The sequence below is a fragment of the Prosthecobacter sp. genome, from assembly GCF_044222565.1.
Lineage (GTDB): Bacteria > Verrucomicrobiota > Verrucomicrobiia > Verrucomicrobiales > Verrucomicrobiaceae > Prosthecobacter.
In genome coordinates this window covers 173,015-230,685 of record NZ_JBGANA010000007.1, presented here as the reverse complement: position 1 = coordinate 230,685, position 57,671 = coordinate 173,015, and the positions used below count along the sequence as shown (strand labels likewise).

Annotated in this window: 45 protein-coding genes and 1 tRNA gene (1 of these 46 cut by a window edge); 24 read left to right on the top strand and 22 right to left on the bottom strand. The window is 57.0% G+C overall.

Annotated elements, in window-relative coordinates; genetic code table 11:
- A protein-coding gene (locus tag ACILSR_RS12620) for a phospholipase D-like domain-containing protein (RefSeq protein WP_395750225.1) crosses the window boundary here: on the bottom strand, positions 1–408 show its start. 417 nt of this gene lie to the left of the window's left edge; only the first 408 of its 825 coding nucleotides appear in the window; it begins with the start codon at positions 406–408; its stop codon lies off the left edge, out of view.
- Between the two features lie 269 nt (positions 409–677).
- On the opposite strand from ACILSR_RS12620, the gene ACILSR_RS12615 reads away from it, so the two are divergent.
- Both ACILSR_RS12615 and ACILSR_RS12610 read left to right on the top strand, forming a co-directional pair.
- Positions 678–1,178 (top strand): hypothetical protein, encoded by a 501-nt coding sequence (locus ACILSR_RS12615; RefSeq protein ID WP_395750134.1) that lies wholly within the window; start codon positions 678–680, stop codon positions 1,176–1,178.
- A 25-nt stretch (positions 1,179–1,203) separates the two neighbouring features.
- Positions 1,204–1,479 carry a hypothetical protein gene (locus ACILSR_RS12610; RefSeq protein WP_395750133.1) on the top strand — a complete coding sequence of 92 codons (276 nt, stop codon included), beginning with the start codon at positions 1,204–1,206 and terminating at the stop codon, positions 1,477–1,479.
- A gap of 304 nt (positions 1,480–1,783) precedes the next feature.
- Here ACILSR_RS12610 and drmB read toward each other — a convergent pair whose 3' ends face one another.
- Genes drmB through ACILSR_RS12575 form a run of 7 tightly spaced genes read right to left on the bottom strand, consistent with a single transcriptional unit; the run spans position 1,784 to position 14,326 of the window.
- On the bottom strand, positions 1,784–3,715 hold the full coding sequence (gene drmB, locus ACILSR_RS12605) for a DrmB family protein (RefSeq protein ID WP_395750132.1): 1,932 nt from the start codon (positions 3,713–3,715) through the stop codon (positions 1,784–1,786).
- 2 nt (positions 3,716–3,717) lie between these two features.
- Positions 3,718–7,317: a helicase-related protein gene (locus ACILSR_RS12600; protein ID WP_395750131.1), complete on the bottom strand. Its 3,600-nt coding sequence runs from the start codon at positions 7,315–7,317 to the stop codon at positions 3,718–3,720.
- A complete protein-coding gene (locus ACILSR_RS12595; protein WP_395750130.1) occupies positions 7,314–9,041 on the bottom strand; it encodes an NERD domain-containing protein in 1,728 nt (575 codons plus the stop codon). The genes ACILSR_RS12600 and ACILSR_RS12595 overlap by 4 nt, the downstream gene beginning before the upstream one ends.
- 14 nt (positions 9,042–9,055) lie before the next feature.
- Positions 9,056–11,512 (bottom strand): DrmE family protein, encoded by a 2,457-nt coding sequence (locus ACILSR_RS12590; RefSeq protein WP_395750129.1) that lies wholly within the window; start codon positions 11,510–11,512, stop codon positions 9,056–9,058.
- A gap of 12 nt (positions 11,513–11,524) precedes the next feature.
- Positions 11,525–13,093: a DNA cytosine methyltransferase gene (locus ACILSR_RS12585; RefSeq protein ID WP_395750128.1), complete on the bottom strand. Its 1,569-nt coding sequence runs from the start codon at positions 13,091–13,093 to the stop codon at positions 11,525–11,527.
- Positions 13,094–13,141: 48 nt separating this feature from the next.
- Positions 13,142–13,279, bottom strand: a complete 138-nt coding sequence (locus ACILSR_RS12580) for a hypothetical protein (protein WP_395750127.1) — start codon at positions 13,277–13,279, stop codon at positions 13,142–13,144.
- Positions 13,280–14,326, bottom strand: coding sequence for an OB-fold nucleic acid binding domain-containing protein (locus tag ACILSR_RS12575; protein WP_395750126.1), 1,047 nt, complete (start codon positions 14,324–14,326; stop codon positions 13,280–13,282).
- Between the two features lie 314 nt (positions 14,327–14,640).
- Here ACILSR_RS12575 and ACILSR_RS12570 point away from each other — a divergent pair, with 314 nt between their 5' ends.
- The 10 genes from ACILSR_RS12570 to ACILSR_RS12525 all read left to right on the top strand — a co-directional run bounded on the left by ACILSR_RS12570 (position 14,641) and on the right by ACILSR_RS12525 (position 26,318).
- Positions 14,641–16,389: a restriction endonuclease subunit S gene (locus ACILSR_RS12570; protein WP_395750125.1), complete on the top strand. Its 1,749-nt coding sequence runs from the start codon at positions 14,641–14,643 to the stop codon at positions 16,387–16,389.
- A gap of 3 nt (positions 16,390–16,392) precedes the next feature.
- The gene (locus tag ACILSR_RS12565; protein ID WP_395750124.1) at positions 16,393–18,081 is read left to right on the top strand and encodes an AAA family ATPase; all 1,689 of its coding nucleotides are present in this window, start codon (positions 16,393–16,395) and stop codon (positions 18,079–18,081) included.
- Positions 18,082–18,245: 164 nt separating this feature from the next.
- Positions 18,246–18,887 (top strand): hypothetical protein, encoded by a 642-nt coding sequence (locus ACILSR_RS12560; RefSeq protein WP_395750123.1) that lies wholly within the window; start codon positions 18,246–18,248, stop codon positions 18,885–18,887.
- A 14-nt stretch (positions 18,888–18,901) separates the two neighbouring features.
- Positions 18,902–20,362: an N-6 DNA methylase gene (locus ACILSR_RS12555; RefSeq protein WP_395750122.1), complete on the top strand. Its 1,461-nt coding sequence runs from the start codon at positions 18,902–18,904 to the stop codon at positions 20,360–20,362.
- 564 nt (positions 20,363–20,926) lie between these two features.
- On the top strand, positions 20,927–21,139 hold the full coding sequence (locus tag ACILSR_RS12550) for a hypothetical protein (RefSeq protein ID WP_395750121.1): 213 nt from the start codon (positions 20,927–20,929) through the stop codon (positions 21,137–21,139).
- A 96-nt stretch (positions 21,140–21,235) separates the two neighbouring features.
- Positions 21,236–21,781, top strand: a complete 546-nt coding sequence (locus ACILSR_RS12545; RefSeq protein ID WP_395750120.1) for a hypothetical protein — start codon at positions 21,236–21,238, stop codon at positions 21,779–21,781.
- On the top strand, positions 21,778–22,599 hold the full coding sequence (locus ACILSR_RS12540) for a RecB family exonuclease (RefSeq protein WP_395750119.1): 822 nt from the start codon (positions 21,778–21,780) through the stop codon (positions 22,597–22,599). Before ACILSR_RS12545 ends, ACILSR_RS12540 begins: the two co-directional genes overlap by 4 nt.
- A gap of 219 nt (positions 22,600–22,818) precedes the next feature.
- A complete protein-coding gene (locus ACILSR_RS12535; RefSeq protein ID WP_395750118.1) occupies positions 22,819–23,886 on the top strand; it encodes a WGR domain-containing protein in 1,068 nt (355 codons plus the stop codon).
- 74 nt (positions 23,887–23,960) lie between these two features.
- Positions 23,961–25,433, top strand: coding sequence for a DNA polymerase III subunit beta (locus tag ACILSR_RS12530; RefSeq protein WP_395750117.1), 1,473 nt, complete (start codon positions 23,961–23,963; stop codon positions 25,431–25,433).
- A 189-nt stretch (positions 25,434–25,622) separates the two neighbouring features.
- Complete coding sequence (locus ACILSR_RS12525) at positions 25,623–26,318, top strand: DUF932 domain-containing protein (RefSeq protein ID WP_395750116.1); 696 nt, start codon at positions 25,623–25,625, stop codon at positions 26,316–26,318.
- Positions 26,319–26,874: 556 nt separating this feature from the next.
- Here the strand turns inward: ACILSR_RS12525 and ACILSR_RS12520 are convergent.
- The gene (locus tag ACILSR_RS12520) at positions 26,875–27,762 is read right to left on the bottom strand and encodes a DUF4339 domain-containing protein (protein ID WP_395750115.1); all 888 of its coding nucleotides are present in this window, start codon (positions 27,760–27,762) and stop codon (positions 26,875–26,877) included.
- 122 nt (positions 27,763–27,884) lie between these two features.
- Here ACILSR_RS12520 and ACILSR_RS12515 point away from each other — a divergent pair, with 122 nt between their 5' ends.
- Positions 27,885–28,160, top strand: coding sequence for a multiprotein-bridging factor 1 family protein (locus tag ACILSR_RS12515; protein WP_395750114.1), 276 nt, complete (start codon positions 27,885–27,887; stop codon positions 28,158–28,160).
- Between the two features lie 594 nt (positions 28,161–28,754).
- Here ACILSR_RS12515 and ACILSR_RS12510 read toward each other — a convergent pair.
- The 7 genes from ACILSR_RS12510 to ACILSR_RS12480 all read right to left on the bottom strand — a co-directional run bounded on the left by ACILSR_RS12510 (position 28,755) and on the right by ACILSR_RS12480 (position 39,737).
- Positions 28,755–29,282 (bottom strand): hypothetical protein, encoded by a 528-nt coding sequence (locus tag ACILSR_RS12510; RefSeq protein ID WP_395750113.1) that lies wholly within the window; start codon positions 29,280–29,282, stop codon positions 28,755–28,757.
- A gap of 40 nt (positions 29,283–29,322) precedes the next feature.
- A complete protein-coding gene (locus ACILSR_RS12505; RefSeq protein WP_395750112.1) occupies positions 29,323–33,765 on the bottom strand; it encodes a DNA polymerase in 4,443 nt (1,480 codons plus the stop codon).
- Positions 33,766–34,362: 597 nt separating this feature from the next.
- Positions 34,363–35,055 carry a hypothetical protein gene (locus ACILSR_RS12500; RefSeq protein ID WP_395750111.1) on the bottom strand — a complete coding sequence of 231 codons (693 nt, stop codon included), beginning with the start codon at positions 35,053–35,055 and terminating at the stop codon, positions 34,363–34,365.
- Between the two features lie 645 nt (positions 35,056–35,700).
- Positions 35,701–35,784: transfer RNA gene (locus ACILSR_RS12495), tRNA-Leu, on the bottom strand.
- An 89-nt stretch (positions 35,785–35,873) separates the two neighbouring features.
- On the bottom strand, positions 35,874–37,301 hold the full coding sequence (locus ACILSR_RS12490) for a hypothetical protein (RefSeq protein ID WP_395750110.1): 1,428 nt from the start codon (positions 37,299–37,301) through the stop codon (positions 35,874–35,876).
- A gap of 121 nt (positions 37,302–37,422) precedes the next feature.
- The gene (locus ACILSR_RS12485; protein ID WP_395750109.1) at positions 37,423–37,842 is read right to left on the bottom strand and encodes a hypothetical protein; all 420 of its coding nucleotides are present in this window, start codon (positions 37,840–37,842) and stop codon (positions 37,423–37,425) included.
- 71 nt (positions 37,843–37,913) lie between these two features.
- The gene (locus ACILSR_RS12480) at positions 37,914–39,737 is read right to left on the bottom strand and encodes a sulfatase-like hydrolase/transferase (RefSeq protein ID WP_395750108.1); all 1,824 of its coding nucleotides are present in this window, start codon (positions 39,735–39,737) and stop codon (positions 37,914–37,916) included.
- Between the two features lie 177 nt (positions 39,738–39,914).
- Between ACILSR_RS12480 and rpmE the strand changes: the two genes are divergently transcribed.
- From rpmE to ACILSR_RS12450, 6 genes are all read left to right on the top strand, one after another.
- Positions 39,915–40,172, top strand: a complete 258-nt coding sequence (gene rpmE / locus ACILSR_RS12475) for a 50S ribosomal protein L31 (protein WP_395750107.1) — start codon at positions 39,915–39,917, stop codon at positions 40,170–40,172.
- A 93-nt stretch (positions 40,173–40,265) separates the two neighbouring features.
- Positions 40,266–41,345, top strand: a complete 1,080-nt coding sequence (gene prfA, locus ACILSR_RS12470; protein WP_395750106.1) for a peptide chain release factor 1 — start codon at positions 40,266–40,268, stop codon at positions 41,343–41,345.
- A gap of 52 nt (positions 41,346–41,397) precedes the next feature.
- Complete coding sequence (locus tag ACILSR_RS12465) at positions 41,398–41,886, top strand: hypothetical protein (RefSeq protein WP_395750105.1); 489 nt, start codon at positions 41,398–41,400, stop codon at positions 41,884–41,886.
- Positions 41,887–42,455: 569 nt separating this feature from the next.
- On the top strand, positions 42,456–44,603 hold the full coding sequence (locus ACILSR_RS12460) for a multicopper oxidase family protein (protein ID WP_395750104.1): 2,148 nt from the start codon (positions 42,456–42,458) through the stop codon (positions 44,601–44,603).
- Between the two features lie 51 nt (positions 44,604–44,654).
- Positions 44,655–44,912 carry a YHS domain-containing protein gene (locus ACILSR_RS12455; RefSeq protein WP_395750103.1) on the top strand — a complete coding sequence of 86 codons (258 nt, stop codon included), beginning with the start codon at positions 44,655–44,657 and terminating at the stop codon, positions 44,910–44,912.
- A gap of 107 nt (positions 44,913–45,019) precedes the next feature.
- Positions 45,020–45,736 carry a heavy metal-associated domain-containing protein gene (locus tag ACILSR_RS12450; RefSeq protein ID WP_395750102.1) on the top strand — a complete coding sequence of 239 codons (717 nt, stop codon included), beginning with the start codon at positions 45,020–45,022 and terminating at the stop codon, positions 45,734–45,736.
- Between the two features lie 9 nt (positions 45,737–45,745).
- Here the strand turns inward: ACILSR_RS12450 and ACILSR_RS12445 are convergent, their stop codons facing one another.
- The 4 genes from ACILSR_RS12445 to ACILSR_RS12430 form a co-directional block, all read right to left on the bottom strand.
- Complete coding sequence (locus ACILSR_RS12445) at positions 45,746–47,020, bottom strand: hypothetical protein (protein ID WP_395750101.1); 1,275 nt, start codon at positions 47,018–47,020, stop codon at positions 45,746–45,748.
- 102 nt (positions 47,021–47,122) lie between these two features.
- On the bottom strand, positions 47,123–47,464 hold the full coding sequence (locus tag ACILSR_RS12440) for a hypothetical protein (protein WP_395750100.1): 342 nt from the start codon (positions 47,462–47,464) through the stop codon (positions 47,123–47,125).
- Positions 47,465–47,489: 25 nt separating this feature from the next.
- On the bottom strand, positions 47,490–48,836 hold the full coding sequence (locus tag ACILSR_RS12435) for an MFS transporter (protein ID WP_395750099.1): 1,347 nt from the start codon (positions 48,834–48,836) through the stop codon (positions 47,490–47,492).
- 110 nt (positions 48,837–48,946) lie between these two features.
- Positions 48,947–49,165: a hypothetical protein gene (locus ACILSR_RS12430; RefSeq protein ID WP_395750098.1), complete on the bottom strand. Its 219-nt coding sequence runs from the start codon at positions 49,163–49,165 to the stop codon at positions 48,947–48,949.
- A gap of 116 nt (positions 49,166–49,281) precedes the next feature.
- Here ACILSR_RS12430 and ACILSR_RS12425 point away from each other — a divergent pair, with 116 nt between their 5' ends.
- The 3 genes from ACILSR_RS12425 (at position 49,282) to ACILSR_RS12415 (ending at position 51,873) form a co-directional block, all read left to right on the top strand.
- Positions 49,282–49,809 carry a hypothetical protein gene (locus tag ACILSR_RS12425; RefSeq protein ID WP_395750097.1) on the top strand — a complete coding sequence of 176 codons (528 nt, stop codon included), beginning with the start codon at positions 49,282–49,284 and terminating at the stop codon, positions 49,807–49,809.
- Between the two features lie 11 nt (positions 49,810–49,820).
- Positions 49,821–50,585, top strand: a complete 765-nt coding sequence (gene panB / locus ACILSR_RS12420) for a 3-methyl-2-oxobutanoate hydroxymethyltransferase (RefSeq protein ID WP_395750096.1) — start codon at positions 49,821–49,823, stop codon at positions 50,583–50,585.
- 307 nt (positions 50,586–50,892) lie between these two features.
- Positions 50,893–51,873: a DUF3500 domain-containing protein gene (locus ACILSR_RS12415; RefSeq protein WP_395750095.1), complete on the top strand. Its 981-nt coding sequence runs from the start codon at positions 50,893–50,895 to the stop codon at positions 51,871–51,873.
- Here the strand turns inward: ACILSR_RS12415 and ACILSR_RS12410 are convergent, their stop codons facing one another.
- Together ACILSR_RS12410 and ACILSR_RS12405 are read right to left on the bottom strand one after the other, a co-directional pair.
- Entirely contained in the window at positions 51,874–52,029 is a 156-nt protein-coding gene (locus ACILSR_RS12410) for a hypothetical protein (RefSeq protein ID WP_395750094.1), read from the bottom strand.
- Positions 52,026–53,774 carry a sodium:calcium symporter gene (locus ACILSR_RS12405; RefSeq protein WP_395750093.1) on the bottom strand — a complete coding sequence of 583 codons (1,749 nt, stop codon included), beginning with the start codon at positions 53,772–53,774 and terminating at the stop codon, positions 52,026–52,028. Before ACILSR_RS12405 ends, ACILSR_RS12410 begins: the two co-directional genes overlap by 4 nt.
- Before the next feature lie 113 nt (positions 53,775–53,887).
- Between ACILSR_RS12405 and ACILSR_RS12400 the strand changes: the two genes are divergently transcribed.
- Together ACILSR_RS12400 and ACILSR_RS12395 are read left to right on the top strand one after the other, a co-directional pair.
- Positions 53,888–55,207, top strand: coding sequence for a S8 family peptidase (locus ACILSR_RS12400; protein WP_395750092.1), 1,320 nt, complete (start codon positions 53,888–53,890; stop codon positions 55,205–55,207).
- A 107-nt stretch (positions 55,208–55,314) separates the two neighbouring features.
- On the top strand, positions 55,315–57,336 hold the full coding sequence (locus ACILSR_RS12395) for an ATP-dependent helicase (RefSeq protein WP_395750091.1): 2,022 nt from the start codon (positions 55,315–55,317) through the stop codon (positions 57,334–57,336).
- The last annotated feature ends 335 nt before the right edge of the window (positions 57,337–57,671 follow it).

Below are 57,671 nucleotides of genomic sequence, written 5' to 3'. Positions count from 1 at the left end.
TGCTATCTCTGGTGTTACAGCTTGACCTGATTTAGCTGACTTCGTCTTAGGTTTGCTTGGTCGATGCGGAGGACGGTAGATCACTCTCAGGGCTTTGAGCTGTTCTGGTCTTTGGAGTTGCAGACAGAGCCCGGTCACAAATTGACGGGCCTGCGTTACCGCCTCCGAGTCGGTTGTCTGAATCATCGCTTCGACCAAGGTATCCGCCGAATGTCTAGAGACGTTTGCGGAGCCAACAAAGACGTTCCTCCCGACCACATATACTTTGGCATGCAAGTTCATGACGGAAAAGATCTCCACCCCCCTTTTATGTAGCTTTAAGAGCTCCGCGGGGCAAGTCAGCCCCAACCTCACTGTGCGCTCGCTGGCATCCACCACGAGGCGGCTGCCTTTTGGAAGAGGCAGCATTTGCGCCGCTCCCTGTCCAAAATAAGCCACCGCTACTTGGCAGGGACGCTTGCTGGACCGGACAGTTCGTGTCAGCACGGGCCAGAGATCGTTGGCAAGGAGAAGCATGCGTGGAATATTCACAACCATCCGGGCTTCTGCAATGAGCTCCTGAGTTGCGTCATGTATTTTTGAGCACACCCCGCATCTTCCTCTGAAATGCGGTTTCTCACTTCAACAAACGTGGATGCAAGCTCTTCAGCCACGTACAAAATGGCAGGAGGTAAATCATGAAATTCAGAAAAGGAGATCAAATTGTAAGGGACGACACCCGGCATCCCGCAGGAACACTGGTTGTGGTTCAACATTGCGACAATGGGAATTTGCAGGCGTATCCACTGGGAGGAGGCTTTGAGCTGACCATCCCTGCTCGTGATGTCTCACGGTTCTCCATTGTGACGAGAGATGAAGCCACACCGATTTATCGCCAAGCACGATTCTGTTTGGAATGCTTCGAAGGCATTGAGTTCATTGGGTGGACCGCAGACCAACGCTGGAACGGCTGGGCAATGCCCTGCTTTGGGATGGAACAGGCATTGAAACTCGTAGCACTATTGCAGGGCCAGCTCCGCTACGATTCCTCGCAGGATGCCTTCATCGGCTCCTCCGGAGATGAGGAGGAACTTTGGACAGGTCAGGTCATCGACCTGCCAGACGGCGGTCAGGAAATGGTCTATCCAGTTGGCGCGGGCTCGTGGACATGGGAGCTGTGCAAAAGAATCCACGACTAAACTAAAATTCACCAAATTACATGTCATGAAAACACCAATCGAAATTCTTGGCGAAAGGATTGCAACTGCTTGCGCCACAAGTAAGCCAAATACACAGGAACGAAACAAGGCTCTGTCACTTGTTCGATGGCGCTTGGAATCATCAAACGGCCTCTGCGCAGGTCTTGACGCGGAAATGGGCTGCGCCTTGGTTTCCCCGCCCAATGCACAGGTGTTCGACGGCAGAGATAATGAGTCCCTGAAAAAGGCGTTTTTCGAAACAGCGTTAGGCGTTGAATTGGCTCTTGTGCTGCTGGATTAAACCAACGTCTTATGCCAGTCGGAAGACCAAGTGAAGGGCGTGCTCGACATGAATATTCATGTAGTTCCAGAGACGTCCGAAGCAATTATGCGCCTCTTAAACAAAGCTGATGGACTCCGAAACACACAAGGCAAAGTCATAAATTATGTGTTTTAAAAAAGCAGAGACAAAAACGTCCTGGAACAAGGTGAATCAGGACGGGGCGCAAGATTGCCCATGTTGGTCCAACCTTCGCCCGGCTTCTTGCATCTTCACATAGCCTAGCAATGTGCTTACCGGCAGTGAACCGCTATGCTGAAATTCATTAGATCAAGCTAGAAAAGTAGCCAAACTCTGGGTTTGCATGAGATCCAACGAGAGCCGCCCTATCAAGCAGACGATTACCTTCCTCGCAGCTCGTTTCTGGTAACAATAAGCAACCATGGCAGGCTGCTAAGTTGCAGTTGTCAGCCCCTTGGCCCGTGGACTCCAGGCAGACGGGATCGTTACTACACCAAGTCGCCTTCTCTATAGCTCGCCGAATTGTCGGTTCCAGGCGTCCTGGTTGGCCTTGGCGAACTAGGCCGCCCATGCTACCCTCGCTGTCGCCGCTAGCGGTGTATATTAGCAGGCCGTGCATTGGCGGCTTGCCTGAGTTTCGTTGGAAGAACAAGCGTTCACGCAGAGACGCGCTACCGTAGCCGCAATCGAAGCTTAGTTGATTGATAAGAGCGTGGGTCAGCGCGTGAAGGAGTAGGAAGGTTGGCGAAAGTTCGCGCTGGCTCAGCCCCTGGCTGGTGCGACGCTGATTGAGTTGCTCGAACAATTTGCGGTGCTCAGGTCGACCATCGTCGTAGCGTTTCTCCCAGTCGGCGAGTTCGGTGCTGTTGAGTTCGAGGAAGATACCTTCGCCGAAGACCATCGTGGCGGGCAGCCAGTCGAGCTTTGGGTTGTTGCGCACGGGACGCATGTTGGCACTGATCCCGCCTTCGGTGGGATTTAGACGGCTGAAGCCTTCTAGTGCACGCGTCTCTCGCAGCTTTGGCACCAGATGAATGCGGCTAAAGAACTTGGAGACATCAGCCTCGTAATCGTCGCGGCGCTTGTGAACCACATAAAAGTCTGTCTTCATGTCGCCCTCGTCCTCGCAAAGTGCCTTGTATTCGGCGGCGCGATACTCAGCTTCGGTCATGGCTTTGGGCAGCGGTTGGTTGCCCGCAGGGCGCTTGGTGAGTTTGGCTTGTGCAGCGTCACGTAGTGCCACTGGATCCACCTTCCCTGTGAGCTTGCGGAAACGCACTAGAGCTTGGCAATCAGCGAGTGGGATTTCGCCGTCCACAGTGCCGCTCAGATGCTCCCATAGTTCCGCATCCTCTAGCAGTTCAATGATCACCGGATCGACCATCTTGGCCCACCCTTGCAAATAAAGACTGCTCACCACTCTGGGCAGATACACGTTGGAACCACCCCGCTGCACTACGCGCAGCAATTGCCCGCAGCTTGCACCTGTCGCCGTGCCATCGCGCCACTTGGGCAGGGCCACGCCAGTCCAGGGCGCGCCGCCTTGACAATGAAGTGCCGGGTCCATCCTAGCCAGCGGTCCTCCTTGGCCGCGCTTGAATTCGAATGCATTGACCATGCTGCGCTTCAGCTTGCACGTTACGCATTCGATCACGACACCAGCAAGGCTTGCGGCCGAAACACCCGCGCGGAAACGCAACTGACACGCGCCTTTGATGCCGCCCCAATGGCCGTCGTTGTTGTGCGCCCACTCCATGAAGGGAAAGTCCTCGATGTGACCGAGTTCGCACACCGCTACGAAGCGCACAGGCATGAGCTTCGGTCGCCTCTTCTCTGGGAGCCCTTGGCAACTGCGTCCGTCAGTGAAGGCAAAACCTTTGCACCGAGGAGGCTTCGACTCGTGCAGGTTCACATACTCCATGCCACCGCAGAGGTGGCAGTAATGCCACCGAGGAAAGCGCGCCATCGGCACGCGTTGATAGGCAAAGTGCTTGTTGTCGCCGTCGGCATCACGGAAGTCTGGTGGAAAACGAAAATGCGTCACGCCTAGCCTAGCCTCTAGACGCTCGTCGCGAATCTTCCAACCAGAGTCAGACGGACAGTCCTTCATTCCCTCAGGCCACTCGTCGATAACGACGGGCATCAACGATTCATCGCCAGGGAAGTTAACCATCGCACCGATACCGAAGGGTGAGATGAGCTGGGCACGACGGACAGGTCGATTGGGGAAGGCCATGATCAAATAGAGGTCTGAGGGTTAGAGAGGAACTGCCCATGAACGCTTGAGTCACAGGTTGAATCAACACCTCGCATCGACGTGGGTGTCTTTAGTGCATAGTCCCTCCATGCATCGCGCGGAGGTGGTCCCATGGGATACATCAGCCGGCTATCGTCATTGAGGATAAAGCCTCCATAGGTCATGGGCGTGAAGGTCTGCCAGCGTTTCAATACGTCATCGAAGCGACCTTGCACGCCCGCCAGTTCATCGACATCAATCTTCCGGCATCTCGTCATGATCATGTCACGTATTGCATCCAGCAGCGCACCTCTCGGCGGGATGCTTGGATTGGCAACCAAGTTGCGCTGGGCGAAGCTGTCTATGCTGCCCCAATAGCGGGCCAGCGTGATCATTTGCGCATGGAGTGCGCGATCCCGCACCGGCAGAGCAAAGGGTGTCACGCTAGTGGGCTCCACCCATCGATACAGGCTTTGATGGTAGCTACGGAAGTGCTCGTAATGTGATCGGTCGCGGGGTTTCGAGGCGTTGTAGATTGTCACCACCAAACCTGCGCTGGCACGACCCACCCGGCTCGTGGCCTGGATGTATTCGCTCGTGCCTTTCGGCTGGCCGATCACAGCCATCAGACCCAACCTAGGAACATCGAGGCCCACCTGAATCATGTTCGTTGCCAAACAAGCATCAAGGGCCTTGTGCTGACGGATGCCCTTCTCGTTTAAGGCATCACTGCACTTCTCAAAGAGCTTAGCTAATGTGGCGGACACCTCGTCTCCAGACACACGACTGGTAAGTTCTTCATCACGATTCAAAAAGCGTCTTGGGTCAAGCTGCTCTGAAACCGTGGGACGTTTGATGCCCATGCGCGACCACAAATAAAACAAGCGCTCCTGTATGTCGGCGTGCATCAGTGTTGCAGCGTGGCCAAGTTCACGCAGGCTGTTGAAGTAAATCATCAGCGTCCAGTAGGGGTCTATGGCCTCGGCCACAAAGCCGTCGCGACCCAATGTTGCAGGCATTTGCAGCAAGGCTGCCAAAGTGCGCACCTGAGCCGTCACATGAGATCCAAGTGCTGTGCCCATGACGCCCAGATAGACGCGCCCAGGCTTGGATCTATCCTCCTGCGCAAAGAACGAGTCACTAGCCAGCAGTCCCTGTGGCGGAAATATCTCAACCTTGCGATTGTAGAGTTTCTCTGCTTGATCGGCTGCACGACAGATGGTGGCAGTTGCAGCAATGATCTTTGCTGGCACATCTCCGTCGTGGGTTAGCGCGTCGATTGTCATCTCATAGTGGCCGACCATTGAGCCAAGCGCACCTGCAATAAGATGAAGTTCGTCTTGGATAATGAGCGAGGGTGGGGCGTGCTGCCGGCCCAGCTTAATGCTTAATCCGAATAGGCGCATCGCTTCAGGGTTCCACGGCATCATCGCGAACTTATCGACTGTGCCGATGAGCAGCGTTGGCCTCGCCTGATAGATGGCTTGATCAACCACATGCACTGGCAGGGAAGAGTGAAATTCACATTCCTTGTCTGGGCAACGAAACACGATTGTAGGATTCTCGTCGGAACCGTCACGAATGTAGCCAGGCACCCGGAACACAGTACCACATGGAATCGGGCCCAAACCACATCCACACCAAGGGCAATTCAGCAGCACGAATGGATTCGGCTTCCCTTCGTCACACAGTCGCTTCCAAGCGCGCACTGCGTCGCTGTGCTTGTTGGGAGTCACGCTGCCTCCAACCCAAAGCCCAATAGAAATTGCCTCGCCCTTCAAGCGCGCTTCGCGTTGACGAATGAGATCACAAGCGCAAATAAGAGAAGCGGCGCGCTGAAATTGTTGGGTGGTAAGGAGTCGCAGAGTGTAACGCATCAACACTATGGTGGCATCGTCTTTTGGATTGCGGAGGCGGCGCCAAAAGATAGTCATCGCGGTGAGTCCGAGATAGGCTTCGGTCTTACCACCACCAGTCGGGAACCAGATCAAATCGACAATCTCTCTGTCCGCTCTGCCTTGGCCGGTGGGATCCACGAGCCCCTGCAAGTTCATCAGGATGAATGCGAGCTGGAAGGGACGCCATCTGCGGGCTTTGAGTTCAATCTCAGTCGGAGGCTCAAAGGCGCGCTCCGGAAAAACCTCTTGCGCCATCAGTGGAGCGTGACGACCACCCCTGCCGCCACGAGCAACAGGGCGGGGCATATCTGGAAACACCATAGCGCGCTTGTGCTTGGCTTCGCTTGCTCGCCCATAGTGGATGCCCTGCTTTTGCATTGCTTCGTTCATCCAACGGAACACCTGCATTGCATCCGCATTCGTAGAGAGCACCTTGATTCCCTCACGCATACGGCTCAGGCAGTTCTTGCACTTGAGGATCTGTCGTTCACCAGCCTCGCGATGCTCAGCAGGCACTTCGTTTGCTCTTTCATTGATCCACACTTCGTATGCATCTGCGAGCGACAAACAAGATCGCAGAATTTCTCGATCACTCGCATTAGCAAGCGTGCCCATTGGCAACACAAGTCCGCCCGCATCGAAGTTCAGCGGGAATATTTCATGGCGTGGCAACACCTCAGTGAAGACCTCTTTGGTCCTACCATTCTCTGGCGTAACCCATTCCGCTGCGCAGCCATGCCCAATCGCAAACACACGATGCTCTCGATACAGCAAGGCAAGCAGATGTTCTTCTTCCACCTCGTCAGCCGAGGCATTGCTATCGCTGCTGAGCCGCCGCTCAGGATATTCAAGTATGCAAGCCGCTCCATCAACATCAATCAGACGAAAACCGCACTGAAAGTAGCAGTCGTCGTCCCCAGGTCGTTCGCCTTCCTCACACGTCCTCGTATTCATTAGCGTCACCGTGATCAGTCGTTGTGTTGCGCTCGTCCTTCCTTTGATGCAGCGGCTAAATACGTGAACCACCAACTCAGTGTTTTCTTCACCAAGTTTTATGCGGAGTCCCGCGTCAACGTCATGGCTTAACACGATTCGTTCTTCTCGTAGCAACGTGTCGCCGTTGATCTCGACCACTGCCTCGATCAGTCTACGGAAGAAATGAGGCTGAGGTTTCAACGTCTTGCTATGCAGTTCGCCAAGACCTTCTTGCTCGACTTTGTGGTATAGGGCCGCACTCACCTTTACCCGAAGTCGCTTTGGAACCTCGACGAGGCAGGTGAGCCCCATGGCACTCGGAAGATACTCATTTGCTCGATTGACCTCTTGCTCGTTTGGATTGTGTTCGCTGCGGTCATCCGCATCGGATGGAGTCCTGCCATCGCTTTCATTTTGGAAGCGTCTTCGAGCACGCCCTTCTTCGACCAGTTCATCCGTCGATTCTTGCAGTTCGTCTGCATCAGGCGCGTCGCTTGGAGTCGCGACCTCCATCTCATCCCGATCGTCGTCATCATCTTGGACAAGCGCTTTTCGCGGAAATAAAACACCCGCGCTGTAACGTTGGCGAGGCTTATCCTGTGGACCAAGTATCTCATCCGTGTGCTTCTCCGTCCATTCCTCGCGGAGTGGTCCGGGTCCGATTAGTTCTTCGCGCAAGGCCTGCTCTAAACAGTCGCGCACGGTGGTAGAATTGGATAAATTGTTCATTTCCATTCAGTTGAGAATTGTTTGGCCCGGCACTCGTCGAAGGCGTCACGCAAGTCGGATTTTAAAATCAGCGTGAGCTGAAGCCGTGCTCTCGACATGCCCACGTAGAGAAGCGATTGCTGCTCATCATCACCAAGCGAAGCGACATCACAGAGGATAACCGCTTGGCTCTCCATGCCTTTGAATGCCTGAATCGTAGCGAACCGCACTATGGGTTGGCGGCTGCGTTCAGGCGCAACTTCATGGGCGTCCAGCAAAACAAAGCCATGTCCCTTCTGAACATCGGCGGCACAAGAGTTAACCAGTCGTCGCGATGAGAGGACGACGAGGTCATCAGGGTTGCCGCCATCAGCAATGAACTTGGTGATTCTCGCTGCGAGTTTGGTTGCGGCTTCTGATTCATCAACGCAAAAAGTCGAGTCCACCGGAACCCCGTCGATCTGGCCCATGCGGTAGGGCGGACGTTCAAAGCCGGAAAGTAACGCCGTCTCGCGGGCTATGCGCTTGGTATTCCGGCAGTTCAAGGTGAGATGCCAGCGCACACATCCAGGGCCGCGTGCAAGCAGGGTTGCCCGATGCTGCTCGCCAGCAAAGATGGCCTGCCGCTCGAAATCCGCAAAGAAGGCCCATCGCCCACTCTCCATTCCTCCAGCGAGCCAAGCGTCGAGCACATCCAGGATGAGCGAGGCACTTAAATCCTGGGCTTCATCAACGATCAGTACATCAAAAGAGTCTCCGGATTCAGCAATGGCTTGCCAAGCAAGTTCAGGAAAGGTGCGTTCCCAGAAGATTGCCGTCTTCGCTTCCGCATTGAAGTCAGCAAGTAATCCTTGCGCCTCGATGCATTCACGCCCGAGCTGATGAAAACTGCCCGCGGTGAGGTTTGGGTCGCCCTTGGTTTGAGCTGCCAGCCAAGCTCCGAGCAACCGATTGTAACAGAGCAGTAAGGTCTTCCGGCCGGATCGGGCTTCGCGCCTTGCCAGTTCGAGGGCAAGCATCGTCTTGCCTGTACCCGCAGCACCCTGGCAGAGCATGCGCTCGTTGAACTTCATCAAATCAAGCGCCCCGAACTGTTCTTCAGTGAGCTTGAGAAGCTGTTGCTCCACAAGCTTCAAAGTTGTGCCTGCTGCCATTACGCACTCAAAGTCGGGACGCAGCACCTGCCGCGTTTGACTGAGCACTCGAGGCGTGAATGCAGTCCCATCAAGCCGAAGGCGTGCGGCGTGACCGGACATCATCTTTCCCAAAGCTGTGACAAGACAACGAGAGCAAGCACGCTTGTCGAGCACCTCCCACTCCGCCCACTCGGGACTGGTAATCATGAACTCGGTGTCAGGGAAGATGGCAGCGCTCCCGAACACCACTTTATCCATCGTTGCCACACCAACGGACTTGAGAAGGCTGTCGCGCAACTGCCACATTCCCTCCTGCGCTTGCTTGAAAGGACTGCGCTTCATCGGCCAGCGGCGGCCATTGCGATCCATCGTGGTCCAGGCCCCATCCGAGCACTCGATGCCTCCCCCTTTGACCTCGAGGGCAAACACTCCGCCGCCGGGGACCAGCAGCACGAAGTCTACCTCGCCGAAGGGTTTCTTGTCCCGCACAGTCAGGTTCAGGGAGTGAAGGACAACCCAATCGTCCGTTCCCGGTGCATCGCGCAAGGCGACAAACAGATCACGCTCCGCATCACTTCGCGTATCATCGCTCAAGAGAGAAGGAATCATTCTGGCCATAGTGTTTACGCCACGCCAAGCAGGCGGTTGGTTTTGGATTTCGGCTGCTCTTCGGCCTGCTCACTGACTGACTCGACACACTGCACCCACACACTGCCGAGTTCGCCGAGTTCAAGTTGGCAACCACATGCTTCGATTTGATCGAGGTTTTGCCTGAGCTTTAAGAGCAAGGCCTCCCTGATGCGCCCCTCTGCAGTAGCGTGAGCCTGACGCAGTTCGCGACGTGCTTCAATGCATTGACAAGCCCAAGTCGTGCCGCCGACAACACGCTGGATGATCTCGATGTCTTCGTCGCTATCAGGGCCAATAACACGGCTTCCTGCGAACCAATCACGCACTGCAGCAAGGCTGCGCGTGAGTCCATACCCTTGTGCTTTTGCTCGGAACTGTTCAGGTGTCAGGTGGCTTGACTGAAGTTGCTTTGCATATTGGTTTGCCGTCATTCGAAGCCTGTCGGCGCGACCCTGAAGCAGTTTGTCCGCCACATCTACGATCAAATCCGAACCTCCAAGCCTTGGGAACACGACAAGATCGCCCAGCTGCAGTTCGAGCACTCGCCGAGGCTTGATAGCCTTCGATCCCTCCCGAAGAAGTTCTGTGATGACCGGCACGTTTCGGTCGGTGGTGAAGAATGCATAGCCCGTTCCTTTGAAGCTCACGTATCGCACGGGAAGCAGATCGACGGACGACTGAGCGCCGAGAGTATCAAGGAGGGGTTCTTTGCGCTGATGCGTAATCCGATACTCGAAGTCCCAGATGTCGATGCCATTCCACACGACATCGCTTGGTTCTCGGGTAGTCCCGGTCACTTCAATCGAGGTGGGCCAGTTGATCGTTGGGGGCTGGTGGGGATGTGGCCACTCATCAAGGATCTCTGGAGCCTTGACGATGTCGAGCTTGTCATTTGAATTAGCTCCGCCAATGCCTTCGCGACGCACCAAACGCGAGGTGAGTGACTTAAGCCAAGCGATCTCAAACGAATAACCAATAAGCGTCAATCGCCGCGCCGCACCTGATGAGTAGAGCTGCGCCATTGCTCGCGCACCGAGCCAGCCGCAAACGATAACGCAGTCGTAGCAGGCAGATAGGGGAAGCTCCGACTGAGCCAGAATGTGCAGGCTGTTTCCAACATTCAGAAACCGCCCACGCACGGAGACGGCCTCATTCTCGGAGCGAGTGATGATGGCGACTCGTTGCGCCCCATGAACCAATTCGTGGAGCAGGATACCTTTGGAGTTGGTTGCCCCTTGAGCGCACACGAGTTCCGTGAGAAGGCGGAACGCTTCATTGATACACTGTTGCATTTCCGGGGTCAGCGATTGCATCTCTGTGGAAATCGCTTGGCGAAACTGGCCCAACTGAGCTTGAAATGCTCGGCGCTGATTCTCGCTGTAGCCTCGTGTTCGTGATGAAGCCTCAAGCAATAATCCCCAGGCCGGTCCGCGCAAGCCCTGTGCCGTAGAATCATCCGCCTCTTCCATCAAAGCGCAGAACTTCCCCAGCTGCAACGCTGCGGATTCAACAAGCTGATTTGCTGCGAGGTGTGGCGACCAGTCTCCATGGGCGAGGTGCGTGCAGCGCACGCTGGTCTCGTCGGAGCCATCCATGAGCCAGGGATCATCCTGAAAGAACCAAAAGTCGGCATTGCCTTCGAACCGCTTCAAGTAAGCAAGGTCATCGGGGTTTGCGAAAATGACTAAGCGATGCGGACCGACAAGCTTATGCAACTCTGCTAATGTTTCGAGGCGGCGAGCGCCGTTAACAATCACTGTTTTGCCTTTCACCGGGTTTGAATCGACGAAGTCGAGTGCCGTGCGATATACCTTCAGCAAGTGCCCCTTGGGGTCAAAATCGTGAAAGACACCTGTTTGCCCCTTTCTTGAGATGCAGGCCCTTGAAGCAAAGTCTTTTATACCACTTTTGGAATCAATCAGGACAACGCCGTCACCGAACATTGCGTGATTACCAAGTGGGTCGCAGGCAAGAAAGTCTGCGAAAGGATGACTGGCAGGATGACGATGCAATGAATTGATCCTCCCCTGAGCGCCGCCTGCCGCTTCCGCCCGGATGCGCAAACGAGATAGCCGCATCGACAATTGATTGCCGTCCGCACAGCGCAGCAAGACTTGGCCGTCAGGCTTTGTCCCCTGGTAGAAGAAGAATTTATTCTCCGGCTGAATGACAACTCGTGCTCCAATTTGGGGTTCCCCGCCGCATAATGCTGATACTCGCTCATCGAAGCCGGATCGGAAGCTTTCGAGCGCACAAACTAGTGCCGTCCATCTTGCAGAGTCACGCGTGAAAGGCGAAACTAGAACGATGGGGCGCTGCTCCGATGCAATCACGGCAGTCGCGCCAGCGCGGAGCCAAAGAGGAACGCCAAAGGAAACCCCTCCATCATTGAGCATCACTTCGCTCAACCAAGAATATTGCCCTCGGAGATGGGAAATAAGCGCATCCATGATCGTGCTTGCTCAAGCTGCCGTGAATCCAGCGCGGTGAGCTTGGTCGCAGAACATTTGTTTATCACTGATCAACCCATCTTTGTATCGCCGCCAAGCTTCTCTGCCAAGAGGCTCCAAACTCACCGGCCAATTGCTGCGAAGATAGCGACGGCTCAAATCAAGTGATCCATCCAAGGACGAGTACTGAATCTGCTCTGCATCGCCGTGGTCGAAGGCGTTGTAGGGATGTAGGTCAGGGAAGAGGTAGAGCAAAGCATGCCAGCCTTTGAGAAAGGTTTCAGTAGCAGCTTTGCGTAGCTCTGGCCCGGTCATAGCCCCGAGTGCGACGAGATAGCTCATGGCTTCGTTGCGATTAGTAGGGATAGTGCCGGCTTGAGGAAAAGCGATGACGTTGGTCTCAGCACCAGCATAGACAACGGTGGCGCTGTACAGCAGGTTTTGCACTGCGTGGCCCACTGCCTCGCCAACCAGAGGAGGAACGGCATTACCAATGACTCGGAACTGGTGCGTGCGAGTGACTGGGAACTGGAACCAGTCTGGAAAAGTCTGCACGCGGGCAGCCTCTCGCGGAGTAAGACTGCGGTTCTGAGTGGGGTGGATGAACATTAGGCCGTCCTTGCTCATGTGCGCCACGATGGTGCTGCACGGACGAAAACGGCTCTGACGCGTGTAGCGGTCTTTGAAGCTGGTCTTGTCGTAGGGAAACTCGAATTTCAAGCCGCGCTTTACCATGGCGTTTTTGCAATTTTCGCCTTCGTTCAGTAGGGCAAAATCACGCAGATCGCGCTCACTGTGCGGACGTGAGTCGTGAGCAGTGAGCTTCGCCGCCTTTTTGACCTCAAGCACCTTATAGATGTAATGATGGTGATTGGTGCCAACATGATCGGAGCGGCGCTCCATGTCGTAATCCATCTCCTGAGCCCCGCCGCCCGCTCTGACGATGGGAAGATCCATGATGGCATCCCCGAGAGTGACCCCGACCCAAGGCTTGGCACGAGGCGCTGGCAGAAGCTCATTAGCGAGATAGCCGGGCACATCCAACCGGATGCCGATGAAAAGTTGGCGCTTACGATTCTGTGGCACGCCAAGTTTCGTCGCATCTTCCTCACGCGGAGTAACGCGATAGCCGAGCTTGCGCCCTTCAGCTTGCACGCGGGTGAAATAGTCGCCTCCGCTGGCACTGCGGATACCGAGTACGTTCTCCATGACGAAGACCTTGGGTTTGAAGTGCTCCACGAAGGAAAGGAAGCGCTGATACAGATGGCGGCGCGGATCATCAATTATACGCGGGCCGTGGTTGGCTCCATCACGTTGGCGAGCTTGAGAGAACCCCTGACATGGTGGACCGCCAACGATGACATCCACATGCCGGGTGCGGATGAGTTTTTCTAAGTCCTGCGGCGTGAACTGCGTAAGGTCTCTCTCCAGCGCATGAGGAACGTGGCCAAAGTTTGCTTTGAAAACCTCCACAGCCTCGGGATTGAAGTCGATGGCAGCGAGGCACTGAAATTGGGCGCGTTCCATGCCAAGGCTAAAACCGCCGCATCCGCAAAAAAGGTCGATGAAAGTGTGTTTCAAACTGGCACAGAGGGTGATTCAGAATTTAGGTAGATGAGGCATCGCTATTCAGTTTATGTAAGCACAGGCACGCATTGCCACCAAAATATTTGCTTTATTTAAGCTGGCATTTTCCTCACGGGAATGTTGATCTGCCAAACGAGCCATCTCCTCCCGTAACGATACGATGTTGGCATTTATTTTCATTCATTTCTCCCCTTCATTGTTCACATTCCTCGCCCTCTCCACCCGCAGCACGTCCAGCGTGTAGCCCGCGCCATTGTCAAACGGCTTCACCTCCCCGGTGACCTCAACAACTGGGTAACGAACGGTATTCAATCCGTATTTACGGTAAGCAGCGGCAAAAATTTCACACTCGACAATGCCGGTCCGGTCGCAGATCGAAATGAATTTCATCGGCTGGCCGTCCTGCTGCAAGTGGGATCGGCTGACGATGATGAGGCCGCAGACAGTGACACGCTGATTGGGGTAGCGGTGCAGTTCGGAAATGGGGCAGTATGTGTTCCACGCGACCTGCGGGTGCAGGTCCAACGAATGGCCGCTGACGGTGTAGCCGAAGAGCTCCAACTCATATTGAAGCATCTGCAGCAGGGTCGGTTCCTCGCGGAAAGTGGCGCGAATGTCGTCCTCTCGGGCTTCCCGGAAAAGCCAGTCGGCTCCTGCGTTCACATCCCGAGAACAGTGCATACAGCGCCAAAACTGCTCTGTACGCCCTCCGCCAAGTGAATCAAAGGCCCCGGCACAGATGAGGTTTAGCGCTTCAGTGCCTTCAGGGCAGACACGTTCGCAGAAATCACGGATACTGGTGTAGGGTGCTCGGGCAACCTCAGCTCGCCAACGGGCCAAGGTGGCTTCACCCAGGTCCTTGATGGCTTGGATTGGAAGGCGTATCGCTTTGCCCATGGGTGCCGCAGGCGTCCCATGCGGGGCAGTGGAAAACTCGACGGTGAAGCCATCCGCAGGGGTGTTCACATCCGAGGAGAGGAAGCCAATCCCAAGGCGATGGCATTCTAGGGTATAAACGAGCGATGAATAGAACCCTTTGCCATTCGTGAGCACCCCGGCCATGAACTCTGCTGGGTGGTAGTGCTCGGCATAGGCCCCTTGATACGCCTCGACGGCATAGGCAGTGCTGTGAGCGCGACAGAAGGCGCACCCTTGGAACTCGGCCACCAGATCCCAGACGTAGGTGATGCTGCGGGCTTCATGTCGGCGTTCCTTAGCCGCCTGCATGAACTCAGCCTTCACCTCACTGATCTTGGCGCGGTCCTATTTCACCAGCGTACGCCGTAGCACGTCCGCACGACCGGGGGGGGGGGTAATCCCACGAAGGCATCGCAGATTTGCAGGATGTGTCCCGTGCTGTATTCAAAACATACAAGAAAAGCTTTCATCTCGCCTTCCAGTCAGGCCGAACCGGCAACGAAGTTGACGTTCCTCCTTGCCATGCGAAGCCTTCCCAGCTTGGATGAGCGATCCCCGAATGAATCCCAAAACATTGCCAAAACCCGCTACCTTCGCCACTCGTTGCGCCTGAATCCCTGACCATGCCTAACAAACTTCCAAAAGCATGGGTGATGACGACGCTGGGCGAGGTCGCCCAGTCGATGAAGAATGGCATCTACCGCCCGGCATCGTCCTATTCAGATGATGGCACAGCCTGCCTGCGGATGTATAATATCGGCCAAGGACGAATCGTGTGGAAGGACATCAAGCGCATGGACCTGACGGAAGAGGAAATCGCCGAGTACGGCCTGCTGCCGGGTGACCTGTTGATAAACCGGGTGAACAGCCGAGAACTAGTTGGCAAGGCTGCCGAAATTCCTACTGGCTTCGAGCGCTGCGTGTTTGAGAGCAAGAACATCCGGGTTCGTCTCTGGAAAGAAGCCGTGATGCCTGCCTTCGTGAACTACCGTCTTCTGCTCGCAGGCTCGGAATACTTTAATCGGAACGCGCAGCAGGTAGCAGGCATGGCATCGGTGAATCAGCCGCAGGTAGCACGCTTTCCTCTGCCTCTACCACCCATTTCCGAACAACAGCGGATCGTATCGAAGCTGGATGCGATGATGGCGAGAATCGACAAGGCTGAAGCCGCCGCGCGTCGTGCCTTGGATCGAATTCAGCGTTATCGCGCTGCCGTTCTTCAAGCCGCTGTGACCGGCGAACTCACCCGCGACTGGCGCAAATCCCACCCCGCCGACGAAACGGGTGCGCAACTCCTCGCACGTATGCTACAAGATCGCCGTTTTCAATGGGAGGAAAGTGAAGCCAAACGCCTAGATGCTGCCGGTAAACGTCCCAAAGACGACTTCTGGAAGAAGCGCTACCAGGAACCGAAACAGCCAAAGAAGAACCACCTATTTGATGTTCCTAACGAGTGGGCATGGGCGTCTCTGGATCAGCTTTGCTTGGTTTTTGTCGATAGTGCCCACAGAACGCCAAGGTATTCAAGCTCTGGCACGCCAGCCATTGGCCCGAGAGATGTAGTCGGAGGCGTATTGGATCTTCACCGCGCCCGTAAGGTGAACAAGGAGGAATTCGCAATTCAGACGGCAAGGCGTACGCCCCAAGGTGGAGACATCGTGTATAGTCGTGAATTAAGTTTTGGCTGGGGCGCAGTTGTCAAGCCAGGAGAATCATTGTGTCTATCTCAAGGGATGTGTCTTTTTCGTCCCCATCCCGATCTCGACTTATGGCTCTTCCACACTCTCTTGAACGGCAGTTGGGGAAGGCATCAAGCGGAACGTGCTTCGACCGGCACATCACATCCTCACATTAATCTTCCCGACATTAAGGCATTCGCTTTTCCACTACCACCCATAAGGGAACAGTCTCAATTGAGAGATGAAATTAAGCGCCGATTTACAGCAGTAGAAAATTTGGCTGGTAAACTTTCCCGTCAAATCGACCGCGCACAAGACACTCGCCAATCTCTCTTGCGGGAAGCTTTCGCTGGAAGCCTTGTGCCACAAGACCCGAAGGACGAGCCAGCAGCATTCCTTCTCGAACGCATTCGCGCCGCCCGCGAATCCGAAGCTAAGAAACCAAAACCCAAACGTATGCCCAAAGCCAAAATTACGCGTCGGCCACTCCTTGATGTTCTTCGAGAGCACAAGAAACCAATTTCTCCTGAGAAGCTGTTTGGTGACGCCGGATTTCACCCCGACGAAGCAGATGCATTTTATCGGGAACTAACGTCGCTTCGTAAACAGCTGCTGGAGACGAAGCCCAAAAGTGCGGCGGCTCGGTTTTGGCCACAACGCGTAAAAGTTTTGCTGGAATTGAAGAAACATTGAGCCATGCGCATTGACCGTCTTTATCTAGCTGATTTCCGCAACCTTGTAGATTTCGAGGTGGACTTTGACCAATCCAGTGTTCGGCAGGTCATCGTCGGCCGAAACGGCGTTGGCAAATCCAACCTTCTTGAGGCTCTCACGTGGATCTTTCGTGACATGGATTTGGAGGTAGAGTCCCAGTTCGCCTATGAGATCGAATATCTCTGCAATCAGCACTGTATAAAAATTGCTTGCGTCCAAGCAAACGCTGACGAATGCAAAGCAAAGCCGAACCAGCCGAAGCGGTTTAGACGGAAGTATTGGGCCGCCCATGAGACAGCGTGCGCTGCACTTCGGCCTGGTGCAGAAAAGCCATACGTGGAGATTTCGGAGAAAGAGTTTTTTCGCCGCAACGCAGCTGTGGGCGACCAACCTAATCCCGAGCGAATCTTGCCTCTTTACGTATTTGGTTACTATTCCGGATCAGTGTCGCGGTTCTCTAGGATTTTTGAGAAGCACGAAGAACGTTACTTCAAAGAACAAATTTCAGGGGAGGAAGCCCCGCTGCGCCCATTGTTTCAGGCCAAGCCGCACCACAGCCAGTTTGCTCTTCTTGCCTTCTTCGCGACTCACGACGAACCAGCACAGAGGTTCCTCTCAGAAGAGTTCCGAATCGAGGGATTTGACTCAGCACTTTTCTCTCTGCGGGAGCCCTACTGGCGACAGTCTAAGGCCTCCAAGACACGAGTCACCAAAGGGGATCCGCGCTTCTGGTTCGCCGGTGGAAAGGTGTCTCCATTCTTAGATTCACTGTTCGATCATTCGTTCGCACCAATGGCCGGCGAAGGTAGGATTAAGATTAGCATTGGCCAGGAAAAGAAGAAGGAACGCCGTCACTGCTTTCTTCCAGACGTGAAGGCGCTCAGAGGGCTAGCCGAGGGTTTGAGCAACAAAGAATTCTTCGCCCGGCTGGAAAGCCTAGTCTTCAGCGACCTTGTTGATGGGGGCGGGGCTGACGTCCGAGTGTGGATTCGATTGAAAGGCTGCAAAGGACCCGCCACTTACCACGACCTCGCAGAAGGTGAACGCCAGTTGCTAACCGTTTTGGGATTGATGCGTTTCACGGCGGACAAAGAGGCACTGTTTCTGTTGGATGAGCCAGACACACACCTCAATCCTGCATGGTGTTTGGACTACCTCGACAACCTTCGAATGTATGGCGCTGAGCCGCCGAATAGCCAGATCATCATGACAACCCATAGCCCACTGACATTTGCAGGCATGGACAAAAACGAGGTGGTCGTAATGGAAAGAAATCATAACGGTCGCATCTTTGCTGAACATCCCACCAGCCCGCCAAAAGGCATGGGCTTTGCCGCCATCCTCACAAGCGATTTCTTTGGTCTTCGCTCAACCTTAGACAAAGACACACTTACTAAAATCGACAAGAAGCGCCAGATTGCGCTGAAGCAAAATAAGACGGACGACGACCGAAAGGAACTGGAAGAACTCAATAGCGAACTTGGACGTCTTGATTTCTCACATTCGGTTCGAGACCCGCTCTATGAGGAATTCATCAGAGCGATTACTGCAGCAACAAAAGACAAGCCAGAGCTTAATAAACCCGCTCCCAAAATTGAAATGTGGCGTGAACGCCAGAAGATCGCAAAAGACATTGCGGAGCGACTTCTCAAACTCGAAAAGTCATCATGAGACCAATTGACAATACCCAACTTGGAAGAGCGGTTGACCTAAGACCACTAGCCTCCGCCAGCGCATCCATTGGGAGGCCTGACGAGGTGGATTGGGACACTTTCCTTCGGAATGACACGGAATATTCGCGAGCATTGCGCACTGGACTTTGGGCAGTCGGAAACATGAAGTGCTGGTTTTCCGAAGCAATTTTACAACAAGGAGAAGGACAAATTGAGCACTTTCGTCCGAAAAAGCGCCTGACAGGTGCTGCACACGGTGGCTATCCATGGAGGACATTCGATTGGCGAAATCTTCGTCTGGCTCACTCCACGGTAAACCTTCGGAGAACCGATTACTTGACCGGGAAGAAGGCTGGCAAAGGCTCGTATTTTCCGCTCCAAGTGGCTGCCAATCGAGCTCACAATGCAGCTGAGGAGGCAAATGAGACTCCGTTGTTGTTAGACCCCGCCGTTCCTTCAGATACTCGCCTGCTTTGCTTCGACGAAGCGTCAGGTGCGCCGTCTCCCCGCTACAACAGAGGCGACAACCAATGGTTGCACGAGCGCGCGGACAAATCGATTGATTACTATCACTTGGACGAGGGCACTTGGAACAAGCAGCGTGCAGACCTGATGGCCGAAGTGAGGGCGCACTGTAATCAGCTTGAGGATATCGCTATAGCAGTGCCGCGCGACGAGGTCGCATATAACCAGAAGATTGACGATATTGTGGCATACATCGGTCCATTTGCTCCTTTTTCTTCTGCCTGTCTTCAGGTTGTTCGCGAAAAGGGGTTGCTGGAATATATTGTCCCAGGGCTCTGAAATTCTATTTTTACATGAGCCAAACCGCATCGGCCCTCGTGCAAAAAGTCTGGAACTACGCCCATGTCATGCGGGATGACGGGTTATCGTTTTTGGACTACACGGAACAGATTACTTACCTCCTCTTCCTGAAAATCGCATGGGAGCAGGCTGACTCTATGCTACGGAAGAGTGGCCAGCCCCAATATTGCTGGGGCAGGCTGATTGGAACTGCAAATAACGCCAAGCTTGCCTCAATTTATCAAACGACACTCAAGAAACTCAGCAATCAAGAAGGACTTCTCGGACTGATTTTCACCAAGCCTCAGAGTAAGATCAGCGACAGCGCGAAACTGCGTCGGTTGGTGGAACTGATTGATGCGCAAGAATGGTCTTCTTTGGATTTGGACGTGAAGGGCGAGATCTACGAAGGGCTTCTGGCGCGCAATGCGGAGGATGTGCGAGGTGGGGCTGGGCAGTATTTTACCTCGCGCCCAATCATCCGCGCAATTTTGGAGGTGATGCGGCCTCACCCCACGGACACCATCGCCGACCCGGCCTGCGGCACTGGCGGCTTCTTGCTGGCCGCCCACGAATACTTGCTCCGTGCGTATCCCAAGATGGAAACGAAGACAAGGTGTTTTGTGAATGAATCGGCAATCCATGGCATCGACATCGTGCCGAGCGTGGCCCGCCTGTGCGCGATGAACCTCTATCTCCATGGGATGGGAGGGGGCAACAAGCTACTGGTTGAGATCGGCGACAGCCTCGTCAAAGCACCTGTCCAAGTGAAGATGGTCCTGACCAACCCGCCTTTCGGCAAAAAGAGCAGTTTCACAGTGATCAACGATGATGGAAAGCGGGACACCGAGAAGCTATACTATGAGCGGAAGGATTTCTGGGCCACGACGAGCAACAAGCAGCTGAACTTTGTTCAGAACGTTTTTACCATGCTGGTTGAGGATGGACGGGCGGCTGTGGTCGTTCCTGACAATGTGCTTTTCGAAGCCGGTGCAGGGGAAAAAATTCGGCGCGAACTGCTCGCACAGTGCAATGTTCACACCTTGTTACGTCTTCCCACCGGTGTGTGGTATTCGCCCGGAGTGAAAGCGAACGTGCTGTTCTTTGACAAAAAGCCGCCATCGAAGAAGCCATGGACGAAAGAACTCTGGATTTACGATCTCCGCACGAACAAAAACTTCACGCTGCGGCAGAATCCAATCACGGACGAAGACATGAAGGATTTCGTAAAGTGCTATGCCGCCGCCAAGCCAATTTCCAAGCGCATGGAGACGGAACGATTCAAACGGTTCAGCTATGATGAACTGATGGCGCGGGATAAAGCCAATATCGACATTTTTTGGCTGACGGATGAGGGCATAACCGAAACAGCGAACCTGCCTAAACCCGAAGTGCTGGCCGCCGGTATCATTGAAGATTTAGAAGAGTGCCTTGCGGAGTTTCGCGGGGTAGAAACTGAGTTGCGACGGCTATAGCGAAATCCAGCGCGTTTCCCGCGATAGAAAGCGCTGGGATATTTGCGAACTGATAGAGGCGGCTGCACATTATTAAAGGAATGCTTGCGTAGGCAGGCAGGCTAGAAAAATTCATAGCCCCGATAAACCACACCGGTTTGAGCGGACTTGAACGCTTGGCTTACAGAGGATGGTCTGAGACAGAATTTTCCTACAGGGCAACTAAGACTTTCAGACGTGCAAATACTCACCGGCCAACGAACCGTTCTCGTCACCGTCGATAAGTACACAGTCCTATCAAAGACCGCTTGTCCGCATCAGTGAAACTTTCCGTACAAAAAGCAGTTTCTCGCGGAACTAGCACACGAAAATTCAAATTCTCCTTCGCTACTGATGCATGAGAGGAAGGGGAATTGCAACAGCACCACTTTCTGTGTTATGAAATCATGACAAGCTGAAGCCTTTCGCGTCAATCCACCGGAAGCTTCGGTTGCCGTCCTCCAGCAAGATCCATCCGTCAGCAGGCCCAGTCTGATTCATTTCAGACTGGGCTTTTTGTTGGTGGACTGAACCATCCTCACCACCATGGCCCGCCCCACCCACTACACACCAGCGCTCACACGTTTTACGGTGAGCCTGCTCTATCACGAAGCTCGTCACCGGGGCATCTCCATGACGCGTCTCGCTGACACCTTGCTGCGTGAATCCCTCAAGGGTTCACCCGGCTGGGAACAAACCACCACCCTCAAAGTGGCTGAAGACCCATCGCCCTACGTCGCTCACAAAGCAGCGGCTTAGGGAGTCTAAACATCCCAGAAACACGCAGCAGCAGGCCAATCACGGTCTGGATTTTTCGTGTCTTCATCACAACCCACCACCCACACACCCACCCCTATGGCCATCAAACTCAGCGCAAACTACAGCAAGAAGCTCGGCCTGCCCCAATACAGCAGCCACAGCTTTTCTGCATCCGTCGAAGTCGAACTTAGCGACATCACACAGGTCGAAGCCGAGGTGCAGAAGCTTTACGTCCTTCTGCAGCACTCCGTCGATCAGGAAATCCAGCACCCCGGCTACGTCCCCGATGCAAATGGCAATGGGAAGCCCCAGAACAATGGGCGCACCTACCAACTCAACGGTGGTGGCCACTCCGATACCAATGGCTCCAATGGGCAATCACCGCCTCGTGCTGCCAGCACTGATGCTTGGAACTGCACCGATGGACAGAAGGGCTTCATCCTTCGGATCGTCAATGAAAACCCCAGCATCACCAAGCAGGTGGCGGAGGATCTGTCCCAGCAGCTCTTCGGCATTGGCGTGAAGCAGCTCAACAAGATGCAGGCCTCACAATTGATTGAGGACTTGCTGGTCAAAGCCGGCAAGCCTGCACCTCGCCAATCTCGCTGGCAGCAACAACCCACCAACCGTCAAGCCGCATGAATGCCACCGCTGAAGCTCCACCATCCGTCAAGGAGCAGAGCGCTGAGGAGATCATCGAAGCCTTGCAGAGAACGGTGTCAGCCTCCCGGTTGTCACTGTTCCTGCAATGCAGGCTGAAGTGGTTCTTTCGCTACGTGCTCAAGCTCAAAAAGCCCAAGACAGCCTCGCTCCATCTCGGCAATTCGGTGCATTCAGTGCTGAAGGGATGGAACAAAGCGCGGTGGCTCGAAAAGCCGTTGACGCTCAAACAAGCTCATGATGCGTACACAGCAGCATGGGCAGACACCTCCGAAGGCTCCGTCAACTGGGAGCCGGGAGAGGAGGACGATGAAAAGACCACGGGCTGGCGTTTGGTGGACACCTACCTGCGTGAATCCCATGTTCCCGCAGAGGTGAAGCCCGATGCAGTCGAGGTGCCGGTTGAAGCAGATCTGCATCAGCACGGTCTGCCCAAGCTCATCGGTGTCCTGGATCTGGTGCAACAACGCCAGATCATCGACTACAAGACGGCGGCCACCACGCCCAATGCGGACAAGATCGCCCACAGTCACGAGATCCAAACCACCTCGTACTCCATCCTCTACCGCCACAACACCGGCAAGCAGGAGGCAGGCATCCAGCTTCACCACCTGGTCAAACTCAAGAACCCCAAGGTGGTCATCACCACTCTGCCACCCATGAGCCAGCAGCAGGAAACCCGGCTGTTTCGGCAAATGGAGGCCTACCTCACGGGACTCCAGCATGAGCAGTTCGTGCCTTCGCCGGGTATGCATTGCGCCAGCTGCGAATTCCAAAACGAGTGCCGCAAATGGCACTGACCCCACCCTCAACCCCAATACTCAAATCATCTTACCCTTATGTTCCAGACCCTTCTCACCACAGCCCTCGACCTTCTTGGCACGCTTGTTTACGTCATCTGCGCGATCATCGCCAAGCTGAGCACGTGCCTCATGAAGTGAGGCTACCATCTCCAACCCTATAGGAGCCGGACGATCTCGCGATTGTCCGGCTCCTTCATTTTAGAAAGGACACCACCCATGGATTCCACCACCCTCTATTTCCGACAGGGACCGTCTGACAAAGTGTACCGTGTCAGCATCCAGCTCAAGGACCACGGCTTCATGGTCCACGTTGCGTATGGCCGTCGCGGCTCCACTCTCACCACTGGCAGCAAAACACCGGCACCAGTCGAGTATCAGATCGCCAAGGGCATTTACGACCAGCTCATCAAAGAAAAGACAGCCAAGGGCTATACTCCCGGCACCGACGCAGGATTTGCCATGCCCCCAGAATCACCTGGCCAGCACAGCGGCATTCACTGCCAGGTCCTCAATCCCATCAACGAACAGCAGCTCAACCAGCTCCTGTTCAACCATGACTACTGGATGCAGGAGAAGCTCGATGGCCGTCGCCTGCTCATCATGAAAGACGGTGACCAAATCACCGGCATCAACCGTCTGGGCTACCCCACCGCAATTCCCGAGACAATTGTCCGTAGTGCCGCCAAATACCCGCGCAGTTTCCTGCTCGATGGTGAAGCGGTCGGAGACACCTTCCACGCCTTCGACCTGCTCACCATCGGCCCTGAGAACATGCGCACCAAGTGCTTCTCCGTGCGGTATCTTCGGATGCGTGACATGCTCAATGCCTTCGATCATCCCCATATCCGGGAGGTGAGAGTGTTCTTCCCACCTCAATCGGCCGGTTGGTTCCAGCAGTTCAAAAACGAGGGGAAAGAAGGCGTGGTGTTCAAACACAAAGATGCACCATACACACCTGGACGTCCCAACAGCGGTGGCAGCCAGCTCAAGTACAAGTTCTACGAAACCGCTTCCTTCGTCGTCACCAAGGTGAATGATCAAAGGAGCGTTTCACTGATCCTGTTCGAGGGCGAGAAAGTGCGCCCGGCTGGCAACGTCACCATCCCACCCAACCACGACGTTCCTGCACCGGGGACCGTGGCGGAGTGCCGTTATCTGTACGCATTCAAGGAGTCCGGCAGCATCTACCAGCCGGTTTTCCTCGGAACGCGTGAAGACATTCGTGCGGAAGAATGCACCACAGCCCAGCTCAAGTACAAAGCTGAGGTGCCGACGACCGCCTGACCAACTCAACAACGCTCAAGCCCATGCACCACCTCTGGTGCATGGGCTTTTGCCTTTCCCCCACCACCAACACCATGAAACCCATCACACTACCCATCGCGGAACTGAAACCCGCTCTCGTCGGCCTCGGCAAGATCATCAACACACGGGTCTCCCTAGCAATACTCGGCAACATCAAAGTCGAGCGCACTGCCGACGGTTGGATTGCTCTGACCAGTACCGACCTAGACCGCTGGGTCACCGTTCGTTTTGAACATCCCACCGAAGGCCCTCCCGCCACTGTGCTTCTCCCCTACGATCAGCTCACCCAGCTGGTCAAAAGCTGCGGCAAGGGCGAATCCATTGAAGTGGAGTCCACCCCGGACGCCAGCATCATCCGCTTCCCCCTTGGTGAAACCATGGGAGAATCGAAGGTGCCGTTAATCTCGCCCAATGAGTTCCCACTTGTTCCCAAGATGAAGAACGAGGCCATTCCCCTGCCCTCGGGCCTGCGGGACTCGATCATGGAGGCCATGGACTGCGCAAGCACTGATGAGACCCGTTACGTGCTCAATGGCGCGTTCATCGACGCCAGGGACCCGAAGGCCAACTACGTTGTCGCCACCGATGGCAGGCATCTGTATTCCGCCAACTCGTTCACTCTCCCACTCAAGGAATCCGTCATCATCCCGGCCCACAAGTTTCTTGAGTGGCGGGAATTCAATAATGACGGAGAGTGGCAGCTGCGGGTTGGCGAGCAGCATCTTCAGCTCAGCACCCGTCGCTGGCGCTTCATCGTGAAGACCATCGAAGGGAACTATCCTGACTGGCGAGCGCCGGTCCCTGATCCTGCCAATACGCAAACAGTCATCACTCTTGACCCTGCGAAGCTGGACACCCTCATCAAGCTCATCCAGCGGATGCCATGCCACGATGATCGTTACCACACGCTCGGCTTGGACTGGAAAGACGGTCAGTTCATGCTGATGGCAAAGGACAAAGCTGAGGAACCATGGCTGCGCGTTCCGGTGCCGGACGTCAACGGCAAAGGCCCTGAAATGACGATCTTCGTTGATCGCAACTACGTGCAGAAAGCCCTCAGCTTTGGCCTCAATACCCTCAGCCTCATTGATCCCATCTCACCACTCCGGTTCACCAGTGGTGGCAAGCAGCTCATTGTCATGCCTGTCCGCCTTGAGGCGTCACCGACGACACCATCGGCACCACCCGTCACCAAAGAATCAGCCCCACCAACACCTCCGCCACCAGCGGACCAACCCACACCAATAGCCATGCAGACATCCATCAACGGTAATCGCCACCCGATAGCAGCCAACGTCTCCAGCACCTCGGCCCCAGCCAATACGGACAAACCAGAAACCAAACCTGCTCTCGAAGCCGCCCTCGTTCAAATCGAGGCGATGAAGACCGGGTTCCGGGAAGGCATCAACGGGCTCACAAAATTGGGCGACCACATTCGCCAGGCCCTACGTGAGCAGAAAGCCAGTGAAAAGGAAATCCAAGGCGTGCGCCAGACTCTGCGCTCTCTCCAAGGCGTACGCATCTAGTCACCTACACACCATCACCTCCACTCAAGGCTCGGGCTGGCTGCGTCTCTGCGATGCACCGGCCCGACTTGTTTTGGTCAACATTCAACCAAGGAAACCATCATGATTGCCCATCTCGATCCCGAACCCGTCGTCGTCATCCCACCACGTCGCAGTCCCAATCTGATCCTTCACTGTGGCGCTCAAGCCGTGGATCTCAATGACGTGCGCTCTGTCCATACACCACGTTCAACCGACAGTTGGTGCCCAATCCCTCACCACCAGCTGATCACCACCGTCCAAAAGACGCTTGCAGCCACCAACCTCCGCATTGGCACGCAGGCCCACTCTCTGTCCCATGAAGGTCAGCGATACTTCGGTCTCATGGAAGTTCACGCTCAGAAGTCCAATGTGGATTACTGCTGGGTGCTCGGCCTCCGCAACAGCCATGACAAAACCTTTCCCGCAGGAATTGTCGCTGGAGCCAGTGTCTTCGTCTGTGATAATCTCTCGTTTTCAGGGGAGATCAAATTCGCGCGCAAACACACTCGGTTCATCGTTCGTGACCTCCCTCAGTTGGTCAGCCGCTCCATCGGCCTGCTGGTTGCCAAATGGCATCATCAGGACAAACGAATTGCTGCTTACAAGGAGGCTGAGATCACCGACATCAATGCGCACGATCTGGTCATCCGGGCCACGGATGTCGGGGTCTGCTCAAACCGGCTGATTCCTCCTGTGCTCCATGAGTGGCGGGAGCCACGCCATGATGCTTTTGTGGGACGCAACGTCTGGAGCCTGTTCAATGCGTTCACTGAATCGCTGAAGGAGGGCAACCTAGCAGAGCTGCCAAAGCGGACTGAAGCCCTGCATGGACTGCTCGATACGTACGTTGGGTTGTCCGCCTGACCCGCATCCCTCCAGCAGGCCTTAGGGCCTGCTGGAGTCTTTTTAGCTCTCTCACTATCCACCCGCGCATCCCTTCAAGAAAAAGATAGGCCAGAGGGCAATCTTGATGACTCCATACAGAAAGCCTTGGTCGAACGCATGTCCAAACCGCATGGCGATGAAACCAGTAGTGAAATATGCTCCTATCGCCCTTGGGCTGATGTCGATGGCCGGTTTCGGATTAAAACTGTGATTGCACCATGAACAGTAGGTCACTCCCGGTTTTTGGGGCGTGTTGCACTTCGGGCAATTAAATGTGTGCGCAGGAATTGTACGGTTTCCTTCGGTCATTCCATCTGGCCTCTTGGTAGCTGCTCGCGGTTGCCTCACAGTTAAAGAGTCCTTTGGAACCAGGGGGTCAGCTTGCGGAACAGCCGATGTCAGTGCCTTAACAATTGCCTGGTACTCTTCGGTGGTGATCTCTCCTGACACCAATCTGGCGTCCAGGCGCTTTTTTAATTCGGAATCCATTTCAGTGAAGGGTTAAATGCCGTGTGTTCCGCCGCTTGAGCTACAATTAGCGTCCGTACTGGCTGAGATCCGCAAACATGAAATATCCAGCCAAACCAAAAAGGCAGAGGGCAGTGATGGTGAGAGCGGCAACAGCCAGCCGCATCCAACATTTGGCCCAAGGTGCCCCTAACCGATTCACCCGCTTCAGGGCACGGCAAACGGGCGGCGCAGAGCAGGTCGCGAGTAAAGCAATCGTCATGCACCACGCGGCTCCGGCAGACCGGTTATCGAGGGTATCTCTCAAAGCAGGCATACCTGCCAGCTTTACAATGAGCACAAGCAGACCGACCGCCATGAATGGCGAAAGGCAACCCAGGGCCATTTGAGGGCATGCTGAACATTCCCTGATTCCCAGCCACGGCTGCCGATCAGTATCACCGAATCGGAAAGAGAACTCCGACAGCTCAAGGGGGAGCCATTTTCGGGAATCCTCTCGAATGACAAGCATTTCACGCCCGATTTTCCCGGCTAGGACACATGCTTCAATCTCCTCGTAGGACAGGGGGCCTTCGATTCTCTCCTCATCAGCATAGAAATATTTAAGACCCGCCCGGCGCTTCTCAGCAAGCTTGCTCAGGGGCCACCGTATGATCCAAGGCACGATAAACATGGCAATTGACCACCGAAATGGCGTCTCTCGGAACCATGCGCGCATTCTGCGAGCAGATGCTTCAAGCCCCTTTCCATCATATCCAACTGGAGGCAAGGCGCGCAGGGCTGCTGCTGATGCGGAGAATGCAGCCGGGGTCTTCTGCCCCACAGAACTAGGTGCTCCTCTCCCCATCATTGCGTCCGCAGCATGGAGCGCGTCCAGTTTTTGCTGGTACTCTTCGATCGAAAGCAGCCCTGAGGCGAGCTGTTCATCGAGTTTGTGTTTGATCTCTGGTTCCATGGAAAGAACGAGTGGTTGATACAGATGCGAGGCAATGTGAGACCCGAATTATGGTCAAATTGGGGGGGGGATGGGGATTTATCCTCATCCACACGGTCGATTTTGTCAATCATGGTCAGAGGGTGCCCGACGACACTGCCAGTCAGATTGTCTCCGACCTGAGCAAGCGTCTTGCCCAGGAACGTGAGGCTGCGGGTGTGTCCAAAAAGGCATTGGCGGCCATGGCAGGTTTCGACCGGGCAACAGCCCGCTACATCGAAAACCCTGACGAGAATCCAACCCTCCTGAATCTGATCCGGTACGGACTGGCCATGAAACTTGATGTTGGAAAACTGCTTTCAGAATGTCTGGCCCCTCACCTGGCTGCTACCAAGCCAAGGACCGGGAAGGCGAAGTGAAGTGTTTCTGCACGACAACACTGAGACATCCAGCCAGAAGTCGTTGTGCGTACGCCCGGCAAGGGCGGTTGTGATCGTTCAGTCGACGTGAAAATTGCTCGTCTTTTTCAACGGCAGCGCTCTTGCACGCACCTTTTTAAAAATCGGTAGCACCGAGGTTCGTGAAGACACGGTCCAGGCCATTAGTACGAATTTACCTGGAATTTTAAAATGAAGAGCTATTACACGCCCCTCTGCAAAGCCGTGCTGAACCGGGAGGAGGTGACCTGTTCTTCTCCGGCGGAGCGATGGATACCTGATTTTTGAAATCCGAGGCGAAATTCTCCATTCGTCCGTATCAGCGGTGGATTGTTCTCAATGCCAGTAGCATTACAGACCTCACGATGCACCGTTCGGCTGGTGGGGCTTTAGCCCGTAATTGCGACGCTTTAAGGTGTATGCACTGGAGGATTCGCATGAGGGACAACCGGCTTTGCGACCACGCTTGGTGCTTAGCGATCACGACGGGCTCGGAAGGAGTTGGCCGGGCCATCACCAGCCACCACGTGCGCCTGATGAGTGGATCAGCCCAGATGCAATGAGCGCAGATGTCAGCTAGTTCAGCAGCCACGTTCTTACTTTTCCACGCCGTGGCATTTCCCACTCGTCAATATTGCTGTTAGCCACCTCGTTCTGTCGCCAACTGACATGCAGCTCACGAAGGATGTCGCGGAAGAACTCACGCTGTTCCGCATCAAAATCCTGATCCGGTCCCAGCATGTCAATAATGCGCGAACCGCCCTTCATCTTGAAAGTCAGGCCAAAATCAATCTTGCTGAGGCACAAAAGTTTATAAAAACCGGCTTCACTCACGACTTGATGTTGGGTTGCACCACCGTCGCCATCTGGGACGAGAGCTGTTCGACGCTGATTGGGGAACAACCTTCGGTTCCAGTATGGCGCTTCATTCATGGAGAGGACCCGAAGCACGTCTTCGCGTACGTACCATGTCTCCTTACCTTCGAGCACAGCACGCAGCTGGCGGCCGAAAAATGGGACAAGGACGAAGCGAGGGCTGGGTATGTACAGTGCAGGCCGAGGCTTACCCGGCTGGGGTGATTTGATTTTGGCTTTGGTTTTCATGGTGGTGCAGGAATGATTGAATGGGACTAAATGCAGGTGCTTACTTGTCGCCCCAGGTTTCAAAGACCTTGGCTTCGACTTCGATGGGAACGTCAGGAAACAGGCTATGCATTTCTGCCACCATGATCTGCTCGACCATCGTTTTGATCTCCTGCGCTCGCTCTTCAGGCGCTTCGACAAGGATCTCGTCGTGGATGCAGCTCACGAGGTAGCAGTCTTGGGGCAGCTCATTGTACAGACGCCAAAGAGCGCACTTGAGACCATCTGCAGCAGATCCTTGTACGGGTGTGTTCAGCAATGCTGAATAACGCATCCACCATGAGTCAGGACCCGACGGCAAACGACGCCTCCTTCCGATGACGGTCCTCGCCTCACAGACATGGTTTGCCGCGTCGGCTTGTTTACGCTGCCATGAATCAAGGTCTGGATATGCCAGCAGAAATGCCTGTCGAATATCGGCAGCTCTAGATTCGTCAAGGTGCACACCATAATTGGAGCGTGCGTAACCAACAAGTCCCTTGGCTTTCTGGCCAAAAAGCATGCCGAAGTTTACCGCCTTCGCCAGTTGCCGCTCATCCTTGCTGATTGAGCTGATCTCCTTCCCCAAGACCAGTGCAGCAGTCTGCACATGAAGGTCCGCCCCTTTTCTATAGGCTTCCAGCATGCGCTCCTCACCTGAGATGACGGCAGCGACCCTCAGTTCAATCTGAGAATAATCAGCGCCAATGAGTTTGTAACCAGCACGCGCCTTGATGCATGTGCGCAGCTCCCCTCGTGGGATATTCTGCATATTCGGCTCTTTGCTGCTGAATCGGCCAGTGCGTGCCTGCATGGGATCGAAGCGTGCATGAACTCTGCCATCGACCTCAACCCGGTCCAGCAAGGCGTCGCATGATTCGATCTGCTTTTTGATCTGGCGGGTCTCGATGATGGAGGAGGCCAGTGGGTCGGCTAACTGACTGAGGGTATCCTCCTTCGTGTCGGAAACCAGGTGCCCTCTTGCGCTGAGTGCTTCCAGCACCTGGTCAGGACTGTTCGGATTGAACATGTTACCAGCCATACGCCGAAGTGCAGCGATTGAATCGCCATGCTGAATCACCAGCTTGTCGCGAAGGGCTGAGACCCTGGGCACATCTAGTGCAATACCGTTTCGTTGGAGCGCCACCGTGACCAGAACCGTGTTCATTTCCAAGTCAGCGGTTCTGTCCAAGTCGGCATCTTTCAGATTCAAGAGCAATTCGCTCCTCAGGCGCGCCAACTGGGCAACATCGTTCGCCGCATACTGCCACTGTTCCTCGGATAGCACACCGCTCCAGTCAGATGCGCCGTGCTCTTTCTTCAACTCAACATTGAGCATTCGATCCATCACAGCCCCCAGATCGTGTTTTTGGTCCAGGTCACCAGCACCAAGAGTTCTGGATGCAGTCATGGTGCAGAAAACCGATGAGGCTTTGAAGTCGAAGTGCCGGGCGAGGAAGGACAGGTCGAAGACAAGGTTGTGCCCAATAAGGAGACGTGAGGCCAGACTAGCAAGAACTGGCCTGACATCATCGCCGACGGCTCGCACATCAATCACATAGACGTGCATCTCGACGGCCAACTGAAGCAATCGTATTGATCCTTTGCGGGGGGCCAGAGCATCACCGGGGTTCTTGCCGTATGTCTCGATGTCTAGGCATACCTCAGCATCAGGGTGAGCAGCCAATGCCACCAGCACGTCGTGAAGGCCATCAGACGTGGTGATCTTCGTGAATCCACCTACTGCGGTGGGAACATTGCAAACGTTGCAAACCTTTTCGTCGGTCTGTCCGTGAAGATTTTCCGGGGTTGCTGTCCCTGGAGGAGCAGAGAAGTTGCTGTCGCCACCGCTCGGACAGCTCTGACCCAGGTTGCATGTTTGCAAGGTTTGCGAGGTTTGCACATCTGGTCCACCAGTCCTTGATGCGTCACCGTCTTGTCTCCGAATGAAGGCGTATCTCTTCCGCTTTTTGTCACTGTCGTCTATACGCATGGTAATACCGGAAAGCTCGCGGTCCCTGTAGCGCTCCAAAATCATGCCCAGCTTGGTCTGATCATCCCTGTTGTCGAGCTTAAGGTAGGGGAATGGCCATTCCTCTCCCCGGCGCATCAATATGTAAAGCCGGTCTTTTTTTATGTACGCGTGCCCGTGTGTTTCGTGGACCAAGATGAAGATCATGCGCATGTACTCCGTCTCACGGTCACCGATCTGCGCCTTGAGGTCTGGTGGTCTGACACAAGGGTCTCCGAGATCACATGCCGTCATGATGCCTCCAACGATTCTGCTCCAGCGTTGGAACGAAGCGAACGGAGTAGGTCCTGCTGGACGTCCCATTTCGTTCCACCGTAGCACAAGTGCATGAAGTGCCCCCAGGATTCTGGATTCATTCCGCCGAACCCAGTTGAGGAGGTCAGGATGACGGAATGTACGCAGATTGGGATTTTCCCCAGCATAACGTAGACGGATGATGACCGACCGTTTGTCCAAATCCGATGTGAGTGTAGCTCCGAGGTTCATTGAAAGGGAGTATTCCGCCTCGTTGGGGAGGGTTAGTTCACTGGAGTGTCCAAGCAGTCGATCCTTCCATACGACCGACGCGTCCGTGGCTGCTTCCAACGATGGAAAATTTACATACCCGCGAAGATTGGCGAAGTGAATGAAAGGATTTCCGGTCCGGAGTGCTGATGTGATCCTCTTCTTCATTTCGGCGTCGGCTTGCTTCTCTAGAGGGGGACCAACAGACCTATCGCGGGTGTAAAGCATGCTCACGAGCATTGCGATGGTGTCCTTGCCCAGTCGCGGCTGGTTTGCAAACATCAGGAAAACGGGTGCCTTCTCCCACTCCATCAGCCCTCGACAAAACGGGGTAAGGACGCGGGCGATGGCAGCGGTCTTCGCATGGTGGTCATGCCATGGAAAGCCACCGGAATCTGCATCCCCAAAGAGTTCATCAAGGGTCTGGATGGCTTCCTCAAAACAAAGACTATTGATTTTCGGGGCCGACAAGTCCAGAAATGTCTGGTGCTTCTCATCGTAACCATGGCGCGGCAACACAATGCTTCCATCGTCTGAGAATACTGGAATTGGCACTCGCAGCATGCGTCTGATCTGTGGCAAGCGCTGCCTCAACTGTTGCGATTCCAACAAGATCGCAGCTGTCTCTGCATTCATCGATTTGGGCACGAAGCGGACATCACCTCCCCGGCTGGGCTTGTATATGCCAAGCTGAACGACCTGTTCAGCAGAGGTGATGGCGTCTCGCGGCGTCAATGGACGCAAGCGGCGCTGGTGTCCATTGCCAGGCAAGTGACTCACCTCCACCACTTCATCTCCCAGAAGGAAATAGGTCTCAGCCTTTGCCATCACTTCTGCTACGGATCGAACGAACATGCTTTGTGTTTGACCTTCGCCGGGCAAAATGACCTTGGGGCGATGGGGTTCTGCACAGCAGCTATCGACGAGTCCGGGATTGGAAAGGTCGAACCGCTCGATGACCTCAAGGAGCTTGCGGCCTTGGCAATGCGCATGCTTGCAATCGAACGCTGGCCGTCGCCCTTCATTGGGCTCATAAATGACGGCTGAGGTGTCGGCAGCCGACCAGCCATCGCCGTGATCGCTGTGTTCCTCAGAGAACGGGCATTTCACGCTGTGCTTACCTTCTGAGCTGCTGATGCACCCACCGTAGATTCCAGCCTTGGTGAACAGCTTCACCACGTCCAGCGACTGAAGATCGCCGGCATGGCATGATTGAAGTTTCTCCCAATCACAAGCTGCCCTTGAACCACTTGTATGACCTGATGCAGGCTCCTTGAAGCCAAAAACGTCTTGGAGCGTTTTCCAGGAGATGACCGTTGGCTGGCCTGAGCCCTGCCATGCGTACACAAATCCGCGCTGACGCCTTGATGGTGGAGCCGTGATGTGCATTCCTGGCAGCATCAGTTCAGCAGTGACGGCTGCGTTGATGAGGGATACGAGTGGAGTGCCTCTTGGTGTACCATCAGACTTGGTGAGCACCGGAAGATCTTCGCACCGGAAGTAGAGGTGACGTCCACCCAAAGTCTTAACCTGGAGTGTTGCTGGTAGTGAAGCTTGAGCTTCTAGCCACTGGACTACGCTTGAGCCTTCGTCAGCCTTGCTGTCCAGATCCACGACCACATGCCCTGGAGGCAGAAGAATGGCCATGTTGTATGCAGGTGTACCGCCCCAGTACTTTTTCTTGTCGGCTTCAGTGGCCCAGTCTGTGCGAAGCTGTCTGTAGTCTTTTACCGCTGGAATTTTTCCATTCTGTTCTCCAGTGCCAGTGCCGGGAGAGTAGAGTGGAAAGACCGTTACACCCTGTGCTATGTACAGCTCCGCAGCCTCGATAGCTGTGGCTGGAAATGGGGAAGGGATGTCAAGGCTGACAACGTTGAAATTGGCTGTGCTGTGAGCTTGAGAAGCTGGAGAAGATGCGTTAGTATTCATAGTCGAAAGATGCTTGTCCGGGGACGCGATTTGCTTCGCAGGCCCGCGCGTCCCCGGAAGTTTTTTATTCTTGGAGTAAAGTTGAAATAGCACCGGTGCAGGCCACTTCGTTTTGGCTAATGCCCGGTAGTTCCGGGTGATCAGCTGGTGCTGCTAAAGTTTGCGCTCCCTCTGCTTGACCGTGCAGATGTTCGAGCAGGCTCTCCAATGAAATGAGGCGTACACCTCGGTTCGCTCCCCGTTGTCGGAGCACGACGGATTTAACCGGAGCATCTCTTCCCAGCACCAATGTGTTTAAGCTCGCCCTACTGAGACTTGTCCAGGGGCATCGACTGCCAGCTCGTGGCAGCCGTATAAATTCCGGCTGATGGGATGGGTGGGCGGTGCAAGCGTTAGGACGTGAAGTGGATGGTATCGCCGACGTCGTGCGCTGGCGGTGATGTAGGTTTGATTCGGTGATTTCGGTGTTCATGACGCCGGGATAATCACCATTCCTTCGAACGCAACGAGGGTCACTTTCCTGAGAAAACCGCCCCTTGCTCATTCGCTAATTCAGCCGCCGTCCTCGTTCCGGAGCCCCCCCCTGATGTGGGCTCGTTATGTCTTTCCGCGTCGGCCAACTCGGACCACCGATTCGCGCTTCTCGGAGGCTTTAGGGACAATGAAATATCGCAGCGTCTTCGATGCCCCCTTTGGATTGAACAACACCAGCGTCGGTTTAGTGCCACTGATCACGTCGGCATTAACGTAAAACCCCGCGATCTCGCCGTTCTTGATCACAACGTCCTCAATCGGTCGCTTGGCGCTCCCACTCAATTTAGCATCGCGCAACACTCGCTTGAGCGATTCTTCGCTCCAACCAGTATTCCCAGGAGCAAAGGCCTTCGCTGCTTTTAAGATGGCCTTTCTGCTCATTAGCCACATGGGGCAGTGGCAATCAACCCAATGACTAGCAACTTCAAGCAGCAGAGGATTTACGTCCAATTTGTCGGCGCGCTCATCGTAGTTTTTCATATCCGCAGCTACGTCGAGTAGGAAACTCGAACGTCGTTGCTGCATCGACTCAAGAAACCACTCGTACACAGCACTATCGGAATCGATGGTCATCGGCTCCTCCACAATGGCTCGAATCATGACTGCCTCATTGAGGTCATTGGAAACGCTTCCACCACGCGTGACAAGCACCGTGCGCATCACGCAGTCGAAAAACTCACGACGGCTCCGGTCTCTGGCTTCACGATACCATTTCTCGACCACCTTGCCACCCACCTGCGCCGCTAAGCTCTTCATGACCTTAGCGGCTACTGAGTTCGATTGCTTATCAATTCGGCTACGCTGGACTACCCATTCTTGATACCACGCCAAGATCTGCTCGACTGCATAATCATACTTGGGAAGAATTTTTCTAGGAAGGGGTTTCCCCGTCGCGACAAATTCGCGCAGGCAGTCTAAGACATACTTGGATTGCCTATTCCAAGTCCAGCGCGCTCGTTTTTGCCTTGAGCGATTAGGTTGAGTCTTTTTCGCTGTTCTTCTAGCAGCCATTTTCGGAGATCCCGTGTATGAAGTTTTATTGACCCGTCCGAAGGCGTGCCCTCCCCCGTCGAGAAAGCCTATCGAATCGCACGTGGGTTACCCTGAACATGTCCCTCTGTCTCCCAAGCGTTCAAAACGCTTTGGCGACATCAACAAGCATGCGGTGCCTGAAGCTTTGGCATGAGGCCAGCCCTCTGCAAATCAAAAAGCACACGCACCGTGGGTAGAAAGAGGGGTGGAATGCGGTTTATGAGCACAAAGTTTGCCCTGCAGGTGTGATAGTGACCCTCTTGGAGGGAGCCTTCCAAAACTGCCATCAAACTGCCATCAGGATTTTTTCCGCCTCTTTTTTCGTGGGCTTTTTGCCCCTCTCAAAAACCCTGCTGTAGCTTCTTTGAGTACCGGCGGTCGGACTCGAACCGACACATCCTCACGGATACAAGATTTTGAGTCTAGCGCGTCTACCAATTTCACCACGCCGGCATGTCTCAAAGAAGGTCCCTTTAGATAGCGAGATCGCACAGCGATTGCAAGGCATTTGGCAGTCCAAATATTTGCAGCGTGAAAAACGATCAGGGAGTCCGCAAAGGCACCATGGACTGGCGCCAGTCTTTGGAGCCCGAAGGAATGGTGCCCAAATTGAGGAAGGTGGGGGATGCTGGGCTGGCAAAGCCGCCGCGGTTCAGGCGCGAGGCATCAGGAGCGGCGCCGGATTCGAGCAGATTCTGAGTGCCCATTTTCACCAGCCCGCCTGCCGGGGCACGGGCGAGGATGGGATCCCCCCCAAGTTCAGCCCGAGGCTCCACCCGGGTCCAGGCATTGGCAGACCAGTAGTCGCCCTTCCATGAAGGGGTGGCCCTGGTGGGTACGTAGATGGCGAAGCGGTCAAACAGCACTTCGGGGACGTAGCGGCTGCCCACACGGCTGGCCAGAGGCGGATCGCTCGGGTCCGGGCGGCTTTCGGTGGACTCCAGCAGGTATTCTTTGTCGTCGATCTTCACCACGCACCAGGCATGGCCTCCGAGATCTCCGTAGCGACCCAGGGCCACACGCACCTGAAAGCCGCGAGACATCAGCCAGTCTGCCAGAAAGATGGAGGAGTCTTCGCAGTCGCCGCGCTGAAGCCGCTGTGTCTCATCGGCAAACTGCCAGCAGTCCGTCTGCTCCGGCTTGGCGAAGCTGCTGCCCGCCTTGGCCCCCGGGTCGTTGGTGTACCGGCAGTTTGCATGCACGGCAGACCAGATGGTGAAAAGCTGCTGCACGCGGGACTGGTTTTTGGCAAACACCGCCGGCGGTGCATAGCCGGTCAGAAACTCGTTCACATAATGGAAACGTCCGGCGCTGTCCGCGGCGATGACAGCATACTTCCGGTGACACTTCGGGCACTCCAGCGCCATGCTGCGCTGGGCGCGGGAGAGCTTCATGAAGTGCGGCTGCTTGCAGTGGACGCAGGTGCTGAAAAAGGGTTCGTCGCCTGATTGAGACAGGGCTTCGGGCGTGAAATCCCGCAGGCGCTGGCCCAGCACCAGCAGCGCTTCATGCATCAGTCCGCTGGCACGTGGCCTCAGGGCGATGGCCATGTGGGTCATCTCCGGCTGGGCACGGTGCGCATACTCGTGGAAGCGCTGCAGCAGCTCGCGCAGGCTCGGGCTGCTGGCGGAACATACGGAGACCCGGTAGTAGCGGGGCATGCCGTCCTGCACCAATTCGGTGACCTTATTGAGATCGGTCGTGTCGATCTTGGGAAACTCCTTGTCCAGCCAGGCCTCCATTTCGGGATCCACCCGGAGCGTGGGCGTCTTGTTCGCCATGCGGGAGTAGTTGAACTGGTCCACCAAATCGAGGCGGAATTTGGCGGCGCTGTATTGGGCGCCGGGGCTGGTCATCAGTTCACTCAGGCGCATCTTCCAGCCGTTCAGCCATCCTTCCTTGAAAGCGGCAATCCCCCCCGCCAGCAGGACGGCGGAGACGACTAACCAAGTGATGAGACGGCTGTTCATACTCGTCGAATTATAGTTTTTATAATATGACGCGCAATAAAAACCCTGTCCATGACAAAGTCCTTACAGACCACGAACGCAGTTGGGGGGAGTCCCCCCGCTGCGGAGTGGGAAATCCCAATTATTTCTGCACCTGAAAGGGAATCCGAGGGCTGTAGGGCCACAGTTTTGGCTCGTTGATCCCGATGGCCCCAAACAAAGTTCCAGGTTTGTCGCTGCCCACATCCGAGGTGTCGCCAAACCAGGCCGCCTGCGGATTTCCTGCTGAATTCGACACAAATATCCCCCCTCTCTCGCTCCTCCCGAGCAGCACCCCAACCGTCCTAATGCTCTGGGGTGCAAGATAATACGTCCCCTTCACAGACACCACATCCGCCACATAAATCCCCGCCGGAAACCGCACCACTCCCTGCCCACACTCCCGTTCTTCATTTGCGCCGATCACAATGGCTGGTGCGTTCTTGGGAGCAGGGGCGACGGAGCCGCAGGCGGTGATGAGAAAGGTGGAGAGCAGCAGACAAATGACGCGGGATGTTTTCATTATGGTTGGTGCCGGAGGGATTTTTCCCATGGGTGGGCAGCTTAGAATGACATCATGATTCATGCCATGAATCACTTCGTCTTGAGCGTCAGAGTCACACGCCGCACTTCCATCACGGTCTGGCCGGGGACGTCCAAGGCATGCAGGGTGAGCAGTCCGCGTTTGGCTGGCATCTTGAGGGTGCCGAGGGAGAGGGTATGGAAGTCGCGCATATAGCTTTCGCCTTTGCGCGAAGCACGGTCCTGATCGTCTAGCAGGCGGGGGAACCAGCCGGGCGTAACCTTACCGGAGGTGGTGCCGCCTTCAAAGCTCAGCTCCACGGTGGAACCTGCATCCGCCTCCGGGCAGGCGTAGTCGATCGTGACCTCGTAATCACCCGCAGTGTGGACGTCGATGTCCCAGGTCATGGCATCTTCATTGGTCTTCCAATTCACGAAGTAGGAGCAGTTTGGTGCGCTGGAACTGCGCTTGACCTCGCCGTACGGGGCGCCATCGCGGGCTTCCAGCATGGTGATGGGAAATTCGGTGTAGCCCACGGGATAAGGGCGGTTGTCCTCGAAGGGTTCGGCACCGGGGGCTTTTCCTTTCGTTTTCCCCTGCCCCTTCCCTTTCGCGCCAGCCGGTTTTGGGGCATAGGGCTTGCCAAACACTTCCTGATGCCATGCGGTGGCTCTGGCGGCGAGTTTACTGGCGAGTTCGGGCTGTTCGGCGGCGATGTCCTTGGTCTGATTGGGATCGGCAATCATGTCAAACAGACCGCCGTTCGCATCCAGGCGGTGGGTCTGGGTGCGCACGCTGAGGCGGCCTCCGTTGTAGTTCATGAGTTCCCTCGGGCCGAGCTTCCATTCGCCGCCGAGAACCAGCGTGGAGAAGTCCCAGCCGTCCAGCGGCTTGGTGCTGACGGGTTTGACCCCGGCCAGTGCCGTGAGCGTGGGCAGCAGATCAATCGCCCCGGCGATGGGTGTGATCAGCGTGTCCTGCTTGATCTTGCCCGGCCAGCGCATGAAGAGCGCGGAGCGCACGCCGCCTTCATCGGTGACGCCTTTTTTGCCCTTCATGCCGCCGTTCCAGCGGAAGCTGTTGGGGCCGTTGTCGCTGAAATAGACCACGATGGTGTTATCGCTCAGCTTCAGATCGTCGAGCTTTTTGAGCACGCGCCCCACGTTCACATCGATGTTGTCCATCATGGCCAGCACCGTGCGGGTAACCGCCAGGTCCTCTTTGTCCCCTTCCTCGCCACGCTGGGCCACAGGCGAGTCTTTGAACTTGTTCCAGTGCTCATCCGGCACGCTGAAGGGGGAGTGCGGCGTGGTCAGTGGGATGTAGCAAAAAAAGGGCTTGGCCTTGTTGGCTTCGATGAACTCCATCGCCTTTCCCACCAGCACATCGACGATGAAACCTTTGGCGCGAAACATCACGCCATTGTGCTCCAGCGGCGGGTCGAAGTACTCGCCCCAGTGCCCGGAGGTGTAGCCAACGTATTCCTGAAACCCGCGCGCGTTCGGGTGGTACGGCCACTGGCTGCCATTGTGCCATTTCCCAAACGCCCCCGTCGAGTAGCCCGAGGCGAGAAAGGCGTCCGCGATGGTCTTTTCATCGGTGTTCAGCCGCTCCAGGCCCGTGGACACTCCCTTGACCCCGCCGCGGGAATGGTAGCGCCCGGTGAGGAACTCACCCCGCGTGGGAGCGCACAGGGCGCAGACGAAGTAGCGGTCAAAGCGAGCGCCAGATTTCGCCAGGGCGTCGATGTTGGGCGTCTTGAGATTGGTGTTTCCATTGATCGAGTAATCCCCCCACCCCGAGTCATCCGCCAGCATCACCACCACATTCGGCGGAGCGGCCTGGAGCTGGGAAAAAAAGACGCAGGCGAGGAAGAGACAGAGGCGGTGGATCATGGTTGTGCGCGGTAACGCGGGAGAAAAGTCCGAGCTATCAAACAGTGTACGGTCCGCAACTCCGCATTCCCTTTCCCTCCCCCTTGACCAACCCCCAAAATCAATTACTCTGCTTACCCCCACGCCCTGGCGAAAGCTGCATTCCGCGCCTCGCCTGACCACGTGGAACCCACCACCATGAAAGAAAACATCCATCCCAAAACCTCCGAGACGACCATCACCTGCACCTGCGGTGCTGTGTATAACACGATCTCGACCGTGCCGAACCTTCGTATCGGCATCTGCTCCGCCTGCCATCCGTATTTCACCGGTGAGCAGCGCTTCATCGACACCGCCGGCCGCGTGGACAAGTTCGCGCAGCGCTACGGCTCCATCCGCGCCCGCCGCACGGCTCCAAAACTGGAAGCCGCTGCTCCTGCCGCTGCCGAAGCCTAGCTCACAGCCCCCTCCTTTTAGCCAAACGGTGCCCATGCCTCGTGCTGGGCACCGTTTTCTTTTTGTCTCTGCCCACCCTTCCCTTTCTTTCCCATGGACTACTCAGGCGTCATCGCCGGCAAACGCACCCGCTTCGCCGATCTCGAAGACATCATCGGCCGCCCCAATTTCTACGACGATGCCAAGAAGGCGGGCGACATGTTGCGCGAACACCGCAGCCTGCAAAACCTGCTCACAAGCTGGGATGCGTTTCAGAAAACGCAGGCAGAACTGGCCGAGAGCAAGGTCATGGCCAAGTCGCAGGAGGACAAAGAGTTCGCCGAGATGGCCGCCGCCGAAATCCCCGTGCTGGAGCAGCGGCTGGTGGATCTGGAAAAAGCCATCCAGGAGTCCATCCTGCCGCCCGATCCCCTGGAAGGGCGCGACATCATTCTCGAAATCCGCGCCGGCACTGGCGGCGATGAGGCGTCCTTGTTTGCCGCCGACCTGCTGCGCATGTACACGCGCTTTGCGGAAGGCCGCGGCTGGAAGATCGAGTCTCTGGACAGCAGCCCCTCCGAAGTAGGCGGCCTGAAGGAAGTCATCGTCAAAATCAGCGGCGAAGATGTGTACCGCGTCATGAAGTACGAAAGCGGCGTGCACCGCGTGCAGCGCGTGCCTGCCACGGAGGCGCAGGGGCGCATCCACACCTCCGCCGCCACGGTGGCCGTTCTGCCGGAGGCCGAGGAAGTCGATTTCGAACTCAAGCCCGATGAAGTCCGCATCGAAGTCTGCCGCTCTTCCGGCGCGGGCGGTCAGGGCGTGAACACCACGGACTCCGCCGTGCAGGTGCTGCACATCCCCACCGGCACCATCGTCCGCTGCCAGGACGGCCGCAGCCAGATCAAGAACAAGGAGAAGGCCCTCAGCATTCTGCGCTCACGCCTGCTGGAAAAGAAGCAGCAGGAAGAAGCGGCGAAGTATTCCGCCAACCGAAAAAGCCTCATCGGCAGCGGCGGTCGTGAAGAAAAGATCCGCACCTACAACTACCCGCAGAACCGCGTCACCGATCACCGCATCGAGCTGACGTTGTACAACCTCGATCAGTTCATGGAAGGCCGTGTGGAGCAGATCCTGCAGTCCCTGCTGGCCAGTGACCTGAAGGAGCGTCTGGCCGAGGCCGGGCTGAACTAAGCAAGCCCTTGCGCCTGCGGCATTCGTCATTCAGCATCCGCCTTCCCCTCTCATGTGGCGCGAACTCACCACTCTCTGGCAGAGCATCTGCGACCCCGAGTACCTGCACCTGCTGCTGGAGCCGCTGCCGCTCTATGGCCTGGGCATCGGGCTGACGTTTTTGATCGTGTCCTTCCTGTTTGGCGAAAAGAAGTGCCGCATGCTCGCGCTGGGGGTCATCTGCGTCTCCTGCGCCAGCGTGTGGCCCTACATCGATCTGCGGGACAAGGCGACGCCCCGCATCATCGCCACACGCTCGCCGGATTTCTCCCCGCTGATCCAGGAGCAGACACAGCGGCGCAAAGACTGGTCCTGGCCCTACTACCTCATGTCCCTGTGCAGCGCCACTGCGCTGGCAATGACGCGCTCGCCGAAAGGCAGGCTGGCCGTTTTCGTGGTCGTGATCTTTGGAGCCTTCCTGTTCTGGTTTAGCATCTGGATGCACAAGAAAGAATGCGAGGTGTATCACCGAAACATCGTGCGCTTTGTGCCGGTGCGCTGAGGGCATCCACGGCTCATCAGGCGCCAACTGCCGCACATTCTCAGCAAAAAATAAATTTGAAGGCAGGCATCGAGTGACGTATCCAGATTACGTCGATGAAAACGCTTCTTCAGGCTTTGATGACCGTGGTGCTGCTGCTTTCGCAGACAGCGCCTCTGTTTGCTTCTGCTTGTGGGGTTTCGACAGAGAAGCATTGCACGATGCCCTGTTGTGCAGCGGCCTGTGGTTGCATCAGCGATGCCGGGGAAACTCCGCAGCCCAGTTCCAGCGGCCAGCCTCCAGCAGTCGGACGCGACCTTCTGCCGCAGATCCTTTGGATGGAGACCGGCACGGCTTCTCCGCCATCCCGGCTTTTCTCAGCCGTTCAGGGCCGCACGACACGGCCAGCTTTGGATGAACACACTCCTGCCGGGACGCACGTCCGTCTCGCAGTGCTGTTCTGCTCCTTGCTGACTTGAAGACAGGTTCGACACACACGCATTGTGTCCGCGCATCGTGCGCCTGAGTTCACAGGCACATCCATGTCCCGGACGTGGTTTCCCGTGACAACGACCTGATTCAAATTTCCAGTGAAAACTCTCCTTCTCCTTGGCTGCGCCATGCTCATGGCGCCCGCTGCAACGCAAGCCCGCGACTCCTCCGCGCACAGCACTCCCACCCCCGGACAGCGTGTGGTCGAATACGACCTGCACATTTCTGAGCAACGTCTTGCCCCATCGGGCCGGAAAGTCCGCGCCCTGACCATCAACGGCACCATCCCCGGCCCCGTGTTAAGATTTCGAGAGGGCGACTTCGCGCGCATCCGCGTGCACAATGATCTGCCAGACGAAGAAACATCCACGCACTGGCATGGCCTGCTGCTGCCCAACAAGGAGGACGGCGTGCCTTACGTCACCACGCCGCCCATTTTGCCGGGACAGACGCACACCTTCCAGTTCACCCTGCGGCATAGCGGCACCTATTGGTTTCATTCCCACACGCATCTGCAGGAGCAAAGCGGGGTCTTTGGCGGGATCGTCGTGGAGCCACGCGGCGGTGAGCCGGTGAAGGCGGACCGGGAGCAGGTGCTCATCCTCTCTGACTGGACCAACATCGAGCCGCATGAAGTCATGCGCATGCTCATGCGAGGCAGCGACTACTTCGGCATTATGCGCCACAATTCGCAATCCATTCTCGGCGCCTGGAAGCGTGGCAATCTGAAGGATTACTTCCGCCGCGAATGGAGCCGCATGGTGCCCATGGATGTCGCCGACGTCGGCTATGCTGCCTTCTTGATCAACGGGCAGCGGCAGACCCGCATTGAGGGACGCCCCGGGGAGCGCGTGCGGCTGCGCGTCATCAATGCCGCCGCTGCGACGTATTTTCATCTGACCTCCAGCGCGGGGCCGATGACCATCGTGGCGGCTGATGGGCCGCCCGTGCAGCCGGTTCAGGTGGATCGTTTTCTCATGGCCATCGCTGAAACGTACGACCTCATCATCACCATCCCAGCCAGTGGTGAGTATGAGCTGCGTGCCACGGCGCAGGACGGCAGCGGTCATGCCTCCGCCATGATGGGACAGGGAGTTCCCCATCCGGCCCTGAGTCCGCCGCGCCCCAATCTCTATCAGATGGACCAGATGCTCTCCCTTTCGCTGGAAGAGCAGGAGAGCGATCCCCGTGCGCCCCTGAAGCTCGCTCGGCCCGGCTCCCCCTACAAACTGCTCAAGGCCACGCAGGACACCACGCTCCCCGCGAAGCTGCCCCATCGGAAAATCACGCTTCACCTCACTGGCGATATGGTGCGCTACATCTGGAGCTTCAATGGCAAAACCATCGCCGAAGATCCCTACGTAAAAATCAGGAAGGGCGAGGTCATCGAGCTTGAGCTGGTGAATGACAGCATGATGCATCACCCCATCCACCTGCACGGGCACTTCTTCCGCCTGCTTGTGGGCAATGGAGCGCGATCTCCTCTCAAGCACACGGTGGACGTGCCCCCCATGAGCAGACGCACCGTGGAGTTCGATGCGAACGAGGACAAGGACTGGATGTTCCACTGCCACATTCTCTACCATATGATGAGCGGCATGGCCCGTGTCTTTCGGTATGAGGATTCCCCTCCCACCCACGCGACTCCGGCGGAAAGCCTTGGCCATGCGGCCGGACTGAAGCGGGATATGTCGGCAGCCGCCACTCCGGGAATGGCTTCCCACCATCACGACGGGCAGCTTGGAGAGCACAGCCATGACATGAGCTACCTCTGGGGCGCGGCCTCGCTGCAAACGCAGATGAGCACCGGCCTGCTCTCCTGGATGAATCCCAAGAACAACCTGCTCCTCTCCTGGGAACTGGGCTGGAGACGCACGCCCACCACCGAGCACGAAGTGGACTCCATCTACCAGCGCTACTTCAACATGAACTTCCAGGCCTACGCAGGCTTCCGCTTTGCCAATCACGGCGGAGGCAACCGGGCCATCGCTGGATTCAACTACCGTCTGCCGCTCATGTTTCTGGCCGACTTCACCGTGGACAGCAACGGCAACGGCCGCTTTCAAATCTCCAAGCGCTTTCAGCTCACCTCACGTCTGGGCACCTCCGGCTATGCGTTTTACGACACCGGCAGCCGCTGGGAATGGAGCGCCGGGGCGGACTACACGCTCATGCGCAATCTCTCTCTCTCCGCCAGCTACCACAGCGACTACGGCCCCGGCATCGGCCTCATCATCCGCTTTTGATGGACGCAATCCATCGAACCTACGCAACAAAAACACACCCAATAAAGCCCCATGAAAACCAACACACGCCTCTTCCTCCTCACACTTCTCCTTGGCCTTGCCTCCTGTGCGGGCACTCCGGGCTCTTCAGCGTCCGGCGGGAACAAGCCTTATCCGCTCAAAGTCTGCCTGGTGACGGGCAATGACCTCAACAGCATGGGCGGCCCCGTAAGCACCGTTTACAACGGCCAGGAAATCAAATTCTGCTGCAAGCCCTGCCTCAAAAAATTTGAGGCCAATCCCTCCAAGTATCTAGCCAAGCTTCAATAGCCACTCAACTCCCACCTCCGCCTGCGCACCCACGCAGGCGGCCATGTACGGCCCACGCCAGATGCGCCATCAACGGCGACATGAAGGCAAACCATTCCCAAACAACCATGTCACTCCCTCAAACATTCCCCCTTGCGGGCCTTTCTTGCGGCTCTTGCGTCCAAAAGATCTCCACGCGTCTGCTCGAGCATCCGGACATCATCCAGGCTTCAGTCACCCTCCAGCCGCAGGAGGCACGCATCACCACACGCTCGGCTTTGAGCAACGAGGAGATCAACGACTGGCTGAAACCTCTCGGCAAATACCGCGTGCCCGATCCGGCACCCGATGCCCCGGCGGCGCCGGCGAAGAACGTTCAGACTTACCGTCCGCTCCTCATCCTGCTGGGTTACCTGCTGCTGGTCATCACCGCGGCGAACATCGCGCGCGGAATTTTTGATCCCGCGATGTCCATGCGTCTCTTCATGGGCGGCTTTTTTATCGCGTTCTCATTCTTTAAAATGCTGGACCTGCGCGGCTTCAGCGATGCCTATCGCAGCTATGATCTGGTGGCGAAGGCTGTGCCAGCCTATGGTCTTGTTTATCCGTTCATCGAAATTGCCCTCGGCCTTGCCTATCTGGCAGACTGGCAGCCGCGCGGAGTCAATGTGGCCGCGGCAGTCATCATGCTCATAAGCCTCGTGGGCGTGCTAAGGGCTGTGGCTTCAAAAAAGAGCATTCGCTGCGCATGCCTCGGCACCGTTTTCAATCTGCCGATGTCCACCGTCACCATTATCGAAGACGGCCTTATGCTCGCGATGGCGCTCGCGTCCTTGATGACCTGACTTTGCGCTTCACTCCTCCGAGTAGGAGTCACCGTCGGTGGGCATGACGAGCTGGTTTTTGATGAGTTCAAAGGACCGACCTTTGCCGTAGGAGTGGATGTAGAGACGTTGCTTCCGACGCTTCAAGTTTTCGAGCACGATGGACACCTGCTTGAATGACACGGTGTCTTGGAAATCGGAGAACCAGTACAAGCCGTCGGCATTGCGCACTTCATCGCTCAGCAGCGCCAGCCAGGCATAGCTGACGCCTACATTGTGGATGAAGTAGGTCTGCGGACGCCGTGAGAGCTGGAGGAAGAGGTCCTTGCTCGGGATGGGGTCGTTGGGCTTGATCTTGTAGGCTGCGGTTTCCATGAAGGTAGCTCCCCCCATGCGCCAGAATTTTTCAAACTCGACGGTGGAAGTGCGGAAGACCTTGGTTCCGACGAGGGGCTTCTTGGGCTCATCCAGGCCACAGCCGAAATACAGGACGACGACGCTGCCTTTGGCCACCTTGTCCACCTCTTTCACCACGCGCTCCAGCTGCGGCATCATGGAGGCAGAAACGTCCAGCACCACGGCGAGTTTTTTCGATTTGAGGTTCAGGCCAAACAAAGGGCCGATCATCTGGCCGTTCAGCGAGCCGAGTCCCAGGCCTTTGCCAGCGCCACCTCCCGCGCCCGCGAGGCCGAAGCCTCCGTTGCTGCTGCTGCTGCTCGAGAGCTTGGGCGTCTGCGACATGTCGAGCAGGTCGGGCATATCCGCCGGCAGCACCACCTTGCTCATGCTGCTGGCCACGGTCAGCTTGCGATTCGGCACTGGCTGCTTCAGCCAGGGGTTCTTCTTTTGCTGAATCTTGTGCAGCAGGGCCTGCTCCGCCTGTTGTCCCTGAACGGTGCCGCCGCCGGGCAGAAAGTCCAGCTGCCGGTCAGTAACCTGATGCACCACGATCAACGTCGCCGCTGTGAGGATAAGCACATGAAGGCCGACGCTCAGGGCCAGCGAGCGTCCGCCCCATTTCTCCCAGCGCTGACGCCATGTGCCCGCAGGAAGAATGGCGGCATCCACATGCGTGATGACGTGGCGTTTGACCGGAGCTCTGCGCTGCGGCAGTGGCGGCAGCTTGGGCGTCTTTTGAGTCGTGGCGGGCGGGGAGAGCGCCACGCCGCGTGTGGCGGGTATTCTCTCGGTGGGACGATTCTTTTTGAAATCCGCCCTTCGCGGGGGCGCGGACTGGGGCGTCCCCCTCCCAGACTCGTCATCCGCGGACGGCAGGTGATTGAAATCCTCGGGGGTGGAGCGCATGGACAGTCACTGGTAAACCTCGCCTGCCCCTGTGAGTTATCACCGAGCATCAGGAAGGCTGGCGGAATCTACTGCGCCCTTTCGAGAAAGGAAGCAAATCGCTCAGCCAGCAGCGGCCCAGACGATCATGCCGCAGGCCAGGACGGTGCCAGAGAGGCCGAGCAGGAAGATGACGTCCGCCGCGGACTCCACGCGGTGCATGCGCCTGGAGCTGCGAGTGCGCAGCGCCCAGTAGGAGAGAAAGCATGCGCCAAGAAAGAGCATGGCATTCACGGCAAGGATCTCATCCACCAGCGTCTGCACCAGGTGGGAACGGGTGAAGGTCTGCACGATGCTGATGACCGTAAGGCAGACGCCTACCATGGCCGCCGAGGCGGTGAAGATGTGAATGGCGATATCGCGCTCCAGCGGCGGGTCTGGCTTGTTATGCTGGCCGGGTTTCATGGGAAATGCAGGCGCATCACTCGCTTCAGGCGCGATCTGATTCCGCCTCCTTCTTCCTCAGCGCGAAGAAGCCGAAGATGATGGAGGCTGAGACAAGCGCGGAGCAGCACATGTAGTACAGGGCGCCCACATAAGACCCGGTCATGGTCTGCACGGTGCCAAGCAGCGTGGAACCAAAGGCGCCGCCGAGATTTCCAAGGGAGTTGATCAGGCCAATGCTGCCCGCAGCCGCGGCAGAAGTGAGGAACATGCTCGGCAGAGCCCAGAAGGCGGGCATGTAGCTCTTAAACCCGGTGAATGCGGCCATGAAGCAGATCACCGTCAGCACCAGGCTGCCCTGCGTCTGCGGCAGCAGGCCCATGGAGGCGGCTCCCAGGACAATGGGCACCACAGCATGCCAGCGGCGTTCCTTATACCGGTCCGAACTCCAGCCGGCCACGAGCTGCCCCACCAGCGCTGCGGCGGGCGGCAGTATGATGAGCCACTGCAGCATTTCATCCTTCAGTTTATACCAGTCCTTGAGGATGCTGGTCATGAACAGCTCCATGCCGATGCTGCCGGTGGTCATGCAAAAATACGCCAGCGCCAGCATCAGCACCTTGGGGTTGCGCAGAGCTTCGAGCACTGTCAGGCGTTTGCCCTTGGTGGTCAGTCCGCGCTCGCGCTCGAGTTCGCTTTCGAGCGCCGTTTTCTCCTCGGCCGTCAGCCATGCCGCCTGCCCGGGGCGGTCCACCAGCTTGTAAAAGACAATGGCCCCCAGGGCGATGGCGGGCAGCGCCCAGAAGACGTACACCCACTGCCAGCCGACCATGCCAAGGATCGGCGGATGGGCTGCATCCGCGCCAATTTTGAGCAGCTTGAAGGAAAGCCATGGGCTGAGGATCTGCGCCAGCGGGGCGGCCACCAGGAAGATGGCCAGAGCGCGCGCGCGGTCGCGGCTGGGAAACCAGTGGGTGAGGTAAACGATCACGCCTGGGAAAAAGCCCGCTTCCGCGAGTCCCAGCAGGAAGCGTACCGAATAGAACTGCCAGGGAGAGGTCACCGCCGCTGTGAGCGCCGCCATCATGCCCCAGGAGATCATGATACGGCAGATCCACTTCCGCGCACTCCAGCGCTCCACCATGAGGGTGCCGGGGATCTCCAGCAATACGTAGCCGATGTAAAAAATACCGGCTCCAAAACCGATGACCGCATTGTCAAAGCCGACCAAATCCTTGGTCATCGTCAGCTTTGCCACCGCCACATTCTGGCGGTCCACATAAGCGATCATGTAGCTGACAAAGAGCAGAGGCAGCAGGTGCCAGTAGGCTTTGCGCCGAGCACGGTCAAGCGCCGCAGTGTGTAGAGAAGTGTCCGTGAGGCTGGATGACATGAGAGAGAATCGGCAGTCTATGCGTCAGCCTGCCAGCGACTCAAGGACGGAGTGATGATTTGAAAAGGCGGCTGAGGGAGTCAGCCGCCCCGTGGTAGGCTACTGGCCGCTTATTTCTTCTTCACCTGATATTTGCCAGGAGTCTTGTCGAATTTTTCTTTGCACTCGGCCGTGGCGAAAATGACGCGGCCGTCCTTTGTGTTGCTGCGGAAAATGAGGCGTGCATCTTTGTGGCAGACGGGGCATTCCGAATTTACGGGAGCGTCCGCGGCGATGCTGTTAAGGGTCAGAGAAGCCGTGACGGCGAGGAGGGTAAGCAGTGTTTTCATGGTTGGTCGGGCTGGGTAAAAACAGGCAGCCTCAATATTCAACGCATGCGCTCTGAGATGTCACGCATGATTTTCAGCGTGACAGAGAATGCCGCGCCTGCCCTAGTGCGGCATTCATGGATTCTTCCCCTCCGTCATCCGCCCAGCCAAACGCCCTGCTTCAGATCATTGGCGGCCTGTACATCCTGTTTGGCAGCTTTGGTCTCATCAGCCTGCTCAAGAACGCGGCCCTGTGCTTTGCTCCGCTCGAAGGACAGACAGGACTGATGGCGGAAATGATGCGCGGGAATGACAGCTATGCCGCCACCATGCGGACGCTCTTTCTGCCGGGCCTGCTCTACGCACTGGCGCAGTTCATTTCAGGCGTGGGCCTGCTGCGCGCCAGCAGGCTTGCGCGCAAAGCCGCCATCGGCTGCGCTCTCTATGGCATCGTAGCCGCCGTCTTCACCGGCTGGCTCACCGTCAGCTACACCCTGCCCTTCACGCTGGCCTACACACTGCAGCAGGTGAAAAACCCGGACATGCTGAATACGACGCGAAACATCACGCTCGCTTCGGGCTACATCGGCGTTGCTCTAGGCGTGCTCTATCCTCTGACTGCCTTCATCCTGCTCATGCGCACGAAGGTGCGCTCTCCTTTTTGACTCGACCGTTCATGCTCACCTCCCTTTCCGAACTCCCCACGTACAAAACCCACGGCACCAAGCTGGCCGTTCTCACCGCCTACGACTATCCCACGGCACGCATGCTGGATGATGCCGGGGTAGATCTGCTGCTGGTGGGCGACTCCCTCGGCATGGTGGTGCTTGGCCTGCCGGACACCACCGGTGTGACCATGGAGATGATGCTGCATCATACCACGGCCGTTTGTCGCGGCGTGACGCGCGCGCCTGTCATCGCAGACCTGCCCTTTGCCAGCTACACCACGCCGGAGATGGCTGTGGCAAATGCCAGAAAGCTGATGGACTGCGGTGCCGCGTGCGTAAAACTGGAGGGAGGTGTGAGCGTTCTGCCGCAAGTACGCGCCATCATCGCGGCCGGCATTCCGTTCGTGGGGCACATCGGCATGCTGCCGCAGAGCGTGAAGGAGGAGGGCGGGTACAAGAAGAAAGGCAAGACCGCCGAGTCCATCGATCATCTGATCGCAGATGCGCAGGCGCTGGATGAAGCAGGAGCCGTGGCGATGGTGCTGGAGAGCATCGTGCCAGACGTGGCCACGCGGATCACAAGCCAGGTCAAGGCCTGCACCATCGGCATCGGTGCTGGCGCCGGCACGGATGGCCAGGTACTCGTGACGCCCGACCTGCTGGGCAGCTTTCCCTGGTTCCGCCCCCCGTTTGCCAAAGCACGCGCGGACGTGGCCGGCGAGACACTGCGTGCCGTGCGTGAATACATGGCGGATGTGAAAACGCCTGCCTGACAGCAGAGCGCTCCGCCTCTGATCAAGGGGTGACTTTCAAGCGAACGAACCTGGCAGCCGGGGCCAGTGCCTGCACCGTTCGTGTTGGTGGCACGCTCTGAGGCCTCACCATTGATCACCACACAACCGCCAGTCTGGACAGCCACCAAAATCTCGAGGCTGACCGTGGGGGTGGTGTCCATTTCCACCAAACCCCGCGCATTCTGCTTCATATCCAGCCGGTCGGCCTTGAGTCCAAAATGAAGGAAGTTCCGAGCCGCCAGAAATCCCGCTGGTCTTTTCCGGAAGACTCTGAGAGGATGCTGGGATGAACACTTTTCTCTCCCCCATCGACGGGAAGTTCGTCAGCCGCCGCGAGATCCTGCGCGCGCTGGGCGCCACGGCTGCTTTCACCGCCTTCCCCTCCCTGCGCGCGGTCAATGCCGAGAAGGATTCCCTGCCCGTCCAGTTCTACAAGAGCCTGACCGAGGAGCAGCGGGCAAAGATCCTGCTGCCGTTGGATCATCCAAAGCGAGGATTTGTGAGCAACTGGTGGTACATCTGCCCAGACCAGCGCCTGCACACCTTCTACACCAAGGACCAGCAGGATCTGGTGCGCCAGATCTTCGAGTCATTTCATCACCCTGACCACCGCGAAAAGATGAACTGGCAGGTGCAGAAGGACCTGATGGGCAACATCAAAAACACGCCCTCCGTGGGCTTCTTTGGCACGCCGGAGGACAAGGACTTTGAGTTCATCTACACTGGCCACCACGTCACGCGCCGCTGCCATGCGGCCACGGACCGGGGGCTGGGCTTTGGAGGAAGGCCCATCTTCTATGGCAACTTCGCCAAAGCCTTCAACGAGTCCAAGGACCACGAAGGCAATCCCTTCTGGTATCAGGGCCTTCTCTTCAATGAATTTGTCCAGACGCTGGACGGCAAACAGCGGGAAAAGATCCTGGTAGGCATGGAGCCGCGCCCAGAAAATCCGGCCAAGGTGATCGAGAAACGCAAGACTGACCTTCCCGGCATTTGTGGCGCGGACTTGAGCAAAGATCAGCAGGCCAAACTGCTGGAAACCATGCGGCAGATGCTGGTGTGCTTCCGTCCGGATGATGTAGCCGCGACGATGAAGACCATCGAGGACAAGAAGCTGGTGGAGCGCGTATTTGTCTCCTGCTACGGCGGCAAATTCGACATCGGCGAAGACAAGGTGTGGGACACCTGGCAAATCGAAAGCCCCGAGTTTGTCTGGTACTTCCGCGGCTACCCGCACATCCACGGCTATTTCCACCTGCCCGTCTGATCAGCCCTCCGAATCACGGTCCGGCTCGTGCAGGTCCACGCCATGAATCTTTTCGGACTCATGAGGGGTGGTGAGCACTTTGACCACGCACCAGCCGAACAAGAGGGTGACAGTGCCGACAGACAGCAGCATGACGATGAGGCCTGAAGTGGTCATAGGTGTGATTTGTCTGAGTGATTGTCCAACCCCTGCTCAGCGCGCCGGAAGGCTTTGGAGCGTGCCGCCAAGAACAGGAAGAAAAGGAGCAGCGCGGCCAGCAGACCGATGCTGAGCTGGGCCGGCAGCCTCGCGTCACGGCCAATGAGATCCGTGACATAGGATGAAGCCGCGCCGGACTGAAAGGTGACGAGGTCGATGCCCAGCACTTCCTTCATGAGCCACATGGCGAAAATCGTGAGCAAAAAGGCCGGGCAAACCCAGCGGACGATCGGTCGAAACAGGCGCGGAACAGGAAAAGCCGCACCCTTGTTCATCTCGGCAAAGCCGCGGTCAATGCCCCACACCCAGCCAAATACGATGATCTGAATCGTGGCGAGCGTGAAGATCAGGAAGGTGCCTCCCCAGAAGTCCAGGGTGTCGAGCGCTTTCAAGTCACGGGTGAAATAAGCCACGAGGCTGGTGCCTGCCGTGGTGAGAAACGCGAGCAGGGCCACTGAAATGCGCCGGCCCACCCCGAGCGCTTCTTCGAGGAAGGCGATGCCAGGCTGCAGCATGGCGATGGAGCTGGTGATGGCCGCGAGGAACAGCATGAAGAAAAACGCGCCGCCAAAGAACGCTCCGGCCGGCATGCGGGCAAACACCAGGGGCAGCACCTTGAAACCCAGGCCCACGCCCGCCTGACCCGCGATCCCGGCCACCCCCAGAAAGGCTACCGCCGCCGGCACCGTGATGAGCCCGCCCAGCGCCACCTCGCAGAATTCGTTCGCGCTGCTGGCGGTGAGCCCGCTGAGCACGACATCGTCCTTCGGACGCATGTAGCTGGCATAGACAATGATGATGCCAAAGCCCACGGCGAGACTGAAAAAAATCTGTCCCGCCGCCGCGAGCCAGAGACTGGGATTCGCCAGCTGCATCCAGGGAGAGGTGGTTTTCAAAGCGAGAGTTCCATGGCTGGCCGCCACCTCGGCTTCAGCCTCGGCAATCGCCTTTGAGCCCACGACTTCGCGTGGCTTTGCATCAGCGCCCGGCGCGGTCGGCACCACCTGTACTTTGCTGGGGTTCCACATGTAGCCGAGTCCGTTCCCGACATTGTCATGCGGACGGGCGGGATCCGGTGCGCCAAGCGTGAGCACGCGCACCAGCACCACCATGGCCAGCACGATGAGCAGCGGGAGCCCGAAGTTGCACATCTTTTCGATTCCAGCGGAAAGGCCGCGATAGATCAGCCAGAAATTGAAGACGAACACCAGCAGCAGCCACGGCAAGGTTTTGTCCATGCTGAACTCCAGCGAAGCCGCATCCGCCGCCGCGCCGGTGAAGGCGTTGTAGTAGTCCACGGTTCCCTGCGCATCGTGCAAATCGAGGCGGCCGGACCAAAAGTTCACCGCATAGCCCAGGCACCAGCCCTCGATCACAACGTAATAAAGGTAGATCACGACCGGGATGATCACGGCAATGACACCCGCATACTTTGCCCACGGCTTCTGGATGATGATGGCAAAGGCTCCCGGTGCGGAATGGTAGCCACGGCTTCCGGCATAACGCCCCATGGCCCACTCCGCCCAGCCGATGGGCAGCGCGATGATCAAAAATGAAATCGCATACGCCATCATGAATGCACCGCCGCCATACTGCGCGGCGAGTCCGGGGAACCGCAAAAAATTGCCGAGTCCCACCGCGCTGCCCGCGACGGCCATGATGACGCCCAGACGTGAGCTCCAGGATTCTTTCTTCTGCGACATGGGCCGAAGGTAGGCAGTGCGCGTAGTGACGACAAGATGGCAGTTTGAGAAAGTGCGCAGCGTTCAATAGAGCTCGCACCATGGAGTTAATGTGCGAGGTTTGCCCAACGTTAATGCGCACCAGCCGTCTGCCCGTCATTGCATTCACCGCCGCCCTGCTGCTCATGGCAGGCTCCGTGGCATGGCTGATGTATGAGTCCAAAGAACAGTCCGCCCTGGCCGCGGAACTCGCGCACACGAAACAGCTGAATCACGGGAAAAGAGTGAATCCCGCGACGATGCCGCCCACCCCTGCCGCCGAGCCGAAGAAGGCCGCCGCTCCCGATGACACCGCGCCGACCACGGCCTCTCCTGCCATCGCCACGCTCAATGTGCCGGGCTCGATGCCAAATGAGGCGCTTCTCACCTTTCGCAGCGTCGAGGCTCTGGCCGCGTTCAGAGACCGCGCCGCCGCGCTGGGGCTCGAATTACTGGGCTATGACCCCAAACTGCGCATGGCCCGCGTGCGTTTCCGCACTCCGGCGGCGCTGGAGGGCGAGCTGAACGCACATGCGGCGGACTACAGCTACATCGGCCCAAATCTCATCGCGAGAATCCCGAGACTCCCAGCCCCGGCTGCTCAGACAGACACCGCAAACGCAGGCGGTCGGGAGCCTTTCCGCAGCCAGGGGCTGGATGCCATTGGGGCCGCTGGAGACCGCTCCGGCTGGGGCCAGGGAGTGACCGTTGCGATCATTGATTCCGGCGTCACCGCTCATCCCTCGCTGGCCAATGTGCAGGTCACTCATTATGACATGCTGAATGATGGCAGCGCCTTCAATGGCCACGGAACGGCGATGGCCTCGCTCATCGCGGGGAATGACCCGACTGTGGGCGGGGTCTCCCCTTCCGCCAAGCTGCTGGACATCCGTGTGGCAGACACCAACGGCAACAGCAACACCGCGATGGTGTCCTCCGCCATCATCAAGGCCGCGGACCTGGGCGCGCGAGTGATCAACATCAGCCTCGGCGCCGAAGGGGATACTCCGGTGCTCGATGAAGCGGTGCGTTATGCGACCAGCCGCAACATCGTGGTCGTGGCAGCTGCTGGCAACGGCCAGGAAACGGCGCTTTCATTTCCTGCGGGCATCCCCGGCGTGCTCAGCGTGGGCGCGGTCGATGCCACCGGCACGCAGGCCTATTTTTCCAATTCGGGCCAGGGACTCGTGCTTGTAGCGCCTGGGGTGGGCATCGTTTCCGGCTATTCCGATGGCAAATTTGTGATCGGCAGCGGCACCTCCCAGGCCACCGCGATCACCAGCGGCGTCGTGGCCTACCTCCTGGGCCGCGGCTACAGCGGTGCCAGCATCATTCCTCTGCTGACGAGGACGGCCGAGCCGCTGAAGGCCCCGGCGACGGCGGTGGGGGCGGGGTTGATCCAGCTGCCGAAGTAAAAGTCAAAGCCGAGTCAAGAGGTCAAGGCAGCAACGTTTCCAACAACTCCTGCCCCGTTGACCGCGTAGCGAGCTTGACCTCTTGACCTCTTGACCCTACTTCCCCCATGGCCCGCAATTACACGCTGCACAGCACGCACGAACCCAGCACCCGCATCGACTACAAGGCGGAGCTGAACGAGCAGCAGCATGCGGCGGTCACGAGCCCTCCGGGACAGGCGCTGGTCATTGCCGGCGCGGGCAGCGGCAAGACTCGCACGCTGACCTATCGGGTGGCGTGGCTGCTGGACAACGGCATTCAGCCGGAGTCCATCCTCCTGCTGACCTTTACCAACAAGGCCGCGCGCGAGATGCAGGAGCGCGTCCAGGCGCTCGTGACGCAAGATGCCAGCCGCATCTGGGGCGGCACCTTCCACTCCATAGGCAACCGGCTGCTGCGCTACAACGCGGAGCGTCTGGGCTACCGCAAAGGTTTTTCCATCATGGATCGTGAAGATCAGAAGGACCTGATGGAGACCGTGCTGGGCACCAGCGGCATCGACACCACCACCTACCGATTCCCAAAGGCCGAGGTTCTGGGAGACATCTTCTCCCTGGCAGACAACACCCTCTGCGAGCTGAAGGAGATCATCCACACACGCTATCCCTACTTTGAAGAGGTGGCGTCCGGCATTCTGAAAATGCGCAAGCTCTACCAGGAGAAGAAGCGTGAGACGAACTGCATGGACTTCGACGATCTGCTGACGCTGACCGTGCAGCTGCTGGAGGAAAACGAAGACCTGCTGGAGCGCTACCGCAGGCAGTTTGAGTTTGTCCTCGTCGATGAATATCAGGACACCAACGGTCTGCAATGCCGCCTTGTGGAACTGCTGACCGGACCGCAGGGAAACCTCATGGTGGTGGGGGACGATGCCCAGTCCATCTACTCCTGGCGCGGGGCGGATGTCTCGAACATCCTTGAGTTTGACCAGCACTGGCCCAGGGCACGGGTGCACAAGATCGAGGTGAACTACCGCAGCGTGCCGGAGGTGCTGAACCTCGCGAATGCCGCCATCGCCATGAACCGCGGGCAGATCCCCAAGAAGCTGCTGCCTGCGCGCGAATCCAAGGGCGTGCTGCCCGCGCTTGTGGCGCTCGACAGTTCAAGCTCGCAGGCATCCTTCGTGGCGCAGCGCATCCTGGAACTGCTGGACGAGGGCACCGAGCTCAATGACATCGCCATCCTCTACCGGGCGCATTTCCACAGCATGGAAATCCAGATGGAGCTCACTCAGCGGGGCATACCGTTTCACATCACCAGCGGCCTGCGGTTCTTTGAGCAGGCGCATGTGAAAGATGTGGCCGCCTTCATGAAGTTCGCGGTGAACCGACAGGATGAAGTGAGCTTCATGCGGATGGTCAGGCTGGTCGAAGGCATCGGTAATGTCAGTGCCGCCAAGCTCTGGCAGGAGTGGCTCAAGTCCGATGCCGCGAAGGCGGAGACCATGAGCGGCAGCTTCTCAGAAGTCCTGCTCCAGCTGAAGGTGCCGAAGAAGGCCAAATCCACCTGGGAACAGTTTGCCTACACGCTCGATGAACTCATCGACAAGGAAGGGAAAACCACGGCGCCGGCGCTCATGATCCGCAGCATCACCGAAGGGGTTTACGAGGACTACATGAAGGCGAAGTTTAAAAACTACGAACAGCGCCAGCAGGACCTGGAACAGCTCAGCAACTTCAGCGACCGCTTCACCGACCCGCTCGAATTTCTCAGCCAGCTCAGCCTCCTCAGTGGCGTGGACACGGACAACAACCCCGCGCAGCGGCAGCAGGAGGAGCGTGACGCCGTCACCCTCACCACCGGTCATCAGGCCAAAGGCCTGGAGTGGAACGTCGTCTTCGCGGTCTGGCTTGCGGACGGCATGTTTCCGCACAAACGCGCCATCGATGAAGGCGGCGACTCCGCACTGGAGGAGGAACGCCGTCTCTTTTATGTGACCGTGACGCGCGCGAAGAATGAGCTGTACCTGACCTACCCCGTCATCAACCACCAGGCCCGCGATGGCGACATCATGATGCGGCCTTCACGATTTATCTCCGATCTGCCGAAGGATCTGGTGGAGGTGTGGAATGTGAAGAGCGGGTGGTAGGAAGGGCGATTCGCGGCTTTTGCTGCCAGCTTTTCAATCTCATCAGCTCCGCCTTTGAGCATCTTTCCGTTTTTCGTTATCCTGCCCCATGCCAGCGACACTAGACCAAGTCTAGCCATCCATCCGCTCTTTGCCGCGTCCGGATTTGGGCGCACTGGTCTCCCGAATTATCGAGTCATTGTCCCAACCATTGGCAGACCCCAGCGATACCGGGTTGGAAGCTATTGCAGTCAGCAGAGAAGCTGAAATGGAGCATGATCCAGCGGCGACAATCTCCCATGAAGACAAGGTGGCCTTCATTATAACGCTTCAGCCTGCATGAAAACGACGGCAGT

Excerpts from the sequence above, each read along its gene's own strand:
- ACILSR_RS12540 (WP_395750119.1), top strand. The coding sequence starts at position 21,778 with ATGAATGCCACCGCTGAAGCTCCACCATCCGTCAAGGAGCAGAGCGCT.
- ACILSR_RS12450 (WP_395750102.1), top strand. The coding sequence starts at position 45,020 with ATGTCACTCCCTCAAACATTCCCCCTTGCGGGCCTTTCTTGCGGCTCT.
- ACILSR_RS12610 (WP_395750133.1), top strand. The coding sequence starts at position 1,204 with ATGAAAACACCAATCGAAATTCTTGGCGAAAGGATTGCAACTGCTTGC.
- ACILSR_RS12510 (WP_395750113.1), bottom strand. The coding sequence starts at position 29,282 with ATGAAAACCAAAGCCAAAATCAAATCACCCCAGCCGGGTAAGCCTCGG.
- ACILSR_RS12480 (WP_395750108.1), bottom strand. The coding sequence starts at position 39,737 with ATGATCCACCGCCTCTGTCTCTTCCTCGCCTGCGTCTTTTTTTCCCAG.
- ACILSR_RS12395 (WP_395750091.1), top strand. The coding sequence starts at position 55,315 with ATGGCCCGCAATTACACGCTGCACAGCACGCACGAACCCAGCACCCGC.
- ACILSR_RS12580 (WP_395750127.1), bottom strand. The coding sequence starts at position 13,279 with ATGAAAATAAATGCCAACATCGTATCGTTACGGGAGGAGATGGCTCGT.
- drmB (WP_395750132.1), bottom strand. The coding sequence starts at position 3,715 with ATGGCCTTCCCCAATCGACCTGTCCGTCGTGCCCAGCTCATCTCACCC.
- ACILSR_RS12405 (WP_395750093.1), bottom strand. The coding sequence starts at position 53,774 with ATGTCGCAGAAGAAAGAATCCTGGAGCTCACGTCTGGGCGTCATCATG.
- ACILSR_RS12410 (WP_395750094.1), bottom strand. The coding sequence starts at position 52,029 with ATGACCACTTCAGGCCTCATCGTCATGCTGCTGTCTGTCGGCACTGTC.
- ACILSR_RS12440 (WP_395750100.1), bottom strand. The coding sequence starts at position 47,464 with ATGAAACCCGGCCAGCATAACAAGCCAGACCCGCCGCTGGAGCGCGAT.
- ACILSR_RS12565 (WP_395750124.1), top strand. The coding sequence starts at position 16,393 with ATGCGCATTGACCGTCTTTATCTAGCTGATTTCCGCAACCTTGTAGAT.
- ACILSR_RS12600 (WP_395750131.1), bottom strand. The coding sequence starts at position 7,317 with ATGAACAATTTATCCAATTCTACCACCGTGCGCGACTGTTTAGAGCAG.
- ACILSR_RS12595 (WP_395750130.1), bottom strand. The coding sequence starts at position 9,041 with ATGATTCCTTCTCTCTTGAGCGATGATACGCGAAGTGATGCGGAGCGT.
- ACILSR_RS12545 (WP_395750120.1), top strand. The coding sequence starts at position 21,236 with ATGGCCATCAAACTCAGCGCAAACTACAGCAAGAAGCTCGGCCTGCCC.
- ACILSR_RS12615 (WP_395750134.1), top strand. The coding sequence starts at position 678 with ATGAAATTCAGAAAAGGAGATCAAATTGTAAGGGACGACACCCGGCAT.
- ACILSR_RS12530 (WP_395750117.1), top strand. The coding sequence starts at position 23,961 with ATGAAACCCATCACACTACCCATCGCGGAACTGAAACCCGCTCTCGTC.
- ACILSR_RS12435 (WP_395750099.1), bottom strand. The coding sequence starts at position 48,836 with ATGTCATCCAGCCTCACGGACACTTCTCTACACACTGCGGCGCTTGAC.
- ACILSR_RS12425 (WP_395750097.1), top strand. The coding sequence starts at position 49,282 with ATGGATTCTTCCCCTCCGTCATCCGCCCAGCCAAACGCCCTGCTTCAG.
- ACILSR_RS12535 (WP_395750118.1), top strand. The coding sequence starts at position 22,819 with ATGGATTCCACCACCCTCTATTTCCGACAGGGACCGTCTGACAAAGTG.
- ACILSR_RS12560 (WP_395750123.1), top strand. The coding sequence starts at position 18,246 with ATGAAGTGCTGGTTTTCCGAAGCAATTTTACAACAAGGAGAAGGACAA.
- ACILSR_RS12445 (WP_395750101.1), bottom strand. The coding sequence starts at position 47,020 with ATGCGCTCCACCCCCGAGGATTTCAATCACCTGCCGTCCGCGGATGAC.
- rpmE (WP_395750107.1), top strand. The coding sequence starts at position 39,915 with ATGAAAGAAAACATCCATCCCAAAACCTCCGAGACGACCATCACCTGC.
- ACILSR_RS12490 (WP_395750110.1), bottom strand. The coding sequence starts at position 37,301 with ATGAACAGCCGTCTCATCACTTGGTTAGTCGTCTCCGCCGTCCTGCTG.
- ACILSR_RS12455 (WP_395750103.1), top strand. The coding sequence starts at position 44,655 with ATGAAAACCAACACACGCCTCTTCCTCCTCACACTTCTCCTTGGCCTT.
- ACILSR_RS12570 (WP_395750125.1), top strand. The coding sequence starts at position 14,641 with ATGCCTAACAAACTTCCAAAAGCATGGGTGATGACGACGCTGGGCGAG.
- ACILSR_RS12500 (WP_395750111.1), bottom strand. The coding sequence starts at position 35,055 with ATGAAGAGCTTAGCGGCGCAGGTGGGTGGCAAGGTGGTCGAGAAATGG.
- ACILSR_RS12415 (WP_395750095.1), top strand. The coding sequence starts at position 50,893 with ATGAACACTTTTCTCTCCCCCATCGACGGGAAGTTCGTCAGCCGCCGC.
- ACILSR_RS12400 (WP_395750092.1), top strand. The coding sequence starts at position 53,888 with ATGCGCACCAGCCGTCTGCCCGTCATTGCATTCACCGCCGCCCTGCTG.
- ACILSR_RS12485 (WP_395750109.1), bottom strand. The coding sequence starts at position 37,842 with ATGAAAACATCCCGCGTCATTTGTCTGCTGCTCTCCACCTTTCTCATC.
- ACILSR_RS12520 (WP_395750115.1), bottom strand. The coding sequence starts at position 27,762 with ATGGAACCAGAGATCAAACACAAACTCGATGAACAGCTCGCCTCAGGG.
- prfA (WP_395750106.1), top strand. The coding sequence starts at position 40,266 with ATGGACTACTCAGGCGTCATCGCCGGCAAACGCACCCGCTTCGCCGAT.
- ACILSR_RS12505 (WP_395750112.1), bottom strand. The coding sequence starts at position 33,765 with ATGAATACTAACGCATCTTCTCCAGCTTCTCAAGCTCACAGCACAGCC.
- ACILSR_RS12550 (WP_395750121.1), top strand. The coding sequence starts at position 20,927 with ATGGCCCGCCCCACCCACTACACACCAGCGCTCACACGTTTTACGGTG.
- ACILSR_RS12575 (WP_395750126.1), bottom strand. The coding sequence starts at position 14,326 with ATGCAGGCGGCTAAGGAACGCCGACATGAAGCCCGCAGCATCACCTAC.
- ACILSR_RS12555 (WP_395750122.1), top strand. The coding sequence starts at position 18,902 with ATGAGCCAAACCGCATCGGCCCTCGTGCAAAAAGTCTGGAACTACGCC.
- panB (WP_395750096.1), top strand. The coding sequence starts at position 49,821 with ATGCTCACCTCCCTTTCCGAACTCCCCACGTACAAAACCCACGGCACC.
- ACILSR_RS12590 (WP_395750129.1), bottom strand. The coding sequence starts at position 11,512 with ATGGATGCGCTTATTTCCCATCTCCGAGGGCAATATTCTTGGTTGAGC.
- ACILSR_RS12430 (WP_395750098.1), bottom strand. The coding sequence starts at position 49,165 with ATGAAAACACTGCTTACCCTCCTCGCCGTCACGGCTTCTCTGACCCTT.
- ACILSR_RS12465 (WP_395750105.1), top strand. The coding sequence starts at position 41,398 with ATGTGGCGCGAACTCACCACTCTCTGGCAGAGCATCTGCGACCCCGAG.